This window comes from Arthrobacter sp. BC5, assembly GCF_056680255.1.
In genome coordinates this window covers 173,014-228,811 of sequence record NZ_CM155273.1, presented here as the reverse complement: position 1 = coordinate 228,811, position 55,798 = coordinate 173,014, and the positions used below count along the sequence as shown (strand labels likewise).

The 55,798-nt window shown below is 70.5% G+C and carries 52 protein-coding genes (1 of these 52 cut by a window edge); 26 read left to right on the top strand and 26 right to left on the bottom strand.

What is annotated here, in order from left to right:
* The 3 genes from AC1MFI_RS00870 to AC1MFI_RS00860 all read right to left on the bottom strand — a co-directional run.
* Positions 1–518: the 5' portion of an ABC transporter ATP-binding protein gene (locus tag AC1MFI_RS00870; RefSeq protein WP_479820963.1), read on the bottom strand. It extends 466 nt beyond the left edge of the window; 518 of the gene's 984 nt are visible here — the first part of the coding sequence; it begins with the start codon at positions 516–518; its stop codon lies off the left edge, out of view.
* A 161-nt stretch (positions 519–679) separates the two neighbouring features.
* A complete protein-coding gene (locus AC1MFI_RS00865) occupies positions 680–1,660 on the bottom strand; it encodes a branched-chain amino acid ABC transporter permease (RefSeq protein WP_479818863.1) in 981 nt (326 codons plus the stop codon).
* A gap of 9 nt (positions 1,661–1,669) precedes the next feature.
* The gene (locus AC1MFI_RS00860; RefSeq protein ID WP_479818861.1) at positions 1,670–2,986 is read right to left on the bottom strand and encodes a branched-chain amino acid ABC transporter permease; all 1,317 of its coding nucleotides are present in this window, start codon (positions 2,984–2,986) and stop codon (positions 1,670–1,672) included.
* Positions 2,987–3,279: 293 nt separating this feature from the next.
* Here AC1MFI_RS00860 and AC1MFI_RS00855 point away from each other — a divergent pair, with 293 nt between their 5' ends.
* Positions 3,280–4,134 carry a Bax inhibitor-1/YccA family protein gene (locus AC1MFI_RS00855; RefSeq protein ID WP_479818859.1) on the top strand — a complete coding sequence of 285 codons (855 nt, stop codon included), beginning with the start codon at positions 3,280–3,282 and terminating at the stop codon, positions 4,132–4,134.
* 111 nt (positions 4,135–4,245) lie between these two features.
* Here AC1MFI_RS00855 and galK read toward each other — a convergent pair whose 3' ends face one another.
* The 3 genes from galK to AC1MFI_RS00840 are packed head-to-tail and all read right to left on the bottom strand — an operon-like array spanning position 4,246 to position 7,327.
* Positions 4,246–5,403: a galactokinase gene (gene galK, locus AC1MFI_RS00850; protein WP_479818857.1), complete on the bottom strand. Its 1,158-nt coding sequence runs from the start codon at positions 5,401–5,403 to the stop codon at positions 4,246–4,248.
* Positions 5,400–6,530, bottom strand: coding sequence for a galactose-1-phosphate uridylyltransferase (galT, locus tag AC1MFI_RS00845; RefSeq protein WP_479818855.1), 1,131 nt, complete (start codon positions 6,528–6,530; stop codon positions 5,400–5,402). The genes galK and galT overlap by 4 nt, the downstream gene beginning before the upstream one ends.
* Positions 6,527–7,327 (bottom strand): DeoR/GlpR family DNA-binding transcription regulator, encoded by an 801-nt coding sequence (locus AC1MFI_RS00840; protein WP_479818853.1) that lies wholly within the window; start codon positions 7,325–7,327, stop codon positions 6,527–6,529. The genes galT and AC1MFI_RS00840 overlap by 4 nt, the downstream gene beginning before the upstream one ends.
* A gap of 129 nt (positions 7,328–7,456) precedes the next feature.
* On the opposite strand from AC1MFI_RS00840, the gene AC1MFI_RS00835 reads away from it, so the two are divergent.
* From AC1MFI_RS00835 to AC1MFI_RS00820, 4 genes are all read left to right on the top strand, one after another.
* The gene (locus tag AC1MFI_RS00835; RefSeq protein ID WP_479818851.1) at positions 7,457–8,374 is read left to right on the top strand and encodes an aldose 1-epimerase family protein; all 918 of its coding nucleotides are present in this window, start codon (positions 7,457–7,459) and stop codon (positions 8,372–8,374) included.
* A 34-nt stretch (positions 8,375–8,408) separates the two neighbouring features.
* Positions 8,409–9,740, top strand: coding sequence for an AI-2E family transporter (locus AC1MFI_RS00830; protein WP_479818849.1), 1,332 nt, complete (start codon positions 8,409–8,411; stop codon positions 9,738–9,740).
* A 62-nt stretch (positions 9,741–9,802) separates the two neighbouring features.
* Positions 9,803–11,065, top strand: coding sequence for a threonine ammonia-lyase (gene ilvA, locus AC1MFI_RS00825; protein WP_479820961.1), 1,263 nt, complete (start codon positions 9,803–9,805; stop codon positions 11,063–11,065).
* A 3-nt stretch (positions 11,066–11,068) separates the two neighbouring features.
* On the top strand, positions 11,069–11,662 hold the full coding sequence (locus AC1MFI_RS00820; protein WP_479818848.1) for a rhomboid family intramembrane serine protease: 594 nt from the start codon (positions 11,069–11,071) through the stop codon (positions 11,660–11,662).
* Positions 11,663–11,686: 24 nt separating this feature from the next.
* Here AC1MFI_RS00820 and greA read toward each other — a convergent pair whose 3' ends face one another.
* Entirely contained in the window at positions 11,687–12,178 is a 492-nt protein-coding gene (gene greA / locus AC1MFI_RS00815) for a transcription elongation factor GreA (protein WP_479818846.1), read from the bottom strand.
* A 208-nt stretch (positions 12,179–12,386) separates the two neighbouring features.
* Complete coding sequence (locus tag AC1MFI_RS00810; protein ID WP_479818844.1) at positions 12,387–12,752, bottom strand: DUF4307 domain-containing protein; 366 nt, start codon at positions 12,750–12,752, stop codon at positions 12,387–12,389.
* A 139-nt stretch (positions 12,753–12,891) separates the two neighbouring features.
* Here AC1MFI_RS00810 and mca point away from each other — a divergent pair, with 139 nt between their 5' ends.
* Together mca and AC1MFI_RS00800 are read left to right on the top strand one after the other, a co-directional pair.
* Positions 12,892–13,815: a mycothiol conjugate amidase Mca gene (gene mca, locus AC1MFI_RS00805; RefSeq protein WP_479818842.1), complete on the top strand. Its 924-nt coding sequence runs from the start codon at positions 12,892–12,894 to the stop codon at positions 13,813–13,815.
* Between the two features lie 83 nt (positions 13,816–13,898).
* Positions 13,899–14,231, top strand: a complete 333-nt coding sequence (locus AC1MFI_RS00800) for a hypothetical protein (protein WP_479818840.1) — start codon at positions 13,899–13,901, stop codon at positions 14,229–14,231.
* 34 nt (positions 14,232–14,265) lie between these two features.
* On the opposite strand, the gene trhA is transcribed toward AC1MFI_RS00800, so the two are convergent.
* Entirely contained in the window at positions 14,266–15,018 is a 753-nt protein-coding gene (trhA, locus tag AC1MFI_RS00795; protein WP_479818838.1) for a PAQR family membrane homeostasis protein TrhA, read from the bottom strand.
* A gap of 190 nt (positions 15,019–15,208) precedes the next feature.
* On the opposite strand from trhA, the gene AC1MFI_RS00790 reads away from it, so the two are divergent.
* Positions 15,209–15,976: an isoprenyl transferase gene (locus AC1MFI_RS00790; RefSeq protein ID WP_400484579.1), complete on the top strand. Its 768-nt coding sequence runs from the start codon at positions 15,209–15,211 to the stop codon at positions 15,974–15,976.
* A 317-nt stretch (positions 15,977–16,293) separates the two neighbouring features.
* Positions 16,294–17,613 (top strand): PhoH family protein, encoded by a 1,320-nt coding sequence (locus AC1MFI_RS00785; protein WP_479820960.1) that lies wholly within the window; start codon positions 16,294–16,296, stop codon positions 17,611–17,613.
* A gap of 65 nt (positions 17,614–17,678) precedes the next feature.
* Here AC1MFI_RS00785 and AC1MFI_RS00780 read toward each other — a convergent pair whose 3' ends face one another.
* Positions 17,679–18,446, bottom strand: a complete 768-nt coding sequence (locus AC1MFI_RS00780; RefSeq protein WP_479818836.1) for a hypothetical protein — start codon at positions 18,444–18,446, stop codon at positions 17,679–17,681.
* Positions 18,447–18,503: 57 nt separating this feature from the next.
* On the opposite strand from AC1MFI_RS00780, the gene AC1MFI_RS00775 reads away from it, so the two are divergent.
* Together AC1MFI_RS00775 and AC1MFI_RS00770 are read left to right on the top strand one after the other, a co-directional pair.
* Positions 18,504–19,010 (top strand): prepilin peptidase, encoded by a 507-nt coding sequence (locus AC1MFI_RS00775; RefSeq protein WP_479818834.1) that lies wholly within the window; start codon positions 18,504–18,506, stop codon positions 19,008–19,010.
* A 5-nt stretch (positions 19,011–19,015) separates the two neighbouring features.
* The gene (locus AC1MFI_RS00770) at positions 19,016–19,486 is read left to right on the top strand and encodes an NUDIX hydrolase (protein ID WP_479818832.1); all 471 of its coding nucleotides are present in this window, start codon (positions 19,016–19,018) and stop codon (positions 19,484–19,486) included.
* 12 nt (positions 19,487–19,498) lie between these two features.
* On the opposite strand, the gene AC1MFI_RS00765 is transcribed toward AC1MFI_RS00770, so the two are convergent.
* The 5 genes from AC1MFI_RS00765 to AC1MFI_RS00745 all read right to left on the bottom strand — a co-directional run bounded on the left by AC1MFI_RS00765 (position 19,499) and on the right by AC1MFI_RS00745 (position 24,842).
* Positions 19,499–21,193, bottom strand: a complete 1,695-nt coding sequence (locus AC1MFI_RS00765; RefSeq protein WP_479818830.1) for an MDR family MFS transporter — start codon at positions 21,191–21,193, stop codon at positions 19,499–19,501.
* The gene (locus tag AC1MFI_RS00760; RefSeq protein ID WP_479818828.1) at positions 21,190–21,861 is read right to left on the bottom strand and encodes a TetR/AcrR family transcriptional regulator; all 672 of its coding nucleotides are present in this window, start codon (positions 21,859–21,861) and stop codon (positions 21,190–21,192) included. The genes AC1MFI_RS00765 and AC1MFI_RS00760 overlap by 4 nt, the downstream gene beginning before the upstream one ends.
* A 116-nt stretch (positions 21,862–21,977) precedes the next feature.
* Positions 21,978–23,453: a class II fumarate hydratase gene (locus AC1MFI_RS00755; RefSeq protein WP_479818827.1), complete on the bottom strand. Its 1,476-nt coding sequence runs from the start codon at positions 23,451–23,453 to the stop codon at positions 21,978–21,980.
* A gap of 22 nt (positions 23,454–23,475) precedes the next feature.
* Positions 23,476–24,090 (bottom strand): carbonic anhydrase, encoded by a 615-nt coding sequence (locus tag AC1MFI_RS00750; protein WP_479818825.1) that lies wholly within the window; start codon positions 24,088–24,090, stop codon positions 23,476–23,478.
* A 26-nt stretch (positions 24,091–24,116) separates the two neighbouring features.
* Complete coding sequence (locus AC1MFI_RS00745; protein WP_479818823.1) at positions 24,117–24,842, bottom strand: DUF4245 domain-containing protein; 726 nt, start codon at positions 24,840–24,842, stop codon at positions 24,117–24,119.
* 154 nt (positions 24,843–24,996) lie between these two features.
* Here AC1MFI_RS00745 and glpX point away from each other — a divergent pair, with 154 nt between their 5' ends.
* Both glpX and AC1MFI_RS00735 read left to right on the top strand, forming a co-directional pair.
* Complete coding sequence (gene glpX, locus AC1MFI_RS00740) at positions 24,997–26,049, top strand: class II fructose-bisphosphatase (protein WP_400484681.1); 1,053 nt, start codon at positions 24,997–24,999, stop codon at positions 26,047–26,049.
* 69 nt (positions 26,050–26,118) lie between these two features.
* The gene (locus AC1MFI_RS00735; RefSeq protein ID WP_479818821.1) at positions 26,119–27,162 is read left to right on the top strand and encodes a lipid II:glycine glycyltransferase FemX; all 1,044 of its coding nucleotides are present in this window, start codon (positions 26,119–26,121) and stop codon (positions 27,160–27,162) included.
* Here the strand turns inward: AC1MFI_RS00735 and manA are convergent.
* The 4 genes from manA to AC1MFI_RS00715 are packed head-to-tail and all read right to left on the bottom strand — an operon-like array spanning position 27,159 to position 31,855.
* Positions 27,159–28,532: a mannose-6-phosphate isomerase, class I gene (gene manA / locus AC1MFI_RS00730; RefSeq protein ID WP_479818819.1), complete on the bottom strand. Its 1,374-nt coding sequence runs from the start codon at positions 28,530–28,532 to the stop codon at positions 27,159–27,161. The two genes, AC1MFI_RS00735 and manA, sit on opposite strands and share 4 nt — an antisense overlap.
* A 31-nt stretch (positions 28,533–28,563) precedes the next feature.
* Complete coding sequence (locus AC1MFI_RS00725; protein ID WP_479820959.1) at positions 28,564–30,132, bottom strand: LCP family protein; 1,569 nt, start codon at positions 30,130–30,132, stop codon at positions 28,564–28,566.
* Positions 30,132–30,635 (bottom strand): 5-(carboxyamino)imidazole ribonucleotide mutase, encoded by a 504-nt coding sequence (purE, locus tag AC1MFI_RS00720; protein WP_479820958.1) that lies wholly within the window; start codon positions 30,633–30,635, stop codon positions 30,132–30,134. The genes AC1MFI_RS00725 and purE overlap by 1 nt, the downstream gene beginning before the upstream one ends.
* 41 nt (positions 30,636–30,676) lie before the next feature.
* Positions 30,677–31,855: a 5-(carboxyamino)imidazole ribonucleotide synthase gene (locus AC1MFI_RS00715; protein WP_479818817.1), complete on the bottom strand. Its 1,179-nt coding sequence runs from the start codon at positions 31,853–31,855 to the stop codon at positions 30,677–30,679.
* A gap of 302 nt (positions 31,856–32,157) precedes the next feature.
* Here AC1MFI_RS00715 and AC1MFI_RS00710 point away from each other — a divergent pair, with 302 nt between their 5' ends.
* Complete coding sequence (locus AC1MFI_RS00710) at positions 32,158–32,712, top strand: GtrA family protein (RefSeq protein ID WP_479818815.1); 555 nt, start codon at positions 32,158–32,160, stop codon at positions 32,710–32,712.
* Here the strand turns inward: AC1MFI_RS00710 and AC1MFI_RS00705 are convergent.
* Complete coding sequence (locus AC1MFI_RS00705) at positions 32,687–33,445, bottom strand: TIGR03089 family protein (RefSeq protein ID WP_479818813.1); 759 nt, start codon at positions 33,443–33,445, stop codon at positions 32,687–32,689. The two genes, AC1MFI_RS00710 and AC1MFI_RS00705, sit on opposite strands and share 26 nt — an antisense overlap.
* Positions 33,446–33,684: 239 nt before the next feature.
* On the opposite strand from AC1MFI_RS00705, the gene AC1MFI_RS00700 reads away from it, so the two are divergent.
* From AC1MFI_RS00700 to AC1MFI_RS00690, 3 genes are read left to right on the top strand one after another with little or no spacing between them, the layout of a single operon-like run.
* Positions 33,685–34,278: a WhiB family transcriptional regulator gene (locus tag AC1MFI_RS00700; RefSeq protein ID WP_479818811.1), complete on the top strand. Its 594-nt coding sequence runs from the start codon at positions 33,685–33,687 to the stop codon at positions 34,276–34,278.
* The gene (locus AC1MFI_RS00695) at positions 34,182–37,730 is read left to right on the top strand and encodes a glycosyltransferase family 2 protein (RefSeq protein ID WP_479818809.1); all 3,549 of its coding nucleotides are present in this window, start codon (positions 34,182–34,184) and stop codon (positions 37,728–37,730) included. The genes AC1MFI_RS00700 and AC1MFI_RS00695 overlap by 97 nt, the downstream gene beginning before the upstream one ends.
* On the top strand, positions 37,730–39,514 hold the full coding sequence (locus tag AC1MFI_RS00690; RefSeq protein WP_479820957.1) for a DUF5719 family protein: 1,785 nt from the start codon (positions 37,730–37,732) through the stop codon (positions 39,512–39,514). The genes AC1MFI_RS00695 and AC1MFI_RS00690 overlap by 1 nt, the downstream gene beginning before the upstream one ends.
* A 28-nt stretch (positions 39,515–39,542) precedes the next feature.
* On the opposite strand, the gene AC1MFI_RS00685 is transcribed toward AC1MFI_RS00690, so the two are convergent.
* On the bottom strand, positions 39,543–40,037 hold the full coding sequence (locus AC1MFI_RS00685; RefSeq protein WP_400484688.1) for a metallopeptidase family protein: 495 nt from the start codon (positions 40,035–40,037) through the stop codon (positions 39,543–39,545).
* Positions 40,038–40,163: 126 nt separating this feature from the next.
* Between AC1MFI_RS00685 and AC1MFI_RS00680 the strand changes: the two genes are divergently transcribed.
* The 4 genes from AC1MFI_RS00680 (at position 40,164) to AC1MFI_RS00665 (ending at position 43,860) form a co-directional block, all read left to right on the top strand.
* Positions 40,164–40,550: a DUF3499 domain-containing protein gene (locus AC1MFI_RS00680; protein WP_479818807.1), complete on the top strand. Its 387-nt coding sequence runs from the start codon at positions 40,164–40,166 to the stop codon at positions 40,548–40,550.
* A gap of 108 nt (positions 40,551–40,658) precedes the next feature.
* Positions 40,659–40,853: a Trm112 family protein gene (locus tag AC1MFI_RS00675; RefSeq protein WP_479818805.1), complete on the top strand. Its 195-nt coding sequence runs from the start codon at positions 40,659–40,661 to the stop codon at positions 40,851–40,853.
* A gap of 52 nt (positions 40,854–40,905) precedes the next feature.
* Positions 40,906–42,405, top strand: coding sequence for an adenosylhomocysteinase (gene ahcY / locus AC1MFI_RS00670; protein ID WP_479818803.1), 1,500 nt, complete (start codon positions 40,906–40,908; stop codon positions 42,403–42,405).
* A 144-nt stretch (positions 42,406–42,549) separates the two neighbouring features.
* Positions 42,550–43,860, top strand: a complete 1,311-nt coding sequence (locus AC1MFI_RS00665) for a L,D-transpeptidase (protein ID WP_479818801.1) — start codon at positions 42,550–42,552, stop codon at positions 43,858–43,860.
* Positions 43,861–43,915: 55 nt separating this feature from the next.
* Here the strand turns inward: AC1MFI_RS00665 and AC1MFI_RS00660 are convergent, their stop codons facing one another.
* Complete coding sequence (locus tag AC1MFI_RS00660; protein ID WP_479818799.1) at positions 43,916–44,770, bottom strand: helix-turn-helix transcriptional regulator; 855 nt, start codon at positions 44,768–44,770, stop codon at positions 43,916–43,918.
* 135 nt (positions 44,771–44,905) lie between these two features.
* Between AC1MFI_RS00660 and AC1MFI_RS00655 the strand changes: the two genes are divergently transcribed.
* Entirely contained in the window at positions 44,906–45,166 is a 261-nt protein-coding gene (locus AC1MFI_RS00655) for an Atu4866 domain-containing protein (protein ID WP_479818797.1), read from the top strand.
* Here the strand turns inward: AC1MFI_RS00655 and AC1MFI_RS00650 are convergent, their stop codons facing one another.
* Complete coding sequence (locus AC1MFI_RS00650) at positions 45,167–45,937, bottom strand: Atu4866 domain-containing protein (protein WP_479818795.1); 771 nt, start codon at positions 45,935–45,937, stop codon at positions 45,167–45,169.
* Between the two features lie 188 nt (positions 45,938–46,125).
* Positions 46,126–46,926, bottom strand: a complete 801-nt coding sequence (locus tag AC1MFI_RS00645; protein WP_479818794.1) for an RDD family protein — start codon at positions 46,924–46,926, stop codon at positions 46,126–46,128.
* A gap of 150 nt (positions 46,927–47,076) precedes the next feature.
* Here AC1MFI_RS00645 and AC1MFI_RS00640 point away from each other — a divergent pair, with 150 nt between their 5' ends.
* Entirely contained in the window at positions 47,077–48,069 is a 993-nt protein-coding gene (locus AC1MFI_RS00640; protein WP_479818792.1) for a stage II sporulation protein M, read from the top strand.
* Between the two features lie 105 nt (positions 48,070–48,174).
* Positions 48,175–49,539 carry a TIGR01906 family membrane protein gene (locus tag AC1MFI_RS00635; RefSeq protein WP_479818790.1) on the top strand — a complete coding sequence of 455 codons (1,365 nt, stop codon included), beginning with the start codon at positions 48,175–48,177 and terminating at the stop codon, positions 49,537–49,539.
* Here the strand turns inward: AC1MFI_RS00635 and AC1MFI_RS00630 are convergent.
* Together AC1MFI_RS00630 and AC1MFI_RS00625 are read right to left on the bottom strand one after the other, a co-directional pair.
* Positions 49,536–51,377: an AMP-dependent synthetase/ligase gene (locus AC1MFI_RS00630; protein ID WP_479820956.1), complete on the bottom strand. Its 1,842-nt coding sequence runs from the start codon at positions 51,375–51,377 to the stop codon at positions 49,536–49,538. The two genes, AC1MFI_RS00635 and AC1MFI_RS00630, sit on opposite strands and share 4 nt — an antisense overlap.
* Before the next feature lie 43 nt (positions 51,378–51,420).
* Positions 51,421–52,893, bottom strand: a complete 1,473-nt coding sequence (locus AC1MFI_RS00625) for a dolichyl-phosphate-mannose--protein mannosyltransferase (protein ID WP_479820954.1) — start codon at positions 52,891–52,893, stop codon at positions 51,421–51,423.
* Between the two features lie 436 nt (positions 52,894–53,329).
* Here AC1MFI_RS00625 and rsmI point away from each other — a divergent pair, with 436 nt between their 5' ends.
* Both rsmI and AC1MFI_RS00615 read left to right on the top strand, forming a co-directional pair.
* Entirely contained in the window at positions 53,330–54,151 is an 822-nt protein-coding gene (gene rsmI, locus AC1MFI_RS00620; protein WP_479820952.1) for a 16S rRNA (cytidine(1402)-2'-O)-methyltransferase, read from the top strand.
* 147 nt (positions 54,152–54,298) lie between these two features.
* Entirely contained in the window at positions 54,299–55,780 is a 1,482-nt protein-coding gene (locus AC1MFI_RS00615) for an NAD-dependent succinate-semialdehyde dehydrogenase (RefSeq protein WP_479818788.1), read from the top strand.
* The last annotated feature ends 18 nt before the right edge of the window (positions 55,781–55,798 follow it).

Below are 55,798 nucleotides of genomic sequence, written 5' to 3'. Positions count from 1 at the left end.
CCTCCGGAGAGCGACGCCGCGTAGTCGTCGCGCTTCGTGTCGAGCTTGAACTTGGCCAGGAGCACCTCGGCCTGCTCGGTGATCTCCCGCTCGCGGCCTCCCCAGATGCCCTTGAACAGGGCGCGGGCAAGGCTTTCACCCGGCTGGTCGGTGGCGCCCAGGCGCATGTTCTCCATGACGGTGAGCTTGCCCATGACCTTGGTCAGCTGGAACGTGCGGACCATGCCCATGCGCGCGACCTTGTGCGAGGCGACCTTGGCGAGGGGCTTGCCGTCGAACTCCCAGTCGCCGCTGTTGGGCGTGTCGAACCCCGTCAGCAGGTTGAACAGCGTCGTCTTGCCGGCACCGTTCGGCCCGATCAGCGCGGTGATCTTGTGCCGGGGGATCTCGAGGTGATCGACGTCGACGGCGTTGATGCCGCCGAAGCTGCGCGTCACGTTCCGCGCGATGACGATCGGGTCCCGCTTGCGGCACCCGGGGCCCGTCGCATCGGTGGTGATCGGCTCCGGGTCCGTCATGTAGTCGCGGTCGGAGGAGACCGCCCCGGAGCGCGCGGCGCCTCCGGCGACGCCGCCGGCGGGGGTAGCCGCTGCGTGGGCTCCGCCCGTGCCCTGCGCATCGCCGGAGGCGCCCGTGGTGCCCGGCCTGACGTCCGGGTTGCTGTCCTTGTGGCTGCCGGTCATGCGAACGCCAACTCCTTCTTGTTACCCAGGACGCCCTGCGGCCTGAAGACCATGAGCAGCATCAGTGCAACACCCACCAGGATGTAGCGCAGCTGACCCGCTTGAGAGTTGGACAGGAACGTGATGGCGCCGACCTCGATCGCGCCGTACAGGAGTCCCTGCGTCAACGAGAGCACCACCCAGAAGATCATGGCCCCGATGACCGGGCCGAGGACGGTGGCCATGCCGCCGAGGAGGAGGCAGGTGTAGAGGAAGAACGTCAGCTCGGTCGCATAGTTCGCAGGCTGCACGGCACCACGGGGCAGCGTGAAGATGATGCCCGCCAGCGAGCCGAGGACACCGCCGATCACGAGGGCCTGCATCTTGTAGGCATACACGTTCTTGCCGAGCGAGCGCACTGCATTCTCGTCCTCGCGGATACCCTTGAGGACCCGCCCCCACGGGCTGCGCATGAGGAGCCAGACGACGATGCAGGCGATGATGACGACGGCCCAGCCCACGATCCGGATCCAGAAGTCGCGCTCGTTCATGCCGAGCGGACCGACGTTGTAGGTGCCGGGCGGGAACGGGTTCAGCGCGTAGAAACCGCCCTCGAACGCCGCGAGTCCGTTGGCCGAACCCGTGACGTCGGTGAGGCCGTTGGTCGTCACGATGTAGCGGATGATCTCCGCCGCCGCGATGGTCACGATCGCGAGGTAGTCCGCCCGGAGGCGGAGCGTGGGGATGCCGAGCACGATCGCGAAGACCACCGACGCCAGCAGCGCCACGAGGACGGCCACGGGCAGCGGGGCGTTGAAGCTGAGGGTCGAGATGGCATACCCGTACGCGCCGACCGCCATGAAGCCGGCCTGCCCGAAGTTCAGGAGGCCTGAGTAGCCGAAGTGTACGGCGAGGCCCAGCGCGGCGAGTGCGTAGGCCGCCGTCGTCGGGCTGATGAGCTCGCCGAAGGCATTGATGAGGATGTTTCCGAAGTCCATGACGAGCCCCTAACCTATGCGCTCTCGGCGGCCGAGGATACCCTGCGGCCGGAACAGGAGCACGAGAATCATGATCAGCAGCGCGCCCACGTATTTGAGGTCTGCCTCGAGCCAGATCGTGGAGATCTCCACGAACAGCCCGACGATGATCGAACCGACGAGTGCGCCGAAGACGGTGCCGAGCCCGCCGAGGGTGACGCCGGCGAAGATGAGCAGCAGGATCTGCTGGCCCATGTTGTAGGACACGCCCGGGCGGTAGTAGGCCCAGAGGATGCCGCCGAGGGCTGCGAGCATTCCGCCGATGACCCAGACGATCCGGATGACGCGGTCCACGTCGATGCCCGACGCGGCCGCGAGGGCGGGGTTGTCGGCCACCGCGCGCGTGGCCTTGCCGATGCGGGTGCGGAGGAGCAGGAAGGCGACCACCAGGATGACCACGAGGCTCACGATCAGCGACGTCAGGTCGTTGCGGGAGATCGCGACGGAACCCATCTCGATGATCTGGCTCTGCGAACCGGGCAGCTGCCGGGTGGCACCTCCGAAGAAGAACTGGATGATGTAGCGCAGCGCGAGGGCGAAGCCGATGCTGACGATCATCATCGGCACGAGGCCCGTGCCGCGGCTCCGCAGGGGCTTCCACAGCCCGGCGTCCTGCACGTACCCGAGGAGTCCGCCGCCGAGGACGGCGAGGACGATCGCGACGGCGATGGGGAGCCCTGCGGTCGCGAAGGCGAAGGCGAGCACGGCGCCGAGCGTGACCATCTCACCGTGGGCGAAGTTGGTCAGGCCGGTGGTCCCGAAGATGAGGGACAGGCCGACGGCGCTCAGGGCGAGGAGGAGTCCGAAGCTGAATCCTGCCAGCGCACGTTCTGCGAGCGTGTCCAGGAAGGAGGCCTGCTGCGTGACGATGCCTTCGCCGAACAGGAAGAGCGTGGTGGCGCTGGAGGTGTTGGCGAAGGTGACCTGGCGGGGATTCTCCTGGCCCTCCGCGAGGGCGATGCCCTCGGGGAGGGTGTCCTCGTCGATGGCCACCTCGTAGGTTCCCTGTTCCGGGACGCCGATGCTCCAGGCGCCGTTGGGTCCGGAGGTGGTCTCTCCTTCGAATCCATTCCCCTCGGCGGTGACCGTGACGTCGGCAATGGGGCCGTCGGCGCCGCGGAGGACGCCGCCGATCTGGTTGTCGAATTCCTGGGCCTGGACGCTCGTGGCGGCGTGCGGCTGATGGGACGCCTGCGCCGCGGGGGCGCCGATCAGCACGATGGCCAGGAAGCCGAGCACCAGGAGCAGCGGCCTCCTGATCCGTGCAGGCGTCGATAGGGTGATCAAAATGGGAACCTCCACGGTGGGGGCAGGCCCGGCGCTGGCCGCCGGGATCAACAGTTGTGACGAGTGTCACGGACGTGGGGATCATGTTACTAGCGGCATGTTTCGTGATTTCGCAAAAGCATCCCGCCGAGGGATCAGTTTGGTAACAAAAGTTTTACCAAGGCTCCTTGGTGTTGTAATTCCCCGGCGGGGGGGTGGAGCGCGGTTGCGGTACGGGAACAAAACCCCGGCACAACCGTTGGAATTGGTAGGGTTGCGTGAACACCCAGCCCCCTATTGGAGGACTAACGAAAATGGCACTTGGCGGTAATCCGGTATTCAACGGGAAGAACTTCCGTTCGGCTACCCGAGGCAACCAAATGGCGGGACTCGGCACCGCGACGTATGCGGGCCAGACCATGGCGGACCAGCAGCAGCTGGAACACATGTACAACCAGCCGTCGGCAGGCCCCGCGCAGACGGGCCGCATGACGTTCGACGATGTCATCGTCAAGACGCTGCTGTGCCTGGGCGTCGTCCTGCTGGGCGCAGCCGTTCCCGCGTTCCTCGTCCCCGGCCTCGCCCTTCCCCTCATGGTGGTCGGCGCGCTCGGCGGTTTCGTGCTCGGACTCGTCAACGCGTTCAAGCGTGAGCCGTCGCCCGCTCTGATCCTGGCCTACGCCGGGCTCGAGGGACTGTTCGTCGGTGGCATCACCATGTTCCTCGAGAGCATGTTCCCGGGTATCGCGATGCAGGCCGTCCTCGGGACGCTCGTCGTGTTCGGCGTGACGCTCGCCCTGTTCAAGAGCGGCAAGGTCCGGGCGACGCCCAGGGCGATGAAGTTCTTCATGATCGCGATGATCAGCTACGCGGCCTTCTCGCTGCTGAACCTCGGACTCATGGTCTTCGGCCTGAACGACGACCCCTGGGGCCTTCGAGGCGCTGACTTCCTCGGCACGGGCATCCCCTTCGGTGTCGTCATCGGCGTCTTGGCCATCGGTCTCGCGGCCTTCTCCCTGATCATCGACTTCACCTCGATCAGCGAGGGCGTCCGCCAGGGTGCCCCGCAGAAGTACTCGTGGACGGCCGCGTTCGGCCTCACCGTCACGCTCGTGTGGCTCTACGTGGAGATCCTCCGACTCCTCGCGATCCTTCGGGGCGACGACTGATACGCAGCCAGCCGGCTGAGCAGTACCAGATAGCAGAAGGACCCGCAGCCTGTCGGTTGCGGGTCCTTCTCGTTGGCGGGGCCCGGGCCGGGCTGCGCGGGCTGCCGGTTGCTAGGCGATCCGCGCGGCGCCCGCACCGGGCAGGACGCTGAAGATCACCGGCGGGCGGAACCCCGCAGCGGAGAATGCTGCTTCCACGGCCGAGCGGATGGCAGGGACGTCGCCGACGCGTGCCAAGGCGATCGCCGAGCCACCGAAACCCCCGCCGGTCATGCGGGCTCCGAGAGCGCCCGCCTCGAGCGCCGTGTCCACCGCGGTGTCGAGTTCCGCGCAGGAGATCTCGAAGTCGTCGCGCATCGAGGCGTGACTGGCCACGAGCAGCGATCCGAGCTCGGCAGGGCCCTTGCGCGTCAGGACCTCCACGGCATCCTCGACGCGCGCGTTCTCCGTGACGATGTGGCGGACGCGGCGGAACGTCTCCTCGTCGAGCACGCCGGCCGCCTCGGCGAGGTCCTTGACGGACAGGTCCCTCAGTGCCGCCACGCCCATCAGCTCCGCGCCGAGCTCGCAGGACCGCCGGCGCGCTGCATAGCCGCCCGTCGCGTGCGAGTGGCTGACGCGGGTGTCGATCACCATCAGCTCGAGCCCGGCGCCCTCCAGGTCGAGGGGTACGAGCCGGGAGGCGCCGGACCGGCAGTCGAGGAAGACGGCGTGCCCGGCCTCGCCGAGGAGGGACGCGGACTGGTCCATGATGCCGGTCGGCGCGCCGACCATGCGGTTCTCGGCCAACTGACCGATCACGGCGAGTTCCCGGCGCGAGATGTCCGCCTGCGCGAGATCGTTGGCTGCAACGGCCACTGAGCATTCGAGCGCCGCGGAGGAGGAGAGGCCCGCGCCGACCGGCACGGAGGAATCGACCAGGAGATCCATGCCGGGGCAGCGGTACCCGGACTGTTCCAGGGCCCAGAGGACGCCGAGGGGATATGCCGCCCAGCCTTTCACGCTGCCCTCCGAGAGCTCGTCGAGGTCGGCCACCACCGCGTCCTCGTCCTGAGCGAAGGTGGAGGCAACCCGCACAAGCCTGTCGGACCGGACCGCGGCCGCGACCGTCGTCGAGTGCCGGATGGCGAACGGCAGCACGAAACCGTCGTTGTAGTCGGTGTGCTCGCCGATGACGTTGACACGTCCGGGGGCGGACCACAGGCCGTCCGGCTCCGTGCCGAACCGGTCCGTGAAGGCGGTCGCGAGATCGTGCGCTGTGTAGTTCATGCCTGGTCCTTCCGGGCGGTGGCGGGAGTGGCGCCGCGGAGTGCTTCCGCGACCTTCTCCGGATTCGTGTCGTTGATGAAGGCCCCCATGGCGGCTTCCGAGCCGGCCAGGAACTTCAGCTTGTCTGCGGCGCGTCGCGGCGAGGTCAGCTGGAGGTGCAGGTAGCTCGCAGGCCGGAGGACGTCGTCGACCGGAGCCTGCTGCCATGCTGCGATGTACGGGGTGGGGGTGGGGTAGAGGGCATCGAGCCTGCCCAGGAGGTCAAGGTAGACCGTGGTCAGCTCATCGCGCTCCTCGCCTGTCAGGCCCGCGAGGTCGGCGACCTGGCGGTGGGGGACCAGGTGCACTTCGAGCGGCCAGCGTGCCGCGAAGGGCACGAAGGCGCTGAAGTGCTTCCCCTCGATGACCATGCGGTCCCCGGACTCGCGCTCGGAGGCCAGCGCGTGCCCCAGGAGGGTCTGCGTTCCGCCGGACGCTTCGAAGAACTCGGAGGCCCGGGCAGCGAGGGCGGCGGCACGCGGCGGGATGAACGGATACGCGTAGATCTGCCCGTGGGGGTGCAGGAGCGTGACGCCGATGTCGGCGCCGCGGTTCTCGAAGCAGAACACCTGCCTGATCCCGGGCATCGCGGACAGCGCCTCGGTGCGGTGCGCCCAGGCATCGATGACCGTCCTGGCACGCTCCGGGCTGAGCGACCCGAAGGAGCCCTCGTGCGCGGAATCGAAGGCGACCACCTCGCACCGTCCGTACGCCGGCGCCGTCGTACCCCACTCCGGGGTGGTGGGCAGGGCGCCGAGATCGGGGCCGAACGAGGAGAAGCGGTTCTCGAACACGACGACCTCGTAGTCGGCCGCGGGGATCTCCGAGAGGTTCGCCGGGGTCGTCGGGCACAGGGGGCACTGGTCCGCGGGCGGGAGGTGTGTGCGGGACTGGCGGTGCGCCGCGACGGCGATCCACTCGCCCGACAGCGCGTCGTAGCGTGCGGTACCGGCGGCTCCGCGCGGCGGGAGCCCGCGTGTGTCATGGGTGGTCGCCGCGTCGCGGTGCCGCGCGGCGCTCTCCTCGTGCGCATCGAAGTAGATCAGCTCGCGCCCGTCGGACAGGCGGGTCGGGGTGATGGAGGTCATGGGCGCTCTTCCAGGTGGGGGTCGGGAACGGGGTCGCAGAGGATCCGGGTGAGGGCGGCGTACTCGTCCTCGGGCTGCCGGTCGGTGACGAGGGCGGCAGTGGTGTCGAGGTCGGCCACGCGTGCGAGGCTCACGACGCCGATCTTGGTGGCGTCGGCCAGGATCACGAGCGTGCCGCAGGTGCGCGCGAACGCCCGGTTCGTGTCGGCTTCGGCGAGGTTGGGAGTGGTGATGCCGGCCGCGGCGTCCACGCCGTGGGCGCCCATGAAGCACAGGTCCGCGCGGAGGGAGGTGATCGTGCCGGTCGCGAGCGGTCCGACGAGGGCCTTCGACGGCGTGAGCTGTCCCCCGGACAGGAGGACCTGGGGTGCGCCGTCGCCGGGGGCGGTGGCGTGCAGCCGGTGGAGCTCCTCGGCCAGCGGGAGCGAGTTGGTGATGATCGTCAGCCCCTGCACGCGGGAGAGGAGCGGGGCGAGCGCGTAGGTGGTGGTGCCACCCGTGATGGACACCGTCATGCCGGGCGCCAGCAGGGAGACGGCGGCAGCCGCGATCTTCCGCTTCGCTTCGCCACCCCTCGAGCGGTTGGCGTCGAAACCGGCCTCGACCGAGCTGAGGCTGCCCGGGCGCACGGCTCCGCCATGCACGCGGACCAGAGCCCCACGGGCCTCGAGGGTGTCGATGTCACGCCGGACGGTCATCTCCGATACCCCCAGGGCCAGCGCGAGTCCGCTCACCCTCACGGCGGGCTGCCGGGCGAGCCGGTCGAGGATTGCAGCGTGACGCTCTGCCGCCAGCATGATCCTCCTACCAGGGATGACGTGCGGAACCGAACTACTCCGCACCGAAACGAACAAAACCTATCATAGGCGGTCCCGCCACGTCGCACAGGGAGACGGCCGGGGAGGGTGCAGCTGTAGCATCGCTGCATGACTTCGGCGATCCCACGACTGGCGAGCGGCACCAACTACACCCTGCGCGCCGGTGCCTCGACCGTCGTCGTCGCGAGCCTGGCCGCGGCGCTGCGGTCCTACGAGTGCGACGGCGTCGCGTTGACGGAGACCTGGGGCGACGGCGACATCCCCGCCGGGGGTGGCGGCATCCTCCTGGCGCCCTGGCCGAACCGCGTGGCCGACGGCCGCTGGTCGCTGCACGGCAAGGAGCAGCGCCTCGATATCACGGAGCCGTCGAAGGGCAACGCCATCCACGGGCTGCTGAGGAACACCGGCTACCGGGCGGTCGACGTCGGGGAATCCCACGCCGTCCTCGAGGCCGAGGTCTTCCCGCAGCACGGTTACCCCTTCCACCTGCTCCACCGGGCCACCTACGAACTCACCGGGGAACAGCTCACGGTCACCCAGCAGCTCTCGAACCTCTCCGGGGACGCGGCGCCCTTCGCGCTCGGCGCCCACCCGTACCTCAAGATCTCCGACGTCCCGACGGAGGAGCTCACACTGACACTGCAGGCGGACGAGATGTTCGAGGCGGACGACCGGTCCATCCCCACGGGCAGGGCCCCCGTGGCCGGGCAGCACGATCTGCGCGAGGGCCGGCGGATCGGGGACATCCAGTTCGACACGGCCTTCACCGGTCTGCGCCTCCAGGACGGACGCCACGAGCACGTCCTCTCGGCGCCCGACGGACGGCGCGTCACCCTCTGGGCCGACGCCTCGTTCAGCTACGCCCACGTCTACGTGAGCACCATCTACCCCGGCGTGGCCAAGGCCGTGGCCATCGAGCCGATGACCGCCCCGGCCGACGCCTTCAACTCGGGCGAGGGACTCCGGTGGCTCGAGGCGGGCGCGTCGTTCTCCGCGAGATGGGGCATCCTGCCAGGTCTCGGATAGCGGGCGCCCGGGCCTTCTATGGAAAGATTGGCCCATGCAGCGTCTCCCCGGAGCGAATCCCCAGCGCGCCATCCAGCGCGCGGTGAGCCGAGGTGCCGCCGCCCTGCCCGATCCGCTGCCCGCACAGCCCGCACAGGCACGGCTCCCCCCACGCACGGACGACCGCACGGATGTGCCGTTCGCCCTGCGCGTCGCGGCCTCCTGGTCCTGGCGGCTGGGACTTGTCATCGTCGTCGGGGGAGCGCTGGTCTACCTGCTCGGCCAGGTCTCCCTCCTGGTCATCCCGCTCATGATCGCGGGGCTGGTCGCAGCGCTCCTCCTGCCGCTCAAGAACGCTCTCCGCCGGCGCCGCGTGCCGAACGGCCTCGCCGTCGCCGTGACGCTCGTCGGGTTCTTCGGCCTCATCACGGCAGCACTGCTCCTCGTCGGCCGCCAGCTGGCACTCGGGCTGGGCAGCCTCTGGGGAGAGGCACGCGCCGGCATCCAGCAGATGCTCGACTGGCTGGCGCAGGGCCCGCTGCAGCTCACCGCGACGCAGATCGACCGGTACCTCCAGGACATCGGCGACGCGGTACAGAACAACAGCGCCTCGATCCTCAGCGGAGCGCTTTCCTTCGGCACGACGGCGGGCCACGTCGGCGCGGGCACCCTCCTCACGGTGTTCGCCCTGATCTTCTTCCTGCTCGACGGCGGCCGGATCTGGCGCTTCGCCGTCGGGTTGGCGCCGGTGCGCGCCCGTGCCGCCGTGGACGGCGCGGGCCGGCGGGGCTGGATGTCGATGGCGAGCTACGTCCGCGTCCAGATGCTCGTCGCGGCCGTCGATGCCATCGGTATCGGTGTCGGTGCGGCCATCATCGGCGTTCCGCTCGCACTGCCGCTCGGCGTCCTCGTGTTCCTCGGATCCTTCATCCCCATCGTCGGCGCGCTGGCCACGGGATCGGTCGCGGTCCTGCTCGCACTCGTCGCCAACGGCTGGGTCAACGCCCTCGTGATGCTCGCGATCGTCCTCCTCGTCCAGCAGCTGGAGGGGCATGTCCTCCAGCCGCTCATCATGGGACCTGCCGTCGCGCTCCACCCGCTCGCCGTCGTCCTCGCCGTGGCCGGTGGCACGCTCCTCGCCGGGATCCCCGGCGCACTCTTCTCCGTCCCGCTCCTCGCGGTCCTCAACACCTCCGTGCGCTACATCGCCCAGCGGGCCTGGGAGTACGATCCGGTGGTGCAGCAGGCAGGCCGGCCCCACGGGGGAGGCCCCGGCATTAGCGGGCCGGCGACGGCGGAGCGCAACTCTCCGACGCCACCGGCCAGCACCCCGGAACCTTCCCCCGCCACGCCGGCGCCAGCCCTCCAGGAAGAGACATCCCCGTGACCGAGCAGACCGTAGCACCCCACCTGAACACCCCCACAGCGCCCACCGGCGCATCCACCACCGTGCTCGATGTCGCAGCGGACGCCGTCCTGCCGGTGACGCTCGCCGACGTCGAAGCCGCGTACCGCACGCTCGAGGGAGTCATCGCACGGACGCCCATCGAGCAGTCCCGGGCCCTGGGACGCCTCACGGGTTCCGCCGTGTCCTTCAAGTGCGAGAACCTGCAGCGCGCCGGTTCCTTCAAGGTCCGTGGTGCGTACAACCGCATGGCGAAGCTGAGCGAGGCCGAGCGCGCTCGCGGCGTCGTCGCGGCATCGGCCGGCAACCATGCCCAGGGTGTTGCCGTGGCCGCTGCCCGGCTCGGTATCGCCGCCCGCATCTACATGCCCCTCGGCGTCGCGCTGCCCAAGCTCGCCGCGACGCGCGGTCACGGTGCGGAGGTGGTGCTGCACGGGCACAACGTGGACGAGGCGCTCGCGGAAGCCAAGAAGTACGCCGACGAGACCGGCGCCGTCTTCGTCCACCCTTTCGACAACGTCGATGTCGTGGCAGGACAGGGGACCCTCGGGCTCGAGATCCTCGAGCAGGTGCCGGACGTCGACACCATCCTCATGGGGGTGGGCGGTGGCGGGCTCCTCGCCGGGGTCGCCGTCGCCGTGAAGGCGCGGGCGAAGGAGCTCGGCCGTGAGATCCGCATCATCGGCGTGCAGGCCGAGAACGCCGCGGCCTACCCGCCCTCGCTGGCGGCCGACGCGCTCGTGCCCCTGACGAAGGTCTCGACCATCGCGGACGGCATCGCCGTGGGCCGGCCCGGCCAGCTGCCCTTCTCGATCATCCGGGAACTCGTGGACGACGTCGTGACCGTCAGCGAGGACTCGCTCGCCCGTGCGCTCATCTTCCTCCTGGAGCGTTCCAAGATGGTGGTCGAACCGGCCGGCGCCGTGGGGGTCGCGGCGCTGCTCGACGGGAAGCTCACCGAGGACGGCGCGAACCCGGGCAACACCGTGGTGGTGCTCTCGGGCGGCAACATCGACCCGATGCTCATGCTGAAGGTGATCCAGCGCGGACTCGCCGCCGCGGGGCGCTTCCTCGTGGTGCGCATGCTGCTCGACGACCGGCCGGGCTCGCTCGCCACCATCTCGCGGATCATCGCCGAATCCGATGCCAACGTGACCGGTGTCGACCACACGCGCGTCGGCGGGTCCATCAGCATGGGCGACGTGGCGATCACCATCAACATGGAGACCAAGGGCGACGAGCACTGCGAGCAGGTCCTCAGCAACCTGCGCGCCGAGGGCTTCCAGCCGGTGGTCCTGCGGGGCTGAGGAATGGGACCACTCGCGCGCCGGGCGCAGGCAGGGCTCGTCACCGTCGTCGGCCTCGTGGCCGTGATGTGGGCCGTGTTCGTGCTGGACGCGGTGCTCGGCAACCTGCTCGTGAGGACCCTCGCCATCGCCCCGCGGCGGGTCGACGGCCTCGACGGCGTGCTCTTCTCGCCGTTCCTCCACGGGGGCGTCCAGCACCTGGTGGGCAACAGCCTGCCCCTGCTGGTCCTGGGCTTCCTCGCCTTCCTCGAGGGCGCGCGGCGCTTCGCCGTCGCCGTCGGTACCAGCTGGCTGGCCTCCGGCATCGGTGCATGGTTGTTCGGCGGCGGACTGACCATCGGTGCCTCGGGCGTGGTGTTCGGCCTCTTCACCTACCTCATCACCCGCGGCTTCTACAACCGCGACTGGAAGCAGATCCTGCTCGCCGTCGTCCTGTTCGCCGCGTACGGCTCCCTCCTGTGGGGGATCCTGCCGCGGTTCGGATCGAACATCTCCTGGCAGGCACACCTCTTCGGGGCGCTCGGTGGAATCCTCGCCGCGTTCCTGCTCAAACGGAAGCGGTCCGCCCCCGGAGGGACGGACCGCTTCTCCGCGTGACCGGCGCAGGCCGGCGGCGCGTCGTCAGCCGGCGTAGGGAGTGGCCGAGATGATCTCGACGGTGATCTGCTTGCCGTTGGGAGCGGTGTAGGTGACGGTGTCGCCGGCCTTCTTGCCCTGGATGGCGGCACCGAGCGGGGATTTCTCGCTGTAGACGTCGACATCGGTGTCACCGGCCACCTCGCGGCTGCCCAGCAGGAAGTTCTCGACGTCGCCCGCGATCTTCGCGGACACCATCATGCCCGGCTCGACGACGCCGTTGTCCGCCGGAGCCTCGCCGACATGCGCGTTGTTGAGCAGGTGGGTGAGCTGGCGGATCCGCGCCTCTGCCTTGCCCTGCTCCTCCTTGGCCGCGTGGTAGCCGCCGTTCTCCTTGAGGTCGCCCTCGGAGCGGGCCTGCTCGATCCTGGCGACGATCTCGGTCCGGCCGGGACCGGACAGGTGCTCCAGTTCGCTCTTGAGCCGGTTGTAGGACTCCTGCGTGAGCCAGGCGACGGAGGCGCTGTTAGTGGACACGGGATAACTCCTTAGGTACGGCCCCCATCTGGTCCGGTGGAGGCACTTGGTCACTCGCCGGTGGTGATGGCAGAGCCATCACCACCGGCAAGCAAACACCCCGCCTCGTGGGACCGGTAGGCCGGTACGCCGGTGAAGCGGGGCGATACGTATCCCTCCATTCTAGAGGGGGGAGGGCCGGATCCCAAGAGGGGCCCGGGGGGTGCGCTCAGTCCTCCAGGATCCAGCAGGCGTTGACGCCACCGGAGACGGCGGGAGAATCGGTGCGGACATCGGTGCGGTGCGCCGTCGTGCTGCCGTCGTTGGCGCCGTCCTCCGCGCTGTTCGGCCCGATGGTCACGACCTTCCAGCCGACCACCGCGTAGTTCTCGCTGAGCACCTGCACGGCACACTGCGCGGTGGCGGAGCGGTCCTTCGTCACCTCGAAGTCCACGCTCGCCCGCCCGTCGGAGGCGAGGGAGAACCCGACGTCCTTGGAGGACACGGCGGGGCCGCCCGTGCCCAGCGCGACGGCGGCGACGGCGGCGACGGCGGCCAGGAGCACCGCGATGACCAGCATCCGCACGCGGGCCATCGGTTTCCCCGGCTTTGGGGTGCCGTAGCGATTGGCTACTCTTGGTGTTGGCGTATAGGCGGAGCTCACGCTCCCATTTTACCGTCCGCCCCGGGCGGCCCATGTTCGGCCGCTCCCCCCGAAGAGCCAGGAGCACGTGTTGCCAAGCCAGGATCATCCCCGCGTGTCGCGTGAGGGCTTCCGCCTCCTCGCGGTCCATGCCCACCCGGACGACGAATCGAGCAAGGGCGCCGCCACGATGGCGTCCTATGTCGCGGCGGGAGCCGAGGTCATGGTCGCGACGTGCACCGGAGGTGAACGCGGGGACATCCTGAATGCGGCGATGGACGACGACCCCCACGGCAAGCGGGACCTCCCCGGGCTGCGCCGGATCGAGATGGACCGTGCCGTCGCCGAGCTCGGCGTGCAGCAGCGGTGGCTCGGCTTCACGGACTCCGGCCTGCCCGAGGGCGATCCGCTCCCGGATCTGCCCTTCGGCTGCTTCGCGCTCCAGCCCCTCGAGCACGCGGCTGCGCCCCTCGTGAAGCTCGTGCGCGAGTTCCGTCCGCACGTCATCATCAGCTACGACGAGAACGGCGGCTACCCGCACCCCGACCACATCATGGCGCATCGCGTCGCCGTGGAGGCGTTCGAGGCTGCAGGAGATCCGGAACGCTACCCGGGAACGGGCGAGGCCTGGAGCGTGTCCAAGCTCTACTACGACCGGGCCTTCAACCCCGAGCGTTTCCGCGCGCTGCACTTCGCCCTCGAGGAGGCGGGCCTCCAGTCTCCGTACGCCGAGCGACTCGCACAGTGGCTCGAGGCGGACGCGGAGGGCCACCAGCCTCCCGTTCCCGTCCACCCGACCACCACGCAGATCGATTGCGGCGACTTCTTCGGGAACCGCGAGCGGGCCCTGCTCGCGCACCGGACCCAGGTGGACCCCGAGGGGTTCTTCTTCGCGGTCTCCGTGGAGATGCAGCAGAGGGTCTGGCCGTGGGAGGACTACTCGCTCATCACGTCGCGGGTCGGCACGCAGCTCCCGGAGGACGACTTCTTCGCCGGCGTGACACCCGACGCCTAGGTCCGCGCGGGATTTCTATCCTGCGTAGAATTACAGGCGGCGGGCAACCCTGATCCGCTGTGAGCTTCGAAAGTGGTGCATGCGTGTTCCTTGACCTCAGCCTGGCTGCAGCGACGACGCCGTCGGGGGATCCGACGCTGAAACCGGGCCTCGATCCCTCGTCGGTCACCCCCGGGACGCTGGGCTTCCTCGCGACGCTGTTCGTCGTCGTACTGGTGATCTTCCTGATCCGGGACATGGTCAAGCGCATCCGGCGCGTCCGCTACACCGCCGAGGTGGAGCAGGCCCGCGGCCGGCGGGAGGGGGCTGCGACGGGCTCGGACCCGGCCGTGACGGACCCGCAGCGCCCCGCCCCGGGCCCGGACGATGCGGGCCGTGGCATGCCCGGCGGGAAGCACGGACCGGACAACCGCTGACGGCGCGGCGGCCGCGGCAGCCACGGCGGGCGGATCAGCCCCCGACCGGGTCCAGGACGGCCAGCGTGATCGCGACGAAGTGCGCCGCGAACGCAGCCACCGTGAAGGCGTGGAAGAGCTCGTGGAAGCCGAACACGCGCAGCGAGAAGTTGGGCCGCTTGATGCCGTAGAACACCGCTCCGGCGATGTAGAGGACGCCGCCCACGCAGATCAGTACCGCGGCGGCTACGTTGGCGGCGAAGAAATCGGGCATGTAGAACACGGAGCCGAGCCCCAGCGCCACGTAGACCGGAACGTAGAGCCAGCGCGGCGCGTCGACCCACAGGTTCCGGAACAGGACGCCCGCGAGGGCGCCGCCCCAGATGATCCAGAGCAGGGTGTGTGCCTGGCCGCGCTCGAGCAGCGCCCAGGCGAGCGGTGTGTAGGACCCGGCGATCACGAGCATGATGTTGGTGTGGTCGAGCCGTTTGAGGACGACCTTCACGCCCGGGCTCCAGTTCCCCCGGTGATACACCGCACTCACGCCGAACAGCAGGACACCCGTCAGCGCATAGATGGCGGATGCGACCCGGAGACCCGTCGTCGGCGCGAGGACCACGAGGACCACGCCCGCCACGACCGCCAGGGGAGTGGCGACGGCGTGGATCCAGCCGCGCCAGAGGGGCTTGGTGGCCAATGAGTCGGCGAGCGGGCCTGCCAGCGATGTGACAGTGTCCCGGAGTGCCGTGTCGCGGTGACCGGCGGGATCCGAGGGGCCTGGAACGGGGTCCGGATGGCGCGGGGTCATGCGGGAATTCTAGCTCAAGGCCCTCGTAGCCACCGGCCGGTACCACGTGGGCGGGACCAGCGGCCCGGGTCGATGCAGGCCGTTGTGATGCAACTGCCGGTACGGTAGGAAAGGTATCCGGGGCGCAGGCGTCCCGAGTCGAGAATTCCTCCGGCCGAGCCGGAGCATGGATCAGGGGAGGGCACCCGGCGTGACGTGGAAGTTCCCCGAAGTCGGCTACAGCTTCTACGAGCGCAGGCTGCAGCGGAACCTGGCCCCCGAGCGCATCCCCCACCACATCGGCGTCATGGTGGACGGCAACCGGCGGTGGGCGAAGCTCGCGGGAGCCCCCACGAGCCACGGGCACCAGGCCGGCGCGGACAAGATCCACGAGTTCCTCGGCTGGTGCGAGGAACTCGGGGTCGACGTCGTCACGCTCTACATGCTGTCCACCGACAACATGGGGCGGCCCCAGGAGGAGATCGACCAGCTTCTCGACATCATCGCCAACACCCTGGACCGGCTGGGCGAGAGCAACCGTGTGCGGGTCCAGCCCGTCGGAGCCCTGGACCTCCTGCCGGACGACCTGAGCGCCAAGCTGGTCAGCCTGGCGGCGTCCACGGAGAAGATCGACGGCATCCACGTCAACGTCGCCGTGGGCTACGGCGGTCGGCGCGAGATCGTCGACGCCGTCAAGGAGCTCATGCGCGATGCGGCCGCGAAGGGGATGTCCCTCGAGACGCTCGCCGAGGAGATGACGGACCAGCACATCTCCTCGTTCCTGTACACCCGTGGGCAGCAGGACCCCGACCTCGTCATCCGGACCTCCGGGGAGCAGCGGCTGTCCGGCTTCCTCATGTGGCAGAGCGCCTACAGCGAGTTCTACTTCTGCGAGGCGCTCTGGCCCGATTTCCGGCGCGTCGACTTCCTCCGCGCCCTGCGGGACTTCGGCCGGCGGCAGCGGCGCTTCGGTTCCTGAGAGTTCATCAGCCCTTAACAATCAACGCGGGGAAGAGTCCTGTGCCGGACCCCCGGGACGGCGTAGTGTCGAGCCATCGACGGGAGTCCAGAAAACCGTCGACGGAAGGCCGCTGATGACGCCGACGGTGCTGACAGGCATCTCGTACGAGTCGGGGAGGCCGTGCCCGGCCTCCAGGCCGGAGCGAGCAACCCCAACCCTACGAATTCGGGGTGTGCTCACCCCGGAGCGGAGTCCACGTGGCTACAACGAACACCTCCCAGCAGGACGCCGGCAGCACCGGGACCGGTGCTGCGATCAGGGATGCGGCGCCGACCGTGGCTGACACCGGCGGAGTCCGCGCCGAGGACCGCCGCAGCTACGTCATCGACACGTCGGTGCTGTTGTCCGACCCCCGCGCCGTCCTGCGATTCGCGGAACACGAAGTGATCCTGCCCGTCGTCGTCATCACCGAACTCGAGGGCAAGCGCCACGATCCGGAGCTCGGCTACTTCGCGCGGAAGGCCCTTCGGCTGCTGGACGACCTGCGGGTGGAGAACGGAGGTCTCGACTCGGACGTCGCCCTCGGGGAAGCGGGCGGAACGCTGCGCGTCGAGCTGAACCACGTGTCGCCGGAGGTGCTGCCCGTCGGGTTCAGGAGCGGCGACAACGACTCGCGCATCCTCGCGGTCGCCAAGAACCTCGCCGCGGAGGGGCGGAACGTCACGGTGGTCTCCAAGGACCTGCCGATGCGCGTCAAGGCTTCCGCCATGGGACTGCAGGCCGACGAGTACCGCAACGAATTCGTCAAGGATTCGGGCTGGACCGGGGTGGCGGAACTCGACGCGAGCGTGGAGGAGGTCAACGCGCTGTACGACCACGAGGCGGTCTTCACGCCGGCCGCCGCCGAGCAGCCCGTCAACACGGGTGTCATCATGCTCTCGCCGCGGGGCTCGGCGCTCGGTCGGGTCGGGGCGGACAAGCAGGTCCGGCTGGTGCGCGGCGATCGCGACGTCTTCGGACTGCACGGCCGCTCCGCGGAGCAGCGCCTCGCCATCGATCTCCTCCTGGACCCCGAGGTCGGGATCGTCTCCCTCGGCGGACGCGCCGGCACGGGCAAGTCCGCCCTCGCGCTGTGTGCAGGCCTCGAGGCGGTCCTCGAACGCCGCGAGCACCGCAAGGTGGTGGTCTTCCGCCCCCTCTACGCCGTGGGCGGCCAGGAACTCGGCTACCTGCCCGGCAGCGAGAACGAGAAGATGAATCCCTGGGCGCAGGCCGTCTTCGACACCCTCGGCGCACTCGTCTCCCAGGAGGTCGTGGAGGAGGTCATGGACCGCGGGATGCTGGAGGTGCTGCCGCTCACCCACATCCGCGGCCGGAGCCTGCACGACTCCTTCGTGATCGTGGACGAGGCGCAGTCCCTCGAGAAGAACGTGCTCCTCACCGTGATGAGCCGCATCGGGCAGAACTCGAAGATCGTCCTGACCCACGACGTCGCGCAGCGCGACAACCTGCGCGTGGGACGCCACGACGGCATCGCGGCCGTCGTCGAGACCCTCAAGGGACATCCGCTCTTCGGGCACGTCACGCTGACGCGCTCGGAGCGCTCGCCGATCGCGGCCCTTGTGACCGAGCTGCTCGAGGGAGCGGAGATCTAGCCCGCTGCTGCTGGAGGCCTGGCCGCCGGGTCTGCCGGCCGGCAGACGATCCCGGGACGGTGCTGCTAGCCGACCACCCAGGGAACGTGCCTGCTGACGTCGGTGAGCTCCGGCGGTGCCGCGCGGAAGTAGTCGTCCGTCAGGTACTCGTCCACGCCGAGGATCTGCAGGTCATGGCCGGCTCCGCGGAGCGGCCCGTCGAGGGCCGTCGTCGAGACGCACACGGCGGTTCCGACGTCGATGACCACGCGGGTGGGGACCCCGCCCACCAAAGGACGGCCCGATGCTGCCGGCTGGTAGGAGGCGTTGGGCGTGACGGTCGCCGCGAGGGCGGGCCTGCCCGCGAACGTCTCCTCCGCGAGGTCGTACACCTCCACACGGTTCGCACCGGGGAAGTCCATCGACACGGGCGCGTTACCCGCCAGTTCCACGGGGTCGAGCATCGAGGACCAGCGCGGATCGCCGAAGGCCGCCTCGCCGTAATCGGCCTCCGGACGCCGCCGTACCAGACCGGAGTGGTCGTACACGGGTGTCACGAGGCGCGGCGCGAGGAGCCAGGATTTCCGGGTGGCGCTCACATACAGCGCGTCCCGTGAGCGTTCGTTGCCGGTCGTCGAATGGAGCAGCGTCCCGTCGGCGGCCTCCACGCGCAGCGCCGCGGGCCGGCGCAGCCAGGCCTTCAGGGGCGGAGGGGTATCGAGGCCCTGGTCCGAGGGCGCGCGCCAGGTGATGGTGAAGCGCAGGGTCTCCCAGCGCCAGGGGGAGGAACGGCAGAGCGAGCGGAAGGTCTCCGCGGACGGGGATGCGGAGCTGGAACTGCTCAGGGCCGACATCTGCACAGTGTAGCCGTCCTGCAGTGCGTGCTCCGGGCCCTCGCGTAGCGTGGGACCGTGACCGCCGTGCTCGCTGGATACCTGGGGGAGGAGCCCGCCGCCTTCTGCCTCCTCGCCGGGGCGCTCGCCGCCTTCTCGGTGGTCGGTGCGTGGCTTGCCGTGATCGACTGGCGCACCCATCGCCTCCCCGACCGGATCGTCCTGCCGTCGTATCCGGCGGCGGTCCTCCTGCTCGGAGCGGCCGCCGCGACGGCCGGCGACTGGCACCGCATCCTCGGGATGCTCGGCGGCGGGGCCGCCCTGTGGGCAGGCTTCGCGCTGCTGCATCTGCTGCACAGGCGGGGACTCGGCTTCGGCGACGTCAAGCTGGCCGGGCTGCTGGGGCTCTACCTGGGCTTCGCGGGTGGTGCCGAACTGGTGTGGGGGCCCTTCCTCGCCGTCGTCCTCGGCGGGCTCTGGAGCCTGGCGCTCCTCACAGCGCGGAGGGCGACGCTCCGCTCCTCGGTGGCGTTCGGGCCGTTCCTCATCGCGGGAACAGCACTCGCGCTCGCTGTACTACCCTGAAAAGCGTGCCTACTCCCGAATTCGTCGTCGCCCTGCGCCGGAAGATCGGTCATGACCCGCTGTGGCTGCCGGGCGTGGGCGGCGTGGTGTTCGACGACGACGGACACGTGCTCCTCGGGAAGCGTGCCGACAACGGCAGGTGGACCATCATCACCGGCATGGTCGACCCCGGGGAGGAACCGGCCGTCGCGCTCCGGCGGGAGGTCGAGGAGGAGACCGGTGTGGTCGTGGAGGTCGAAGCCCTGCTCGACACCGGGGTCGTCGGTCCCATCACCTTCCCGAACGGGGACGTCTGCACCTTCCTGACCCTCGATTTCCGGTGCAGGTGGGTCAGCGGGACCGCCCGGGTGAACGACGACGAGTCACTCGACGTCCGCTGGTTCCCCCTGGACGGGCTGCCGGAGCTCAATCCACGCCACCTCGCACTCGTGCAGGCGGCCCGCTCGTTCGACGGCGTCACGCGCTTCGTCTCCTGACCCGCCGGAGCGTCAGGAGTCGGGGTGCTCGGTCCCCGTGGCCGACGCGCCTGCGCGTTGCCCCAGCGGGGACGCAGGGGACGCGCCGGACGCGCCGGCGCCGTTGATTCCGGCAGCACGCTCGCGCTCCAGGCGGAGGGCCTCCTCGCCGCCGACGGCCTCGCCGCGCGCCACCATGCCCGAGGTCTCGGACAGGGGGATCTCCCGCAGCAGGAGCGCGAGGACCAGGGCGATGACCAGGAACGGCACGAGGTACAGGAACACGGGCGCCAGCGATTCGGCGTAATCGCCCACGACGGCGTCCCGCACCTGGCCCGGCAGGGCGTTCAGGGCTGCCGGGTCCAGGGTCGAGGTCGCCTGTCCTGCATCCTCGGGGCTCGCGCCGAAGGATGCGAACGTCCCGTTCAGCCGCTCGGTGAGGCGGCTTGTGAAGATCGCCCCGAAGACGGCCACGCCGAGTGCTGCCCCGACCTCGCGGAAGTAGTTGTTGGTGCTCGTGGCGACGCCGATCATGGTCGGGGCCACGGAGTTCTGCACCACCAGGACGATGACCTGCATGATGAGTCCGAGGCCCGCGCCGAAGAAGAACAGCATGGTGCAGATGACCCAGATGGGCGTGGCCGCCGTGAGGGTGGACATCCAGAGGAGTGTCGCGAGTGTCAGCGATACACCGATGATCGGGTACTTGCGGTACCGGCCGGAGCGCGAGATCGCGATGCCCGAGTAGATGGAGGTGCCCATGAGGCCCACGATCATCGGGACGAGGAGAAGACCGGAGACGGCCGCCGAGGTGCCGGAGGCCATCTGCAGGAAGGTGGGCATGAAGGCCAGCGCGGCGAACATCCCGAGGCCCAGCGTCAGGCCGATGCCGGTGCTGGTGACGAACGTACGGTTGCGGAAGAGTTCCAGCGGGATGATCGGGTCCTCGGCGCGGCGCTCCACCAGGATGAAGGCGATCACCGAGAGGACCATGCCGGCGCCGAAGGACCACGTGAGCGGCGAGGTCCAGCCCTCCGCGGCGTCGCCGCCGAAGTCCGTGAAGAAGATGAGGCAGGTCGTGGCGATGGACAGCAGGACGACGCCCGGGATGTCGATGCGCCGTGTCGCCTTCTTCGATGGCAGGCGCAGCGTGAACCAGGCGATCGCGAAGGCCGCGACACCGACCGGGATGTTGATGTAGAACGCCCAGTTCCAGGTCAGGTGGTCGACGAAGTAGCCGCCGAGGAGCGGGCCGGCGACGGCGCTGAGGCCGAAGATGCCGCCGAGGGGGCCCATGTACTTGCCGCGTTCGTTGGCGGGCACGATGTCCGCGATGATCGCCTGGGACAGGATCATCAGCCCGCCACCACCCAGTCCCTGGATGGCCCGGAAGATCACGAAGGCCCAGAAATCGGTGGCGAAGGCGCAGCCGATGGACGCGATGGTGAAGAGTGCGATGGCGAAGAGGAACAGGTTGCGGCGTCCGAGGACGTCGCCGAACTTGCCGTAGATGGGCATCACGATCGTGGTGGCGAGGAGGTACGCCGTCGTGATCCAGGTCTGGTGCTCCACGCCGCCGAGCTGGCCCACGATGGTGGGCATGGCGGTGGAGACGATGGTCTGGTCGAGGCTGGAGAGCAGCATTCCGGCGATGAGGGCCGAGAAGATGATCCAGATGCGCTTCTGCGTCAGGAGGAGCGGGCCGTCCGGCGCCGTCGTCGTACTCATGCTGGTTCCTGGTTCTGGGAGGGCCGATCGGAGGATACCCGCGGAGCAGGGGAGGTGAAGAGGTAGTGCAGGGCGTCGACCGTGCGGCGGAAGACCTGCGCGTAGGTCAGGTCGTTGCCCTCGGCGAAGAACTCGTCCAGGGACCTGCGGGCGATCTCGCCGAACACGAAGGTGGCCACCCGGGCGGTCGGGTGGTCCGCGGCCAGGCCCTCCCGCCTCGCGATGAGACCGGTCAGGAGCTGCGACTTCGACTCCGACCGGGCGAACATCCGGGCCAGGAGCTGCGGCTCCTGGTGGAAGATGGCGGACATGGTCTCGTACTCCTCGCGGGAGATGCCCATCCTGCTGCCGAACTCGACGAACAGCGTGGTGAGGGCGTCGAGGAGCGGAAGCGGCGGCGTGCGCCTGCCGGAGTCGAGGAAGTCCGTCAGCAGGTCCTCGGAGAGCCCCTCCTCGGAGTAGCCGAGGATCGCGTCCTCCTTGGAGGGGAAGTAGTTGAAGAACGTCCGGCGGGAGATGCCGACCTCCTCGCACAGTTGCTCCACCGTGAAACCGGTGAGCCCGTGCTCCAGCGTCATCCGCCGGGCCACCGAGACGAGGGAGGTCCTTCTCTGGCGGCGCTTGCGCTCCCGCAGCCCGACGTCCTCATTTATTGCACTATCGCTCACGGAGTACATAATTGCACTCAGCATGCCATGGTGCAAATACGGGGGCGGGCGGATGGACGAGAAAGGGGCGCACCCCGACGGTGCGCCCCTTTTTGGACGATGATGCCTCCGGCCTGCTAGGCCTGGGGAGGCCGCGTCATCGACAGCACGTCGAGGGCCGAGTCGAGCTGCTCCTCGGTGAGTTCTCCGCGTTCCACGAAGCCGAGGGCGAGGACCGCCTCGCGCACGGTGAGACCCTCGGCCACGGCCTTCTTGGCGATCTTCGCCGCGTTCTCGTAGCCGATGTACTTGTTCAGCGGCGTCACGATGGAGGGCGATGCCTCGGCCAGGAAGCGTGCGCGCTCGACGTTCGCCGTGATGCCGTCGATCATGCGGTCGGCCGAGACCCTGGTCGAAGTGCTCAGGAGGCGGATGGACTCCAGGACGTTGCGGGCGATCACGGGGATGCCCACATTCAGCTCGAACGCACCGTTGGTACCGGACCACGCAACCGTGGCGTCGTTGCCCACCACCTGCGCGCACACCATGATCACGGCTTCGGCGATCACCGGGTTCACCTTGCCGGGCATGATGGACGAACCGGGCTGCAGGTCGGGGAGAGCGATCTCGCCGAGGCCCGTGTTCGGACCCGAGCCCAGCCAGCGCAGGTCGTTGTGGATCTTCGTCAGCGAGACGGCGATCGTGCGCAGCATGCCCGAGACCTCGACGAGGGAATCCCGGTTGGCCTGAGCCTCGAAGTGGTCGCGCGCCTCGGTGAGGGGGAGCCCGGTGTCCTCGGCGAGGAGTTCGATGACGCGCGCCGAGAAGCCTGCCGGGGTGTTGATGCCCGTGCCCACCGCGGTGCCGCCCAGCGGCACCTCGGCGACGCGGGGGAGCGACGCCTCGATGCGCTCGATCCCGTAGCGGACCTGCGCAGCGTAGCCGCCGAACTCCTGGCCCAGCGTGACCGGCGTCGCATCCATGAGGTGCGTCCGACCGGACTTCACGACGGTGCTGAACTCGGCCGCCTTGCGCTCCAGCGCCTCGGCGAGGTGCGCCAGGGCCGGGATGAGGTCCTTGACGAGGGCGGACGTCGCGGCGACGTGGACGGAGGTCGGGAACACGTCGTTGGAGGACTGCGATGCGTTGACGTGGTCGTTCGGGTGGACCTGCGTGCTGCTGCCGGCCGCCTCGAGCGCGCGGCTGGCGAGCGTCGCGATGACCTCGTTGGCATTCATGTTCGACGAGGTGCCCGAGCCGGTCTGGTAGATGTCGACCGGGAAGTCGCCGTCGTACCTGCCCGCGGCCACGTCCTCGGCGGCCGCCTCGATGGCCCGCGCGCGCTCCGCGTCGAGGACGCCGAGTTCGGCGTTGGCGGTCGCCGCCGCCTTCTTGATCCGGGCCAGCGCCTCGATGTGCGCACGCTCCAGCGTCGTGCCGGAGATCGGGAAGTTCTCGACGGCACGCTGCGTCTGCGCGCGGTACAGGGCGTTGACCGGGACGCGCACCTCGCCCATCGTGTCGTGCTCGATGCGGTACTCCGCACCCTCCGTGCCGGGCGCGGCGCCGGTCGTCGAGCTGGATTCAGGGCTGGCTGCAGGCGTTGGAGTCATGCCGCAATTCTCGCCTTCAGCGCTACAGTGCACCAAATCCTGACACGAGGACGGCCTTGCCCTCGTCCAGGCGGTAGGAGACGCCGATGACGGCGACGGAACCGTTCTCCACGGCCTCCGCGATCACCCGCGAACTGTCGACGAGCCGCCCGGAGGTCTGCTTCGTGTGCTCGATGACCGTCGTGTTGATGTCGGTGATGCCCTGCCTGCGTGCGGTCAGGACCGACGGCGTGATGCGCTCCACGAGATCCCGGATGAACCCAACGGGCATGTCCCCGGTCTCCACGGCGTTCATGGTCGCCGTGACCGCGCCGCAGCTGTCGTGTCCGAGGATCACGATCAGCGGCACGCCGAGGACGCTGACGCTGTACTCGAGCGAGCCGAGCACGGCGTCGTCGATCACCTGCCCCGCCGTGCGCACCACGAAGACGTCGCCGAGACCGAGGTCGAAGATGATCTCCGCGGCCAGGCGCGAGTCCGAGCAGCCGAAGATCACGGCGAACGGGTTCTGGTCGTTCACGAGGGCGGTGCGGCGGGACGCATCCTGGTTCGGGTGCGAGACGTCCGAGGCGACGAACCGGGCGTTGCCCTCCTGCAGGCGGCGCCAGGCCGCGGCGGGGGTCAGTTGCTGAGTCACGCCGCCCACTGTACTGTTCCCGGCCGTCACGAGCCGTCCGTGTCGGAAGATGACAGGCGCTCGGCCTCCTCGACCGCGTTCCGGCGGACCTCCTCGATCACGGCCGCTCCGAGGGTGTCGAACTCCGTCAGGGCCGCCTCGCCGTTCAGGATGACCGTCGCGCCGTCGACCTCCGACGTCAGCACCGTGTCGCCGTCGGGTGCGTCGAGCAGCTCCCACTCGAGCCCGCCGATGGTCCGCGTGCCCGAGACCTGCGCGTCCCCGACGCGCTGCGCGGTCCACGTCGGATTCGCGTCGTCGGTCTGGGTGAGCTGGATGAAGCCGGTGTCCGCCGTCAGGAACCCGACCTCCCAGAAGTCGACGCCGTCGCTGCGGCCGCTCACCCAGCGGGCGTAGTTCGAGGACCAGTCGTCCGGCAGGGCCGGAGCGGCCGGCAGGTAGCCGGCGTCGCCCGCGGCCTGCCGTGCGACGGTCTCGACGTCGATGTCGCGACGGTAGGTCTCGGCCGTGTAGGTGGGATTCAGGAAATAGACGGGAAGCACGACGGCGATGGTCGCGCCCGTGGCGATCAGCATCCCCCGCGCCGTGGAACTGGCTCGCTTGGCCTGGTTCGGCGTGAGCGTGATGGGCGGTGCGTCGTCGTTCAGTTCCGCTTCGAGCCGTGCGTCACCGGCCTGCTGCACCGGACGTGCAGCCACCTCCCGGCCCTCACCGGTTCCTGGGGTCGCCCGCTCATCGCCTTGATCGCTCACCCCTCCATTTTCGCTGATGCGGGCCCCGCCACCTAACCGGGAGGGGTTGCGCACGCACGGACGTATGCAGCATCACAGGGTGCGGCCCGGCCCGGCCCGCCTATGATGTCAGCACGGAACAGGTACGCCCGCGTACTGCCGAACACCTTCGACGATGAGGATAGACGTGTCCCAGAACGCCACCAATGCCCAGTACTCGACACTGTCACCGGCCCTGGCCGTCGGGGACGACGAACCGGACCGGAACCTCGCCCTCGAACTCGTGCGCGTCACGGAGGCCGCGGCCATCGCGGGCGGCCACTGGGTGGGCTTCGGCGACAAGAACCTCGCCGACGGCGCAGCCGTGGACGCGATGCGCTCGCTCCTGCAGACCGTGCACTTCAACGGGATCGTGGTCATCGGCGAGGGCGAGAAGGACGAGGCGCCCATGCTGTTCAACGGTGAGCGTGTGGGCGACGGCAGCGGACCCGAGTGCGATGTCGCCGTCGACCCGATCGACGGGACCCGCCTGACCGCCCTGGGCATCAACAACGCCCTCGCGGTCCTCGCGGTCGCCGAGCGCGGCTCCATGTTCGACCCGTCCGCGGTGTTCTACATGGAGAAGCTCGTCACCGGCCCGGAGGCCGCAGACATGGTGGACCTGCGCCTGCCCGTGAAGCAGAACCTGCACCTCATCGCGAAGGCGAACAACAAGAAGGTCAGCCAGCTCAACGTGATGATCCTGGACCGCGACCGCCACAAGCCGCTCGTGGAGGAGATCCGGGCGGCCGGCGCGCGGACCAAGTTCATCATGGACGGCGACGTCGCCGGGGCCATCGCCGCGGCCCGCGAGGGCACGGACGTCGACGCCCTCATGGGCATCGGCGGCACCCCGGAGGGCATCGTGGCGGCCTGCGCCATCAAGTCCCTCGGCGGCGTCATCCAGGGCAGGCTCTGGCCCACGAGCGACGAGGAGAAGCAGAAGGCCCTCGACGCCGGCCACGACCTCGACCGCGTGCTCTCGACCAACGACCTCGTCACGAGCGACAACTGCTACTTCGCCGCCACCGGCATCACCGACGGCGACCTGCTGCGCGGCGTGCGCTACAGCAAGGACAAGGTCCTCACGCAGTCGATCGTCATGCGCTCCAAGTCCGGGACCATCCGCGTGGTCGACGGCGAGCACCAGGCCCACAAGTGGGAGACCTACGCGCGCATCAAGGACTAGAGCGGGCAGGGGAGTGCTGCCCGCGGCTCCGGGGAACGGGCGGGCGGCCCACCCCTATAGGCTGGTCGGATGAGCCTTTCCGTTTCGCCCTGCTTCGACCGCGCCCTGTGGGACACCACCGTCAACCAGCTGGGCGGCCATCCCCAGCAGCTGTGGGGATGGGGCGAGACGAAGGCGGCGCACGGCTGGACCGCGGACCGGGTGCTCGTGAGCGAGGACGGTGTGGTCATCGGCGCGGCCCAGTTCGTGCTGAAGGCGCTCCCGCTGCCGCTGCGGAACCTGGCCTACATCCCCCGCGGTCCGCAGACGGCGGAAGGGCGCGGGATCGAGGTCCTCGAAGCCGTCGCGGGGTACGTGCGCGCAGCCCACCGCTCGGTGGCGCTCTCCATCGAGCCAGACTGGGATGCCGCGAGCGACGTCGTCCGGGCGCTGCCCGGCGCCGGCTGGAAGACGAGCGCGAACACCATCCTCATCGGGCGGACGCTCATCCTCGACCTGCGCCGTTCGGAGGACGAGCTGCTCGCGGACATGACGAAGAAGCACCGCCAGTACATCCGCAAGTCCGGCCGGGAAGGCCTGGAGATCCGCCGCGTGGTCCGCGGCGAACTCGCCGCCTGCCTGGCGGTGTACCGGCTGACGGCCGAGCGCGCCGGGTTCGGCATCCACGAGGACGCGTACTACCTCGACATCTTCGACAACCTCGGTGACGCCTCGCCCGTGTACGCGGCCTTCCAGGGCGACGACGTCGTCGCGTTCCTCTGGCTCTCGACCACCGAGACCACGTCCTTCGAGCTGTACGGCGGCATGACGGACGAGGGCGAGCGCCTGCGCGCCAACTACGCGCTGAAGTGGTTCGCGATCTCGGAGATGAAGGCCCGCGGGGTGGCCCGCTACGACTTCAACGGGCTCCTGAACGACGGCGTCTCCCGCTTCAAGATGGGCTGGGCCCAGCACGAGGACCAGCTGGCCGGCACCTGGGACCTGCCGCTCTCGCCGTTCTACCCCGTGTTCAGCCGCGCGCTGCCGCTCGCCAAGCGCGGCATGCGGGTGGCGCGCACGCAGGCAGCACGCGCTGCCGGCAGGCTGCGGAAGGTACGCGGCAGCCGCTCCTAGAGCGAGGGTGCATCGCCGCCGACCGTGACCGCGAAGGCCAGGACGGGACCGTCCGTGGCGCCGTGACCGTCGGCGGCCGGGCGGACGACGAGCGGCGCCTCCGACGCCGCCACGAAGGCACTGCCGCCACGCGGCACCGCCAATGTCGAGTTGGGTGTGTCGAGCAGGATCGGACCGCTCACGGCCAGGACCACCACGGGCCCGTTCTGCAGTACGGGCACATGTGCCCGCGTGAGGCTCTCGCCGGCCGGCAGCGCGCTGTCCCCGCGACCGTCGTCGGCTTCGTCCGCCGGTTCTCCGGCAGGGCCCGCGGCGGGGTCCTCGAGCAGGATCCGCTGGAGCTGGAACTCCTCGAACGGCGGGCGGTACAGCTCCTGGTCGAGGAACGTGTACTGCGGCGCGAGCGCGGGCGGCGCGATGGGTTCGAAGACCACGGTGGAGAGCAGCTCGGCGGTGTCGACGTGCTTGGGCGTGAGGCCCCCGCGCAGGACGTTGTCCGAGGACGCCATGACCTCGATCCCGAGGCCCTGCAGGTAGGCGTGGATGTTCCCCGCCGGCAGGTACAGGGCGTCCCCGGGCCGGAGCGACACGCGGTTCAGCAGCAGCGCGACGAGCACGCCGGGATCGCCCGGGTACTGCCCGGACAGCTCGGAGACCGTCGCGAGATCGGCGGCCACGGCGTCGGCATCCTCGGCGCCGGGGCCGCGTGCCGGCCCTGGCGCCGTCCTGTCGGCGGCGGCGTCCACGACTGCGTCCACGGCCGCCGGTGACGCTCCGAGCAGCAGCGTGAAGGCGGATCGCAGCGCCTCGTCCGCGCCGGAGGCCAGCTGGGCGGCGACGGAGTCGAGGAGTTCACGGGCCGACGACCCGGGCTCGACGGCGGAGGCGAGGACCGTGAAGATGCGCACCGCCTCGGGCAGCGGCCGGAAGCCGCACAGCGCCTCGAACGCCGTGAGCGCGTAGATCATCTCGGGCTTGTGGTTCCGGTCCCGGTAGTTGCGGTGCGGCGCATCCTGCGGCACGCCGCCGGCCTCTTCGGCGTCGTATCCCGCGGCGGCCTGCTCGAGGCTCGGGTGCACCTGGAGGGACAGGGCGGACCCGGCGGCGAGCACCTTGAGGAGGAAGGGGAGCCGGTTCTCGAAGCGCCCGGCCACCGCCTCGCCGAGGAGCCCCTCGGGATCCCGGCTGATCAGCTCGTGCAGGCTGTGCCGGCTGCCGTCCGGATGCACCACGCGCGACGGGGAGTCGGGGTGCGCGCCGACCCAGAGCTCGGCTTCGGGCCCGCCGGACGGCGTCCTGCCGAGGAGGTCCGCGATGGCGTGCTCGGATCCCCAGGCGTAGGGGCGGAGCGGGTTGTCGAGCAGGTACATCGTCGGATCCTTCGGCTCGTGGCGGGGTGAATCAGGCGGGGGAGCACTGGCCGTTGTTCGCCAGCAGGTCGCCGAGCGTGGCGTCGTCGCCGATGGTGGCGAGTTCCTGCAGGTACTCCTCGGTGATGCCGTCATCGGTGGTCTGCGCCGGCACGGCCGAGACCACTCCCGCGCGGTCGAGCTGCAGCGCTCCCGTGGCGGAGGAATCGGCAGCACCCTGGGCGAACATGTCCTGCACCCGGCTGTGGATGATGTCGAAGTCGGGGTAGGTCACGAAGTTCTCGGCGGGCGTGCCGAAGTCGGGTGGGCCGATGGTCAGCCGGCGGGTCTCCTGGTCCTGCGCCTTCAGCCCGAGGTCGACGAAACTCGCCAGCTGGTCCTGCGGGATGTCCGTCTCGACGATCTGCGTGCCCGCTGCCGCGATGGACTGGAAGCGGGTCAGGACGGTGGCGGGATCGAGCTGCGCGATCATCGCCTGTTGGACGCACTGCTGCCGCGCGATGCGGTCGTAGTCCGTGACGAACTCCCGTGACCTCGCGTACCAGAGCGCCTGGTACCCGTTCAGCGTCTGCACGCCGGGCTTGATCCAGCCGTCCGGTGGGTAGTGGCGGATCGGATCGGTGCCCGGGATCTCGGCGGCGGTGATGGGGACCCAGCCGCCCGCGTCGATCCTGATGCCACCCATGGCGTCCACGAGCTGCTCGAAGCCGCCCATGTCGATGAGCAGGTAGGCCTGCACCTCGATCCCGAGGACACCGCTCGCGGCATCCATCATGGCCTCGGCGCCGGGGTCGGTGGTGCCGGGGTAGAGATCGGGGTAGTTCTGGGCGACGTCGGTGTACAGGCTGTTGATGATGCAGGGGTCACCGCAGTTGTACCCGTCGGGGTAGACCTCCCAGAGCGGGGAGTCCTCGGAGAACTGGGCGTTCTGGAAGTTGCGCGGGATGCTGAAGGTCACGGTCGCGCCGGTACTGGCATCGACGCTGATCACCGAGATGCTGTCGGGCCGGCGGCCGGTGCGGTCCTCTCCGGCGTCACCGCCCATGAGCAGGAAGTTGTAGCGGCCGTCCACGGGATCGAAGGCCGGACCGGACTGGAAGATGGAGCCGACCGTCGAGCGGCCGACGTTGAGCGCGTACGCGCCGTACGCGAGGGACCCGCTGGTGAGCACCATGAGCAGCGCCAGCGTGCCGGCCACGAGCGGGCGCACGCCGCGGTCCAGCAGGGGCATCCTGATGAGGCGCAGGGTGTTGAGGAAGAGCATCGCCCAGGCCAGGGCGATCCCCAGGAGCGCCGCGATCAGCAGGAGCGACCACCAGCGGTGCGTCACGATGCCGACGACGGCGGTGCGGTCGGTCAGCGCGAGGACCAGCCCGAGGAGGATCAGCGCCCAGCAGGTGAACGTGGTCCTCAGCGCCCTGCGCCCGAGCCGCCGGTCGCCGGCGACGACCTGCGCCGACCCGGGCAGCACGAGCGTCAGGGCCAGCAGGACGAACGCGCGCTTGGTGCGGACCGCCGGCGGAGCCGTCTGCGGGTGCCGGACGGGATCGCTCCCGCCGAGCACTCCGCCGTCGGTCGACCGGACGCGGGTACCGGTCATCATGCGCCGTCCGCCGTCGACTCCGCGACGCGGGACCGCAGCGCGGCACCCTTGGCCTCGGCGGTCTCGCGGAGGGCGTCGGCGAACTCGACGAGCTGCCGGCGCAGCGTCCGGGCCTGGTCGTCGGTGCCCGCGGCGAGCATCCGGACGGCGAGGAGCCCGGCGTTGCGGGCACCGCCGATGGAGACCGTCGCCACGGGGACGCCTGCGGGCATCTGGACGATCGACAGCAGCGAGTCCATCCCGTCGAGGTAGCGCAGGGGGACCGGCACGCCGATCACGGGGAGCGGCGTCACCGAGGCGAGCATGCCGGGCAGGTGCGCGGCGCCGCCGGCTCCGGCGATGATGACGCGCAGGCCACGCTCATGGGCGCTCCGCCCGTACTCGATCATGGCGGCCGGCATGCGGTGGGCGGACACGACGTCGGCCTCGTAGGGGATGGAGAACTCCGCCAGGGCCGCGGCTGCGGCTTCCATGACGGGCCAGTCCGAGTCGGAGCCCATCACAAGGCCTACCTGGGCGTTCGTCACTGCGTTCCCTTCGGTCAATCCTGGTCTGAGGAGGGCGGTTCGGTGCCGTCGCGGAGGATCGCGGCAACCCTCGTGGCTCGCGCGCGGACGGCGGCGAGCGGTTCGTCCTGGGCGGCCAGCGCGTTCACGTGGCCGATCTTGCGGCCGGGACGCACGTCCTTGCCGTAGACGTGCACTTTAGCGGACGGTCCTGAGGACAGGGCTGATCGGTAGGCCCCGTAGAGGTCGTTGTTCGCGCCGCCGAGGACATTCTTCATGACCGTGTGCGGTGCCAGCGCCGCCGTCGCCCCGAGCGGAAGGTCCAGGACAGCGCGCAGGTGCTGCTCGAACTGGCCCGTGGCGGCACCGTCCATGGTCCAGTGCCCGGAGTTGTGCGGTCGCATGGCCAGTTCGTTGACGAGATAGCCGGCGCCGGAGCCCGGCGTCTCGAACAGCTCGACCGCCATGACGCCCGTGACGCCGAGCTGCTCGGCGAGCCGCAGCGCCGCCGCGGTGACGGCATCGGCGACCTCCGGTGGCAGTTCCGGCGCCGGCGCGAGCACCTCGTCGCAGACGCTGTCCACCTGGATCGACTCGACCACCGGCCAGGCCACGGCATCGCCGGACGGGCGCCGCGCCACGAGTACGGAGAGTTCCCGGCTGAAGGGCACGAACTGCTCGACCAGGAGGTCACCACCGGTGAACCAGCCCTCCGCCTCCTCGAGCCCGGCGGCGTCGCGCAGGACGAGTACCCCCTTGCCGTCGTACCCGCCGCGCGGCGTCTTGAGGACCACCGGCCAGCCCGCGCGGGCCGCGAAGGCCGCGACGTCGTCCGTGGTGGACACTGCGGCCCATGCCGGATTGGGCAGGCCCAGGTCCTCGACCGCGCGACGCATCACCAGCTTGTCCTGCGCATGGCGCAGGGCGGACGGCGCGGGGTGGACGGCGACGCCCTCGCGGACCAGCTCCTCGAGGAGCTCACCCGGTACGTGCTCGTGGTCGAACGTCACGACGTCGACGCTCGCGGCGAAGGCCCGGAGCGTCTCGCGGTCGCGGTAGTCGCCGACCCGGGAGTGGGCCACGGCCGCCACTGCGGAGACATCGGGTCCTTCCGCGAGGACGTGGAGTTCGAGGCCGAGTTCGACGGCGGGCCCGGCCATCATGCGGGCGAGCTGGCCGCCGCCGACCACGCCTATCACGGGAAAAGTCACCATCACAGGGTACCCACGGCACGGGCCCCGCCCCCCATCGGCCGCACCGACAGGCCCGCCCGTACCTCCGGAAAGGAGGATCCCCGCACCGGATCCACGGGGAGCTGACAGGCTGTCACCAGCTATTTCCCGAACCGGTGGCGGCGCGGAGACCGTAAAATGAAGGAAAACACGCCATGCAAAGGTCGGCCTGGGTGGCTCGCTCGGCCGGCCCCCGTCGCGGTTCGTCCTGCATCCGCCCGGGTTGACGCCCGCGGTGCATGGCGTTCGGACCCAGACCGCGGAGGTACGCAGTGGCAGGACTCATGGATCGGATCAGGGGCCTCGCATCCCTCTTTTGGCGCGAGGTCGCGAAGTTCGGGGCCGTCGGCGGAGTGGCGTTCGTCATAGACAACGGTCTGTACTGGTACCTGATCCACGGGCCCATGAGTGGCAGCGAGGTCAAGGCGCGCTTCGTCTCGGCCGGCGTCGCGACCATCTTCGCGTGGGTCGCGAACCGCTACTGGACGTTCCGGCACCGGCGACAGCCCAACGCGGCGCGCGAGCTCGTCATGTTCGTCTTCATCAACGTCATCGGGATGGGCATCGCGGCGGGCTGCGTCTGGGTCGCCAAGTACGTCTTCGACATCGTGGAGCCGAGCCCCCTGTTCATCGTGGGGATCTTCGGCACGGCACTCGCCACCCTCGTGCGCTTCGTGGCCTACCGCTTCTGGGTGTTCAACGCCGAGCTCGACGAAGAGCCCGAATTCAGCCGGGACCAGGAGCTGATCCATCCGCACGCCACGCAGGCGGGCACGGCCGGCGGAACGGCGCAGGCACCCGCGGGCGAGCCGGTCAGGAAGTCCCCAGCCGCGCCGTGACCCGCTCTCCGGCCAGCATCCGCTCCGTCACGGGTACGCCGTCCTCGACGAGGACCAGCGCACCGTCCTCCTGCCACACCGCGAGAGCGGCAGCGAGCGCGCGTCGCAGGTCCGAGCCCGGTTCGAGCAGCACGGTGCGGGTGCGTCCGGCGTCCTGCCCGGCGGCCTCCGGACCGGCGGGGAGGGTCACGCCGTTCGCGAGGTCCGCCGCGGTCCAGGTCCGCCCGCCGGCCCTCACGAGCTGCGCATCGGCGTCGTCGCCGTCCCGGCCCGGGTAGACGTCACCGTGGGACCGCACCTCCGCCGCGAAGTCCACGGCGCCGCGTGGCAGGGGGCCTTCCCAGCCGAGCGCGAGCGACCCCAGGGCCACGCACACGAGGAAGCGGGGCGGCTCCACCCCCTCGACGGCGCGCGACGACAGGATGATGTCGGCGTCCGCGGAAGCGGTGGGGCGGTCGTCGCCGGAGTCCTGCAGGGCGACGACGGCGCCCACCTGCCAGCTCGCGAAGGCCAGGGCGAGGGATTTCCAGTGGACCGGCAGGTCCAGTGCGACCACGCTCGCGTCGGTGGCATCGAGCTCGTCCACGAGCAGATTGGAACTCTTGGCCACCCAGTTGTCGAAGACGCGGCCCGACAGTTCGATCCGGCCCTCCCGGCCGTGCCACACGAGCCGCGGCGAGGAGGGATCGATCGACCGCATCCGGGCCAGGATGCCCGCAGGTGTGTATGGCATGATGAGGCCTCTTTCGCTCCGTGATCGGTACTCGGACTACTTGCGACTCGCCCACGAAGACAGGTAGTCGACTCGGCGTGGCGCCCGTGATTCTTTGCCTCCGACTCTATAAGATTCCGGCCGCCGCTTGACGAAAATCGACTTACACCCGTGTAATTAGACATCGGATTTGTTCCAGCAGCGGGGCGCGAGGGTCGACCCATGCTGATGTTGGAACGGCAACACCGGGAAGGTTGACCATGGGGCAGGCAGAACGCCAACAGACACCGCCAGATATCGCAGCGCAGGCTTCGGCCCGCTACGGCTCCAGGGGTGTCCCTGCCGACTGGTTCCTCGACCCCGCTGATCCGCTGGCCGGCGAGCGCTACCGCGAAGGGTCCCGGTCCTCGCTCGAGGATCAGGCCACGGCCTTCCTCACCGCCCACGAGGCGCTTGCGGGGCTTCCCGACGTCGAGGACCGCCCCAGCAGCCTCCTGGTTCTCCCGACCGTCGATCCCGCGTCCTACGGCATCCTGCCGGACGTCCAGGAGGACGCACGGCCGCACTCCGCTCCGGCCGACCGGCCCGCCTGGATCGGGATGCCCCTGGCTCCCGGCAGCGCGGACGACGACGGCGAGCTGTCCTGGCAGGCCGACGCCCTGTGCGCGCAGACGGATCCGGAGGCCTTCTTCCCCGAGAAGGGCGGATCCACCCGTGACGCCAAGAAGGTCTGCGGCTCCTGCATGGTGAAGTCCGAGTGCCTCGAGTACGCGCTGGAGAACGACGAACGCTTCGGCATCTGGGGCGGGCTCTCCGAGCGCGAACGTCGCAGGTTGCGGAAGCGAGCGGTCTGATTCAGCTCCACCTCCGCGTCACCGCCGTTGTCGTAGCCCACAACGGTGCCGAGTACCTCCCCGCAACGCTCGGGGCCCTCGCCCGCCAGAGCCGCCCGGCCGATTTCTGCGTCGGCGTCGACACCGGTTCCTCGGACGGGTCCGCCTCGATCCTGCAACTCGGCCTGCCCACCGGCAGCCCCGTGGTCGGCGCCCCTGCCCGTGCCGGATTCGGCACCGCCGTCCGGACCGCGGTCGCCGAGATCCCGGTCCGTCGTACGTCGGAGGAGGCCGCGCATGACTGGCTGTGGCTCCTCCATGACGATTCCGCCCCTGAGCCGGGCGCGCTCGCCGAGCTCCTCCTCGCCGTCGAGCGCGCGCCGTCCGTCACGGTCGCCGGCGCGAAGCAGGTCGCGTGGGATGACCGCCGCGAGCTCGTGGACGTGGGGCTGTCCATCAGCCGGTGGGCCGAGCGCCTGACGCTCATCGATGTCGACGAGCACGACCAGGGGCAGTACGACGCCCGCAGCGACGTCTTCGCCGTGAACTCCGCCGGCATGCTCGTCCGCCGGGACGTATGGGACGCGCTCGGCGGCTTCGACCCGGCCTTCCACGGTGTCGGGGACGACGTCGACCTGTGCTGGCGGAACCGCCTCGCCGGGAACCGCGTGGTGGTGGTGCCGGCAGCCGTTCTGCACCACGCCACCTCCAGGCCCCACCCCGTGGCCACTCCTCGTGCAGCCCGCGCTGCCGAGGTGTACCTCCGGCTCAAGCACGCAGCACCGTGGAATGTTCCCTTCCTCGCCGTGGGGGCCGTCCTCGGCGGCGCGGCCCGGCTCCTGCTCGGGCTCCTCGCGAAGGATCCCGCGCACGGGACGGGCCAGCTGCTCGGGAGCCTCGCCGGTGTCGCCCGGCCGGTCCAGCTCTGGCGCTCGCGCCGTTCGGCGGCCCGGAGCCGGCAGCGTCCGCGCTCCATCGTCCGGCCACTGGTCACCTCCCGCCGCGACGTCTGGTCCCACCGCAGGTCCGTCGTCGACGCCTTCACCTCGAGGGGCGCCGGGGGGCAGGAAGGGCAGGGCACGGAGGAGTACATCCCGTCGGGGAACAGCAATGACGATTTCGCCGCGCTGGCCACGCCGACGCGCCTGTGGATCGGCGCCGGGGCGGTCCTCGCCGTCGTCGTGCTCCTGGCCGCGGCCCTCGTGGGCCTCCATCGGCTCGTCGGGGCCTCCGCCCTCGCCGGCGGCGCGCTGCTTCCGGCGGCCGGTACCCCCGGTGCCATCTGGGCGAATGCCACGTCCTGGTGGACCGGGCTCGGTGCCGGCTCCGCCGCCCACGGAGCGCCGTTCTCCTCCGTGCTCTGGCTCCTCTCCCTGGTGGGGCTCGGCTCGGCGAACACCGCCATCGTCGTCACGGTCGTGTGCGCCCTGCCGCTGGCGGGACTCGGCGCGTGGTTCGCCGCGGGAGCCCTGACGCGCTCGCGGGGCCTGCGTCTGTGGGCTGCACTCTTCTGGGGAGCGGCACCCGCCCTCCAGGTGGCGCTCGGCGGCGGACGCCTCGGTGCACTGATCGCCCATCTCCTCCTGCCCCTGGCGCTCCTCGGGCTCGTCCGCGCGGTCGGGGCGGGGCTGACCTCGCGCACGCTCCCCGAAGGGATCATCAAGCCGGGCATCAACGGGACGCGCAGCTGGACCGCCGGGGCCGCGGCCGGGCTCGTCCTCGCCGCCGTCACGGCCTGCGCGCCGTCCCTCCTTCCCGTGGTCGTGGTGGGTCTGGTCGTCGCGCTGATCGTCGGACGCCGCCGCGCCCGCGTCCTGTGGTGGGCGCTGCTGCCCGTCCTGGCCCTCCACCTGCCGTACGCCCTGTCCGCGGTGGGGCGTCCCCGGGGCATCCTCGGGGACCCGGGCGTGCCCTCGGCCTTCGATCCGGGTGCTCCGTGGCAGCACCTCCTCGGCTTCCCGGTGTCCTTCGACCCGATGCTCCCACCTGCAGCGGCAGCATTCCTCGGGGAAGGCCCATGGTCGCTCGCCGCGGCCGTCGTCATCGGCGCGCCGGTGATCGTGCTCGCGGCCGTCGCCCTGTTCCTCCCGCGCGGACGCAGGACGCTCGTGCGGTCGTTCTGGCTCCTCACGGTCCTGGCCCTCGCACTGGCCGCCGTGGCACCGGTCCTCCCCGTCGCGGCGGGCGCCGCGGTCCTGATCCCGGTCTTCCCCGGTCCGCTCGTGTCGGTGGTCTCCCTGGGCCTGCTGGCCGCCGCGCTCTCGGGACTGCCCGGGCAGCGGGACGCCCACGCACCGGCCGCCCGTCCGCGGCGCCTGCTCCCCGTCGCCGCCGGTGCCGCACTCGCCGTCGGTCCGCTCCTCAGCCTCGGCCTGTGGCTGGCGCCGGAACTCGCCGGTCCGCCCGCGGTCGCCGCCGAGCCGGTGGTCATCGCGGGCAGTCCGGCCGAGGAGGCCCCCGATGCCGCCGCCGGCACCACGGACTTCGGCACCGCCGTCGGGCTCGAACCCGTCGCCGGACGTCCGCTGCCTGCCACGGCCGCCGACCGGGGCAACGGGCCCGACCAGACCCGGACGCTCGTCATCACGGTCGACGACGACGACGACGTCGCCGCCTCGCTCATGCGCGGCTCCGGGACCACGCTCGACGCACTCAACCCGCTCCACGCCGCCCGCACGCTGCAGGGCGGCATGGACGTGGTGCCCGCGCAGGACAGCGAGGCGGTGGAGGCGCTCCGGACCACGGTCGCCGTGATCGTCGGCGCGACCGGTGCCGACCCGCGCGGTGACCTGCGCGACCTCGGAGTCGGCTTCGTGGTCCTCCGGCAGTCCGAGACCGCCGGGGACTTCCTGAGCGGGCGCATCGATTCCGTGCCGGGCCTCACCGCGGTGGGCGACACGGATGCGGGGCGCCTGTGGCGCGTGGTCCCGGCCACGCTCGACGGCGGCACCGAGGACGAGGGCGGCCGCACGGCCCGCGTGCGGGTGGTCGGCACGGATGGGCGCACCGAGGCGACGGTTCCGTCCTCGGCGATCGCCGCGGACGGGGTGATCCCGGCCGGAGCCGAGGGCAGGAGACTCGTCCTCGCGGAGGAAGCCGACGCCGGCTGGCAGGCGAGCCTCGACGGAAGGAGGCTCGACCCGACGTCCGACGGCTGGCGCCAGGCCTTCGCACTTCCGGCCGCCGGGGGAACGGTGACGGTCTCGTACGTCAGCCCGTACCAGCCATGGGCCGGCGGCGTCCAGGCAGTCGTCCTGGGGCTGACGGTGCTCCTGGCGGTCCCCATCCCGTCGCGGCCCCGCGTCGCCCTGCCGAAGGGTGGGCGGCGTCCCCAGCCGATCGGCCGTGAACGGCCGCCCGCCGGTTCCGGACGCGCAGCCGGGGAATCCGGCGTGGACGGTGGCACCGGGAACGGCGCCGAAACCCACGAGGACCATCCGCAACCCGTGACCAGTGGAAGCAGTTCGACGTGATGGGACGCAAGCGGAAGCCCGAGCCGACCGGGACCGGGACGAGGGTCCCCCAGCAGGGGAGCCCTGCGCAGCCCGAGGCCGGTGCGGCCGCGCCCGGCGCGGCAACAACGCCGGACTCCGCGGACGCCGCCGTCGCAGCGCGCGCAGTGGCCCGCGACAAGGCAGCCGGGGGCGGCTCCCGCGGTCGCTCGCGGGCGGGTGCCGTTGCCGGAGCGGCGACGGGCGTCCTCCTTCTCGCAGCGACCGCCGCCGTCGCCTCCGGGGCGGTCACCGACGCTTTCGTCGGGCCGGCAGCGTCCGAGCTCCCGGTCCCCGCCGCGGCCGTGCCGGCCGGTGACTACTCGGCCGTCTGCCCGGCGCCGCCCCGCCTCCTCCAGGGCGCCGCCGAGGGAGCGGACCCCGAGTTCAGCCCGGCCTCCGCCACCGCGAAGACCACGGTCTCGGCGATGGTGCTCAGTGACCTGAGCGCCACGCTGACGGGGAGCGGGCTACTGCCCGTCGGCGGCACCGCACCGCTCGCGCTGATCCAGGAGTTCACGCCCGAAGCCTCCCTCCCCACGGACGCGCCCGCCAGCAGCGGCGCTGACGGGCTGACCAACCGGATCGCAGGCGTCTCGCGTGGCGTGAGCGTCGATGCCCCCTCCCTGTTCCGGGCGCAGCCGCAGGGCGGACTGACCCCGGTGGCCGCCGCGACCAGCACCTACACCGCCGCGGACGGCGACCTCCGGGGGCTCGCCGCGACGGGGTGCCAGGTGCCCTCCAGCGATTTCTGGCTCCTGGGCGCCTCCACCACAGTGGGGCAGTCATCGATCCTGACGCTGACGAACCCGACGGGAACCCCCGCCACCGTGACGCTCGAGCTGTACGGGCAGGACGGACCCATCGAGGCGGCAGGCACGAGGGGCCAGCTGGTCGCGCCCGGCGCGAGCCGGCAGATCGTCCTCGCGGGGCTGGCCGGCAACCAGGACCGGGTGGCCGTCCGCGTCCGCAGCGATGGCGGGCGGATCACCGGCGTCCTCCAGCAGAGCGTGCTGCGCGGGCTCACCCCGGGCGGCGTCGAACTGCTGTCCCCGAGCCTCGCAGCCGGGGTGACCCAGGTGGTACCGGGCGTCGTGGTGCAGGACGCCGCGACGGCGCAGCGTATCCGCGAACAGGAGGGCTACGGTTCCGCGTCCCCCGAGCTGCACGTGCTCGTGCCGGGATCCAACGATGCCGTGCTCGACATCAGGGTCTTCGGTGCAGGCGGGGAAGTCGAGCTGCCCGGCGGAGGCGTCGTGACGGCTGCCGCCGGGGGCGTGACCGCCGTTCCCCTCGCCTCCCTCCCCGAAGGGAACTACACCATCGCCGTCAGCTCCGACGTCTCGATCGTCGCGTCCGCGCGCGTCACGCGCGGCATCAGCACAGGCGAACCCGTGGACCTCGCCGGAGCGCCGGCCGCCGTGCGGCTGGGCAGCGACCACGCCGTGGCACTCGCCGAGGGTACGGACACCTCCCTCGTGCTCGGCGCGCCGGGCGGCAGGGGCGAGGTCACCCTGACCCCGGTCGGATCCGACGGTGCGCTCGGGGCACCCGTGGTGATCGGCATCGCCGGCGGCACCTCGGTGACGGTGCCGACGTCGTCGATCGGCAGCACGCCTGCCGCCGTGATCATCAACGCCACCGGGGACCCGGTCTACGGGGCGCAGGTCATGACGCTGCCCGGGGGAAGCGCAGGGATCTCGGTCTCGGGCGTCCCGGCCGGCGCAACGGGTCCGCAGAGCATTCCCGTGGAGCTGCGCTACTAGCGGTTCCGGGCCGGAAGGCCGGCCGCGGTCAGGCCTGCGAGCGGCCGTAGGCGGGATCGACGGCTTCCGGCGCAAGGCCCATCAGTTCGGCGGTCTGCTCGACGACGACGTCGTGCACGAGCTCGTTGACCGGCAGGAGGGCGCGCGCCGCCATGAGCACGGGGTGGCGGTAGATGGTGATGACCGCGGGCCGACCGGGCGCCGCGGGGGAGCAGGAGCCCAGCAGGCCCCGCAGCGTCTCGGGCGTCATGTCCTCGAGGCCGTCGGGGATCTCCTGCACCACGATCTGCAGGTCCTGGATGCGTTCGCCCCACAGGCGCTCGAGGCGTTGCGCCGACTCCATGACCCAGTCGTCGAACTGCTCGGACCGCGTGCGGGAACCCGGCAGGTGCTGGGGGAGCAGCTCCCCGCGCATGCCGCGTCCACGCCGGTTCCGCCGGCGCTCGTAGAACGACCGCGCCGGACGTCTTCCCGAGGACGTCGGATCGGTCAGGTTGACCGAGAAAGTGGAAGCATCCTGCATGTAAAGACTGTAAGCCTTGGGCCTTCCTCCCGCACTCCCGAAACAGCCCGCCGTGCCGATGCCCACCGGTGCCGCGGTGCGCGTCGGAACCACCGGGGCGTCCGAACCCCGGTAGGCTTTCCGATCGTGGGATCACTCCGTCAATGCTCCAGATCAGCCTGCCAGCGGGCGGCTGTAGCCACGCTCACCTATGTCTACGGTGATTCGACGGCGGTCCTCGGCCCCCTCGCGACCTATGCCGAACCCCACACCTACGACCTGTGCGCCGTCCATGCCGGGCGCCTGACGGTGCCCCGCGGCTGGGAGGTGGTGCGGCTGACGCTTCCTGACGCGGCTCCCGAGCACAACTCGGACGATCTCCTGGCCCTCGCTGACGCGGTGCGCGAAGCGGCGGCGGAGCCGTCCTCCGACCAGCAGCCGGTGGGCAAGCGCGGCAGCAAGGCCCCGATGGAGCCACCGGCCGGCGTTCCGGGCCCGCGGCGCGGCCACCTCAGGATCCTGCGCGATCCCTGACGGACCGCCCGAGGAAGAGATTGCCAGGGGCATCCCGATGACCGCCGCCGGAGGCTCCCGCGCTAGACTTGGAGGCAGAATCCCGTCCCTTCCGAGCGAAAGCTTCCCATGGCGAACCTCCCAGCACGGCTGCTCGATGTCCTCCGCTGCCCGGTCACCGGGTCGCAGCTCGTCCAGGACGGCGCCGTCCTCACGTCGTCCGCCCCAGGGCCCGACGGCGAACCCCTCACCTACGGCCTCGTCGAGGGCATCCCGGTCCTCCTCCGCACCGAACCGCACGGCGGCACGGTCTCGGCCTCATAGCGCCCCCGCGCACCCCTCCGAACTCCCCGAACTCCAGCTAGGAACAGCCACCATGACGTTCGACTTCAAAGTTGCCGACCTCTCACTCGCGGAGGCGGGCCGCCACCAGATCCGCCTCGCCGAGCACGAGATGCCCGGGCTCATGGCCCTGCGGCGCGAGTACGCCGAGGCCCAGCCCCTCGCGGGCGCCCGGATCGCCGGTTCGCTCCACATGACGGTGCAGACCGCCGTCCTCATCGAGACCCTGACGGCCCTCGGCGCGGATGTCCGCTGGGCCTCCTGCAACATCTTCTCGACCCAGGACGAGGCCGCGGCGGCCGTCGTGGTCGGCACGGGCACGGTCGACGAGCCCGCGGGCGTCCCCGTCTTCGCCTGGAAGAACGAGACGCTCGAGGACTACTGGTGGACCGCCACGCAGATCCTCACCTGGCCGGGCCAGGCGGAGGGACTCGGCCCCAACATGATCCTGGACGACGGCGGCGACGCCACGATGCTCGTCCACAAGGGTGCCGAGTTCGAGGCGCTCGGAGCGGTACCGGCGAACCCCCAGGAGGGCGACGCCGACTACTCGCACGAATACACGGTGTTCCTCGACACCCTCCGGTCCACCATCGGGTCCGAGCCGCAGAAGTGGACGGCCATCGCAGCCGGCATCAAGGGCGTGACCGAGGAGACGACCACGGGCGTGCACCGCCTGTACCAGCTCGCAGCGCAGGGCAAGCTCCTCTTCCCGGCCATCAACGTCAACGACTCCGTCACGAAGTCGAAGTTCGACAACAAGTACGGCATCCGCCACTCGCTGCCCGACGGCCTCAACCGTGCAACGGACGTGCTGATCGGCGGCAAGGTCGCCGTCGTCTGCGGGTACGGCGACGTCGGCAAGGGCGCGGCCGAAGCGATGCGCGGCCAGGGCGCGCGCGTGATCGTCACGGAGATCGATCCGATCTGCGCCCTGCAGGCCGCCATGGACGGGTACCAGGTGGCCAAGCTCGAGACCGTCCTCGCGCAGGGTGACATCTTCATCACGACCACCGGCAACAAGGACGTCATCATGGCCCGCCACATGGCGGGCATGAAGCACCAGGCGATCGTCGGCAACATCGGCCACTTCGACAACGAGATCGACATCGCCGGTCTCGCCCGCATCCCCGGCGTCGAGAAGATCGAGATCAAGCCCCAGGTCCACGAGTGGGTCATCCCCGCGGACGAGGCCGAGGGCGTGGAGCGGCACTCCATCATCATGCTGTCCGAGGGGCGCCTGCTGAACCTCGGCAATGCGACCGGCCACCCCTCGTTCGTCATGAGCAACTCCTTCGCGAACCAGACGATCGCCCAGATCGAGCTGTACACGAAGTTCGAGCAGGACGACGCCGAGGGCAACCGCGAGTACGAGAACGAGGTCTACGTCCTGCCGAAGATCCTCGACGAGAAGGTGGCCCGCCTGCACCTGGACGCCCTCGGCGTGGAGCTCACCGAGCTGACGAAGGGCCAGGCGGAGTACCTCGACATCGATGTCGCCGGGCCGTACAAGCCCGAGCAGTACCGCTACTAGGTCGGGATCCTTCGGCCGCCGCCGGTGCCTCCCGGGTACCGGCAGCGGCCGAATCGTTGTGGAAACCGCCCTCCGCCTGCACGGTGCGCCCCGCGCTCGTCGCGTACTATCGCTTCCGGGGCAGCTACATCGGAGGGCAAGCGCATGCGCATGAAGCAGGAGTCGAGCACGGCAGCGGCACGCCGGCGGGGCTGGAAGTTCGCGGCGATCGGTGCGGCGGCGGTCGTCGTCGTCGGAGGCGGTGTGGGTATCGCCACGGCATCGCCGTGGAACGACGACGTGACGCCGTCGTCCTCGTCGTCGCCGTCCTCGCCTGCGTCGACGTCCCCGACCGCCACGCCGCAGCCCGGGACACCCGGGAGCGCAGCTCCGGATGCCCCCGCCGCGCAGGCGGACGGCGGGTACACGGTGGGCCTGACGCCCACGGACGAGACACTGGCGGTCAACCCGGCGACCGTCGCAGCCGTCACGGTCGAGGGCGCCACGCTCGACGCCGTCGAACTGGTGCCCCGTGCCGGCGGCACGCCGATCGCCGGCACCATCTCGGCGGACGGCGCCAGCTGGGCCGCGACGCAGCGGCTCGCCTTCGACACCGACTACCTCTTCTCCTACACGGTGATCGATGCCGAGGGCCGGCCCCAGCGGGAGACGACATCCTTCACCACGGTCCAGCCCGCCAACGAGGCCGATGCGTCCATGTTCCCGCTCGACCGCAGCACCGTGGGCACGGGCCAACCGCTCGAGTTCTCCTTCAGCGAGCCGGTCACGAACCGGGATGCGGTGGAAAAAGCCATCACCGTGACGAGTACGAGTGGCCAGCCCGGCGCCTTCTACTGGCTGTCGGACACGAAGGTCCGGTACCGGCCCGAGACGTTCTGGGCGCCCAACAGCACGATCACCGTCGAGCTGAACCTCTTCGGCGTCGACTTCGGCAACGGCATGATCGGCAACGCCGACAGGACGCTCACGGTGAAGACGCACAACACGCGCCTCGCCGTCGTCGACAACGACACCAAGACCATGAACGTCTACCTCGACGGCAAGCTGGACCGCACGTTCCCCATCACGCTCGGCACCGAGGAATGGCCCTCCACCGAGGGCTACATGGTGGTCATGGAGCACTACGAGACCACGAGGTTCACGGCCGAGTCGATCGGGCTGAAGCCGGGCGATCCCGCCTACTACCCGCCCACCGTCGTCAACCATGCGAGCCGCCTGAGCAACGGCGGGGCCTTCGTCCATGAGGCATTGCCCGCGGCGCAGGTGGCCCTCGGCAACTTCAACGTGTCCCATGGGTGTATCGGCATGTCGCCCGAGGGAGCCGAGTACTTCTACAACACCTTCGGCCCCGGGGACGTGGTGCAGATCCTCAACACGGACTACGGGCCCATGTACGTCTGGGACGGCTTCGGGGACTGGAACGTGCCCTGGAACGAATGGGTCAACCAGCCGTAGCGTCCCCGGGGGGAGGCTCCGCCGGCCCGCGCAGCGATGCCCGGACCCCAGATCCCTACACCTCGTGCTCCCTCTGCGGCTGCGGGCCTCGGGCCCGGCGCGTCGCAGTGAGCGAACCCAGGAGTTCCAGGGCGTCCGAACTCGGGCTGCCCGGCTCGGCGTGGTAGACGAGCAGCTGCTGGCCGGGCGTGCCCCCGACGTCCAGGGTCTCGTAGTCCAACGTGACCTCCCCGACGTCCGGATGCATGAAGTGCTTCGCTCCCTGCGTCTTCGCGCGCACCTGGTGCTTCTGCCACATCGCCCTGAACTCGTCGCTCTCACGCACGAGCTTGCGGACGATCTGCGCCACGCGTCCCCGGGAGGACGATAATCCCTCGGCGAGTCGGAGCGCCGCGACGCTGTGCTCGGCCACCTGCTCCCAGTCCCGGTAGAACGTCCTCGCCTCGGGGGTGAGGAACACTCCGGCAACGAGGTTCTCGGCGTGGGCGATCCCGGAGAAGAAGCTTCCGGCGATGCGGTTCTCGGCCAGCACGTCGAAGGTCCGGTTGACGATGAGTGCGGGTTGGGACGCCCAGGTCCCGATCAGTCGTGCGAGGTGCGCAGTGACAGCCTGACCGGTGGGCCGCGCGAGAGGCGCTTCCAGGCCCGCCAGACGGTACATGTGTGCTTTCTCGTCCTCGGTCAGCATGAAGATCCGGGCCAGGGACTCCAGTACCTGGGCGGAGGGGTGCTTCTCCCTGCCCTGCTCGAGGCGTGCGTAGTAGTCGGCGCTGATACCGGCGGTCGACGCGACCTCCTCCCGCCGCAGGCCGCTCACCCGGCGCGGTCCGTAACTCCGCAGACCCAGTTCCCCGGGCTGGGTGGCTGCACGCCGCACCCTGAGGTAGGAGCCAAGGGCTGATTCGGTCATGGACTGAAGCCTAGGCCCACCGAGGGGCGTCAGCGTGGGTGCAGCACACCCACGCTGACGCCACGGACTCCTCCTACTGTTGGAACGATGCGGCGAACGACCACCGAAGGCCGCGGCAGAGACAGGAGAAGGATCATGGAAACCTCAGGACTCGCCGGTTCCGACGTCGTGGGCATGTGGGTGACGGCCGACGGACACATCCGCCAGGAACTGCTTCCCAACGGCCGTTACGACGAAGCCCGAGGCACCAGGCGCAGCGCCTACACCGGGACCTACAAGGTCACCGGATCCCATCTCGACTATCGGGACGACACCGGTTTCACCGCGACCGGCGACATCAGGGACGGAGTGCTCTACCACGAGCACCTGGTGCTGTTCCGCGAGACCCGAGGCTGACTACCCGCGGTCCAGCCGGTACATCACGTGGTGCAGGCGGTTCCCCAGGAAGTCGCCGAAGGCCCAGAAACCGAGGTCATCCAGGTAGTCGATGCGCGTGCCATCGATCCAGAAACGTCCCTGGTAGGCATGCGGACGGCCTCCCCGGGTCTCGTCGTAGCGGCCGTCCGCGGTGAGCTCCTGGTGAAGGAAGTCGTTCTCGTCGATCCACAGACCCAGGTAGGGACTGTCGCTGAGGTCCTGCGGTGCGGTGCTCGTGCCGGAACCGTCCGACGGTGTGCGGAGGTCCGTGAAGTCCCACCGCACGATCTCTCCCCTGGAGAAGAGCGCCAGAACCTTCTCGGGGGCGTTGATGAGCGTGTCGGCGGCCTGCGTGATGGTACCGGCGAACTCCGTGGGGATGACCGCGAGGTCCATGGAGTTGCCGGACGTGATGGTTCCGGTCCGGTCCGTGCGGGCACTGCGCATGCCGAGCAGCGCCAGAGCGTCGACGACGGCCGGCACGATCGTCATCCCCGCGCAGTCGATGAGGATCATGCCGTCGTCCCCGGCGGCGGTGAGGAGGCCCGGCCCGACCCCGTAGATGGTCTGCCCGCCGTAGAGGACGTCTCCCAGCGGGAAGTCGCCGGTTCGCGGGTCGAGGGTGAGGACCGTCCCGCCGGTGAGCAGGGCGAAGTGCTGCCCGCCGCCGTGGCCCGTGAGGGTGTGGAACGCTTCGGCGTTCCAGGCCGGAGCGAAGGATGTCCGGTCCGCTGTGTTCTGGGTGCTCATGAGATATTCCGTCTTCCTGATGGCGAGGTACGGCCCGCAGTGGGCCTTCTACGGTGTGCCCGTCTCGCTCCAGGAGTGGACCGAGCGGACATTCATCAGTGTCGGCAGTACGGGGGCGAGCAGGAAGGCAGTGTTCCACCCGGGGTGTGGAACACCCCGGGCCGTCCACTGCCACGACGGCCTCGCCCCTAGCTGAAAGGCAGGGTGTGGAGCCTTCGCGCCGTCGCTTCGGTCCGCTCGCGCTGGCGCATCATCGCGCCGTACTCGCGATCCCGGCGGGCGGCGATGACGGCGTGCAGGAAATCCTCAGGGTGCGTGTCCCCGGGCGGCGGGGGTGAGACGTGGTGGCTCGCCTCGGCCGCGAGGTCCAGGGACAGCGCCTGCCGCGCCTGCGGGGTGAGGCGCGGAGCCTGCGCGAGGAACTGCGACATCCTGCGGGCCAGGGAGTCGGGGAGGCGTCCTATGTCGGCTGTCTCCGACCAGCCCTGGAGCCGCGGCGGCATGGCAGCGAGCGCGCGCGGCCTGGCCACGACGCGCTCCCGCAGGGCGTACGTCCCGGCCAGCAGGTCCCCGAGGCGCTTGGAGCGTTCGTTGAACAGGGACACGAGGAACGCGAGCGATCCTCCCAGCATGTAGATCTCGAGGATGGCCAGCATGCCGCGGATGAAGGCGTGGCGGAAGCGGATCGCTCCGCCGTCGTCGCGCACGATCCTCAGGCCCATCACGAGGCGCCCCAGCGACTTGCCGCGCGTGAGGGTCTCGACGGTCACCGGGACGACGACGAGGAGCAGCACGACGGTGGCCAGCAGGAGCGCCGTGGTGAGCGCGGGATCGAGGACACCGCCGAAGACGTTCCCGATCAGCAGGAGCATCAGTACCGCGAGGATGACCTGCGCGATGATGTCGATGATGATGCTCAGCCCGCGGGCGGCGAACCCTGCCGGCCTGAGTTCGAGGACGACGGCCTCGCCGGTGACGACCGAACTCATGTTTCCCCCTGGTCAATGCTGGTGACGCGATGCCGGTGCAGCCCAGCCTAGCGCCGGCGGAGCCACTGGTGGTGCCGGGCCAGGACGGCGGCGCGGGTGCGGAAACGTCGTTCCGGGCCGGAGCGGCGGCCGGACTATAGGGTGGGGCGCATGGACGTGGACGCATTCATCGCCGTGCACCGGAGCGACTGGCAGCGCCTGGATGAGCTCGTGGGGCGTCGCCAGCTCGACGGCGCGGAATCGGACGAACTGCTCGTGCTGTACCAGCGCGTGTCGACGCACCTGTCGATCATCCGCTCGGTCGATGCCGAGAGCGCCCTGTCCGGTGCCCTGTCCATGCGCCTGTCCCGTGCGCGGACCCGGTTCACGGGTGCGAGGTCCAACGGGATGGAGGACATCGCCCAGTTCTTCGTGTTCTCCCTGCCGGCGGCCTTCTACCGGATCCGATGGCTCACGGTCGTGATCGGCGTGCTCTTCGTCGCCGTGGCATCGCTCTACGCACTGTGGGTGGTCGACACTCCCGGCGTCATCCGCGCCCTCGGCACGGACGAGGACCTCCGCCGCTACGTGGAGGAGGACTTCGTCAACTACTACTCCGAGAATCCCGCCGCTTCCTTCGCGGGGCTGGTGTGGACGAACAATGCATGGATCGCGCTGCAGGCGGTCGCCTTCGGGATCACCGGGATCTGGCCGGCCTTCATCCTGTACCAGAATGCCCAGGGCATCGGGATGGCCGCCGGGATGATGGCGTCCTACGACCGGCTGGACGTCTTCTTCCTCTACATCCTGCCGCACGGTTTCATGGAGCTCACGGCGATCTTCATCGCCACGGCCGCCGGCCTGCGCATCTTCTGGGCCTGGGTGTCCCCGGGGCGCAGGCTCCGGTCGGTCGCCCTCGCCCAGGAGGGGCGTGCCCTGATCACGGTGGCGCTCGGCCTGGTGCTGGTGCTGCTCGTCTCGGGCCTCGTGGAGGGCTTCGTGACGCCGAGCACGCTCCCGCCGTGGCTCCGCCTGACCATCGGGTTCCTGGTCTTCGCGGCCTACTGGGCATACACCCTGATCCTCGGACGGCGCGCCGTGGCGGCAGGGCACCAGGGCGATCTCGGCGTCGTCGACCGGGGTGACGCCGTCGCCACCGCCTGATGCGGGGTCCGGGCGCGGGGAGCCTCCCGGCCGGGCCCGCCCACGCCCGGTAGTGTCGAAGGCGCCGGGCCAGCGCCGGTGGGCACCAGACGAGGAGACAGCGCAGTGGCAGAGACCGACAGCACCCGTTCAACCGCTTCCGGCGCCCGGCGCCCGAACGACGACCCGGCGATACGCCCGGCAGAGGCCCCGGGGGTTTCCCCGGAGCAGGAGGGCAGCTCGGTCCCGGGGGTCGCGCAGCGCCACAACCTGCCGATGCGGAAAGCGGGCACCCTGCCCGACCTGTCGCGGGTGCGGGACGGCGGCGGGGACCACGAGCGGCAGGTCGGGGACGACGGCGTGGGCCGCACCGACTCCGGCGAACACGCCGGCCGTGCTGACGGCGGGGACCACGAGCGGCAGGTCGGGGACGACGGCGTGGGCCGCACCGACTCCGGCGAACACGCCGGCCGTGCTGACGGCGGGGACCACGAGCGGCAGGTCGGGGACGACGTGCGTCCGACGACCGGGGGAGACGGGACCGGTGACGGCACCGATGGCGGGCCCGGGGGCAGGCCCGAGACCGAGCAGGGGGACCACGGGCAGCCCGATCCTCAGGAGGACGAGGGGCGGCCCGACCGCCCGGGAGGCGCGACGGCCGTGGGCGCGGAGGAGCCCTCCACGGACACGGCGGCGCTCTCGGTCCGCCCTCCGGACGAGGAGGCAGCCCGCCGGGCAGCGGTCCGGGATCAGGCCGTGGCCGCGAAGCCCGCCCTGGCACGGTTCCTGCAGGTCGTCGTCGCGCTCTTCTTCCCCGTCATCGTGGTGGCCGCGGCCGTCCGTGCCGTCGCGTCGTCGTCGTTCCTGTGGCTCGAGTACCACCGCCCCGGGTTTCCCGCCGACCAATACGGCTTCTCGCTGGATGACCGCATGACCTACGGGTCCTACGCCCTCGACTACGTCCTGAACTTCGCGCCGCCGCGCTACCTGGGCGGCCTCGTGACGCCGGAGGGCGAGCCGCTCTTCCTCGAGTCCGAGGTGGGGCACATGGCCGACGTGAAGGGCGTGCTGGGCCTGTCCTTCGCCATCGCCCTGGTGCTCTTCGTGCTGGCCGTCCTGGCGTGCGCCTACCTCGCCCGGCGGTACAAGGGCGGTGTCCGCCGGGCACTGTTCTCCGGTGCGGTCCTGACGCTGGTGGGCATCGTCGCGCTGGCCGTGCTCGCGATCCTCGCCTGGCAGACCTTCTTCACGCAGGTGCACGCCCTGTTCTTCGCCGAGGGCACCTGGACGTTCCGGGTGGACGACACGCTGATCCGGCTGTTCCCCGAGCAGTTCTGGACGGATTCCGCCATCACCGTCGCCGTGCTCGTCCTGGCGGCGGTCCTCCTCACGCTCATCCTCACCTGGCCCACGAAGGCCCGGCGGGACCGGTCGATGCTGGCGCAGGACGCCCTGCGATCGCGCTACCGCGGAGACCTCGACGCGGCCTAGCGCTTGGCGGAACCGTACAGGTCCTCGAGGGCGTCCGCGCAGTCGGCGACGACGGCCGCGCGCTTGAGCTTCAGCGTGGGGGTCAGGTGCCCCGATTCCACCGTGAACTCGACGTCGAGCACCGTGAAGCGCCGGATCTGCTCGGCCCGGGAGACGGTCGCGTTCGCGGCGTCGACGGCGGCCTGCAGGTCGGCGAGCACCTCGGTGTCCGTCGCGGCCTGCTCGGCCGTGAGGCCCGGCTTCCCGTGCGCCGAGGCCCAGGGCCCGAGGGCCTCGCGGTCCAGGCTGACGAGGGCGCCGATGAACGGCTTGCCCTCGCCCACCACGACCGCCTGGGACACGAGCGGGTTCTCGCGGAGCTTCTCCTCGAGCGGACCGGGCGCCACGTTCTTCCCGGCGGCGGTCACGAGCAGGTCCTTCTTGCGGCCCGTGATGGTCAGGAAGCCGTCCTCGTCGAGGACGCCGAGGTCCCCGGTGCGGAAGTAGCCGTCATCGGTGAACGCCTCCGCCGTGGCGGCGTCGTTGCGGTGGTACCCGGCGAAGATGCCGGTGCCCTTCACCTGGACCTCGCCGTCGTCGTCGAGGCGGACGCTCGTGCCGGGCATGGGGATGCCCACCGAGCCGACGCGGGTCAGGGGCACCGTGTTCACGGTGCACGGCGCGGTGCTCTCCGTCAGGCCGTAGCCTTCCTGGACCATGATGCCGGCGCCCCGGAAGAAGTGGGCGAGGTGCTCGCTGAGCGGACTGGCGCCGGAGACCGTGTAGGTGACCTCACCGCCGAAGACGGCGCGCAGCCGGGGGTAGAGGATGCGGTCGAAGACGGCGTGCGAGGCGCGCAGGGCGGGGGAGGGCCCGCGCCCTCCGCGGCCCCGTGCATCGACGGCCCGTGAGTAGGCGACGGCGGTGCGCTCGGCTGCCGCGAAGAGCCTCCCCTTGCCGGATTCGGCGGCACGACGGCCGGCGGTCGCGTGGATCTTCTCGAAGATGCGGGGAACGGCCAGGAGGAATGTGGGCCGGAAGGTCGTCAGGTCCTCGAGGAGCTGGGCTGCGGAACCGGAGTGCGCCAGCTTGATGCCGCCGGTGAAGCACACCACCTGCACCGCCCGCGCGAGGACGTGGGCGAGGGGCAGGAACATGAGGGTCCGGGCGTTCTCCTGCTTCAGGAACTCGGGCAGGAACTCCAGCGTGTTGACGGCGAACAGTGCGAAGTTGCCGTGGGTGATCACGCAGCCCTTGGAGCGCCCGGTGGTGCCCGAGGTGTAGACGATCGACGCGGGGTCCGCGAGGCCGCGGGAGGATCTCGCCGCTTCCAGTGCGTGGTCGGTCACCGCGGCACCGCCCTCGGTGAGCGAGGCGAGGGTCTCGTCCCCGCCGGACCCGTCGCCGGTCAGGCGCACCACGGTGGTGGCGTCCGCACGGCCCGCGCGTCCGGCGGCGTCGAGCACGGTGTCCGCCTTCTGCTGGTCCTCCACGAAGACCACCGAAGGCTGCGCGTCCTCGAGGATCCAGGCCACCTGGTGTGCCGAGGACGTCTCGTAGATCGGGACGGTGACGGCCCCGGCGAACCAGATGGCGACGTCGGCCAGGGTCCACTCGTAGCGGGTCTTCGACATCACCGCGACGGCGTCCCCGGGCCGCACCCCGCGTGCCACCAGGCCCTTGGCCAGGCCGGACACCTGCTGCAGGAACTCCGCGGCCGTCACGTCCTGCCACCGGCCGTCCGACCGCACCGCGTACAGCGCGTGCTGCGGGTCGGCGGTGGAGGTGCGCAGGAGGAGGTCGGTGGTGTTGCTGGTCGGTGGAAGCCCGACCAGGAGTTCCGTGATGGCTTCGCGCACCATTGCTCGCTTTCGTTGGGGAAGGGTCGGGTGGGCCCGGGCCCTAGATCCAGCTCGGCAGCCACATGCGCGTGCGCCACTGGTCGTAGGTGATGATCTCGGCCGTCCAGATGGGCAGGAAGTAGGCCGACAGCGCGACGGCGACTGCCAGGAAGACCCCCACCAGCACGATACCCCGCTGCCGCCGGGCCCGGCCGGCGTCCGGCCCGCCGAGCACCAGGCCGAGGCAGTAGACCAGGGACAGGACGAGATACGGCTCGAAGGCCACGGCGTAGAAGTAGAAGGTGGTGCGTTCCGGGTAGAGGAACCATGGGAGGTAGCCGGCGGCGACGCCGGTCAGGATCGCCGCGGCGCGCCAGTCGCGGCGACCCAGCCAGAAGAACAGCAGCACGATCAGCGACAGCGCCGCACTCCACCAGATGAGCGGGTTGCCGAGGACGGTCACGGCCTGCGAGCAGGCATCGGCCCCGCAGCCGGCGGGCTTCTCGTAGAAGAACGACGTCGGGCGCCCCATGACCAGCCAGGACCACGCGCTCGCCTCGTAGGGGTGGTCCGAGCCGAGGCCCTGGTGGAACGTGTAGGCGCTGCGGTGGTACTCCGCGAGCGAGCGCAGGCCGTCCGGCACCCAGCCCCACTGCTCCGACGGGTTCCGCCCCGCCCAGGTCCGGTCATAGGCGCCCTCCGAGAGGAACCAGCCCGTCCAGGTTCCCAAATAGGTCAGCAGCGCCACGGGCACGAGGCAGGCGAAGGCGAGCGGGCCGTCCTTGGCCGCACCTGCGAGGAACCAGTGGTGCACGCCGGCGATACGCCGGGCGCTCATGTCCCAGGCCACGGTCAGGAGCCCGAAGGCCGCGATGAACGGCAGGGCGGACCACTTGGTGCCGAGCGCCAGTCCCAGGCACACCCCCGCGACGAGGCGCCAGGGCCGGAACCCGAGGAAGGGCCCGTAGGACAGCCCGCGCGCGGAGGGCAGCCCGTCGTCCCGCCGTCCCGCCAGCGCGGCGAGGCGGCGGGCCAGGCGGCGCCTGCCGTCGTCGCGATCCAGCAGGAGCGCCGCGAAGGCGGAGAGCAGCCAGAAGCTCAGGAAGATGTCGAGCAAAGAGGTGCGTGATTCGACGATGTGGTGGCCGTCGACGGCGAGGAGGAGCCCGGCCGCGGCGCCCAGGAGTGCCGAGCCGAACATCCGCTGGGCGACGAACGCGAGCAGCAGCACCGAGAGCGTGCCGATCACCGCCGCCGAGAAGCGCCAGCCGAACGCATTGTCGGAACCGAACAGCAGCATCCCGAAGGCGATCATCCACTTGCCGACGGGCGGGTGCACCACGTAGTTCGCGGTGTCGAGCAGGACGTCGGGGTTGCCGGCGTTGAACGATTCGTTGGCCTTCTCGGGCCACTCGCGCTCGTAGCCCGACTGCAGCATCGAGTAGGCGTCCTTGACGTAGTACGTCTCGTCGAACACGAGCGAGCCGGGCTCGCCGAGCCGTACGAAGCGCAGCACCCCGCCGATCAGCGCCATGGCGAGCGGGAGGATCCAGCGCAGGGCCCCGCCCGGGGCGGCGGCGCCGAGGAGCCGGGCCGCCAGGGCATCGCGCGTGTAGGCGTGCGCCGGAGCGACGACCCAGGATCCGCCCTCGTTCGGGCTGTCCCGGCGGGGACGGACGGCGGTGTGGCTCACGCTGTCATGCTACCGGCGGACCCTGCGCGGTCCCGGCAGGTGGGCCGGCCGCCACTCCGGGTTCCTCGCCGGCGGTGGCGGCTAGGCTGGTGCGGTGAACCAGCCATACGACGCCGCCAGCCCCGACCTGCCCGACGAGGACCCTTTCGAGCGCGAGGATCAGGGTCCGGACGCCGACCAGGACCTGGCCGATTCCGTGGGCACCGCCGAAGAAGGGACCCGGGCTCCCGTCACGGCGTACCGCGGCACCGCCGGCGACGGCAGCGGGCGGGGGCGCATCGTCCTCGCGGCGACGCCGATCGGGAACATGGGAGACGCGACCGAGCGTCTGATCGGCCTGCTGCACACCGCCGACGTCGTCGCGGCCGAGGACACCCGGCGCCTCCACCGCCTGGTGCAGGCCCTCGGCGTGACCGTGACGGGTCGGGTGATCAGCTACCACGAACACAACGAGACCGAGCGGACGCCCGAACTGCTCGACCTGGTGCGCGACGGCGCCACCCTGCTGATGGTGACCGACGCCGGCATGCCCTCGGTCTCCGATCCGGGCTACCGGCTCGTGGAGGCGGCAGTGGCCGAGGGCCTCGACCTGACGGCGGTGCCGGGCGCATCCGCCGTCCTCGCGGCACTCGCGCTGTCCGGCCTGCCCACCGACAGGTTCTGCTTCGAAGGGTTCCTGCCGCGGAAGCCCGGGGTCCGCGCCGGGCGCCTCGCCGACCTCGCCGCCGAACGCCGCACCATGGTGTTCTTCGAAGCGCCCCACCGCATCGAGCCGATGCTCCGCTCGCTGCAGCAGGTGTTCGGCTCGGAGCGCCAGGCGGCGGTGGCCCGCGAGCTCACCAAGGTGCACGAGCAGGTGGTCCGGGGCTCCCTCCTCGAGCTGCTGCAGTGGGCCCAGGCGAGCGAGGTGCGCGGCGAGATCGCCGTCGTCGTCGCCGGAGCGCCGGAGGCGCCGCCCTCACGCCCGGAGGACCACGTGGCCGACGTCAACGCGCTGATCGACGGCGGGATGAGGCTCAAGGATGCGGTGGCGGCCGTGTCGGCGGAGACGCGCGTCAGCAAGCGCGAACTCTATGCAGCGGTGATCGCCGCGCGCTGATCGACACCTCGCGGCACTGTGCAGGTGTCCAAAGGAAGCGCGGACGGGCCGTGCATCCTTCACTGGACACTGCTTCTCGGCCGGGACTAGCGTGATCGGGAATGTCCCCCTCGGGACGCGCCCCGACACTTCGCGAAGGAGCCCACTATGGCTGTCACGGCCGAGCAGGAGAAGGCAGTACTCGACAAGGTGCCCACCGGGCTGCTCATCGACGGACAGTGGCGGGCGTCGTCCTCCGGTGCCACGTTCGACGTCGAGGACCCGGCGACCGGCCGCACCCTCCTGACCCTCGCCGACGCCACGCCCGAGGACGGCATGGCGGCACTGGACGCAGCGGTCGCCGCCCAGGCGGACTGGGCCCGTACGGCGCCCCGCGAGCGGGGCGAGATCCTGCGGAGGGCCTTCGACCTGGTCACCGCGCGGGCAGACGAGTTCGCCCTGCTGATGACGCTCGAGATGGGCAAGCCGCTCGCCGAGGCGCGCGGCGAGGTCACGTACGGAGCCGAGTTCCTGCGCTGGTTCTCGGAGGAGTCCGTCCGCATGTCGGGCCGCTACTCCACGTCCCCCGACGGCAGGTCGCGGCTGCTCGTGAGCAAGAAGCCCGTGGGCCCCTGCCTGCTCATCACGCCGTGGAACTTCCCGCTCGCCATGGCCACGCGGAAGGTCGCCCCGGCGATCGCCGCCGGCTGCACGATGGTGCTCAAGCCCGCGAACCTCACGCCGCTGACCTCTTCCCTGTTCGCGACCGTCCTGCAGGAGGCCGGCCTTCCCGCCGGCGTGCTCAACATCGTCAACACCACCACCGCGGGTGACGTCACGGGACCGCTGATCGAGGACCGGCGCCTGCGCAAGCTCTCCTTCACCGGTTCCACCCCGGTCGGCCGCAGTCTGCTCGCCGCGGCGTCGAAGAACGTGCTGCGGACCTCCATGGAACTCGGCGGCAACGCACCGTTCCTCGTCTTCGAGGACGCCGACCTCGACGCGGCGGTCGACGGCGCCATGCTGGCGAAGCTCCGCAACATGGGCGAGGCCTGCACGGCGGCGAACCGCTTCATCGTCCACGAATCGGTGGCCGACCGCTTCGCCGCCGCCCTGGCCGAGCGCATGGATGCCATGACCCCGGCGCGCGGTACGGAGGACGGGTCCAAGCTCGGCCCGCTGATCGACCAGAAGAGCCGCGACAAGGTGCACGAGCTCGTGACGGCCGCCGTCGGTGACGGCGCGCAGGCCGTGACCGGTGGCGCCCCCGTCACGGGTGACGGCTACTTCTACCAGGCCACGGTCCTCAAGGGCGTGCCGCGGACCTCCCGGATCATGCAGGAGGAGATCTTCGGTCCCGTGGCGCCGATCATCACGTTCAGCACCGAGGACGAGGCGGTGGACCTGGCCAACGACACCGAGTACGGGCTCGTGGCCTACGTCTTCACCCGCGACCTCAACCGGGGCCTCCGCCTCGGCGAGCGGCTGGACACGGGCATGATGGGCCTCAACGCGGGCGTCGTGTCCAATGCCGCCGCGCCCTTCGGCGGGGTCAAGCAGTCGGGCCTCGGCCGCGAGGGCGGCGCGGAGGGCATCGAGGAGTACCTCTACACGCAGTACGTGGGCATCGCCGACCCCTACGCGTCGTAGCGCGGGGTCAGCGCGGGG

Coding starts and splice junctions, on each gene's coding strand:
- AC1MFI_RS00865 (WP_479818863.1), bottom strand. CDS start 1,660: ATGGACTTCGGAAACATCCTCATCAATGCCTTCGGCGAGCTCATCAGC.
- AC1MFI_RS00855 (WP_479818859.1), top strand. CDS start 3,280: ATGGCACTTGGCGGTAATCCGGTATTCAACGGGAAGAACTTCCGTTCG.
- galK (WP_479818857.1), bottom strand. CDS start 5,403: ATGAACTACACAGCGCACGATCTCGCGACCGCCTTCACGGACCGGTTC.
- galT (WP_479818855.1), bottom strand. CDS start 6,530: ATGACCTCCATCACCCCGACCCGCCTGTCCGACGGGCGCGAGCTGATC.
- AC1MFI_RS00840 (WP_479818853.1), bottom strand. CDS start 7,327: ATGCTGGCGGCAGAGCGTCACGCTGCAATCCTCGACCGGCTCGCCCGG.
- AC1MFI_RS00835 (WP_479818851.1), top strand. CDS start 7,457: ATGACTTCGGCGATCCCACGACTGGCGAGCGGCACCAACTACACCCTG.
- AC1MFI_RS00830 (WP_479818849.1), top strand. CDS start 8,409: ATGCAGCGTCTCCCCGGAGCGAATCCCCAGCGCGCCATCCAGCGCGCG.
- AC1MFI_RS00820 (WP_479818848.1), top strand. CDS start 11,069: ATGGGACCACTCGCGCGCCGGGCGCAGGCAGGGCTCGTCACCGTCGTC.
- AC1MFI_RS00810 (WP_479818844.1), bottom strand. CDS start 12,752: ATGGCCCGCGTGCGGATGCTGGTCATCGCGGTGCTCCTGGCCGCCGTC.
- trhA (WP_479818838.1), bottom strand. CDS start 15,018: ATGACCCCGCGCCATCCGGACCCCGTTCCAGGCCCCTCGGATCCCGCC.
- AC1MFI_RS00780 (WP_479818836.1), bottom strand. CDS start 18,446: ATGTCGGCCCTGAGCAGTTCCAGCTCCGCATCCCCGTCCGCGGAGACC.
- AC1MFI_RS00765 (WP_479818830.1), bottom strand. CDS start 21,193: ATGAGTACGACGACGGCGCCGGACGGCCCGCTCCTCCTGACGCAGAAG.
- AC1MFI_RS00755 (WP_479818827.1), bottom strand. CDS start 23,453: ATGACTCCAACGCCTGCAGCCAGCCCTGAATCCAGCTCGACGACCGGC.
- glpX (WP_400484681.1), top strand. CDS start 24,997: ATGAGGATAGACGTGTCCCAGAACGCCACCAATGCCCAGTACTCGACA.
- AC1MFI_RS00735 (WP_479818821.1), top strand. CDS start 26,119: ATGAGCCTTTCCGTTTCGCCCTGCTTCGACCGCGCCCTGTGGGACACC.
- manA (WP_479818819.1), bottom strand. CDS start 28,532: ATGTACCTGCTCGACAACCCGCTCCGCCCCTACGCCTGGGGATCCGAG.
- AC1MFI_RS00725 (WP_479820959.1), bottom strand. CDS start 30,132: ATGACCGGTACCCGCGTCCGGTCGACCGACGGCGGAGTGCTCGGCGGG.
- purE (WP_479820958.1), bottom strand. CDS start 30,635: ATGGGCTCCGACTCGGACTGGCCCGTCATGGAAGCCGCAGCCGCGGCC.
- AC1MFI_RS00715 (WP_479818817.1), bottom strand. CDS start 31,855: ATGGTGACTTTTCCCGTGATAGGCGTGGTCGGCGGCGGCCAGCTCGCC.
- AC1MFI_RS00710 (WP_479818815.1), top strand. CDS start 32,158: ATGGATCGGATCAGGGGCCTCGCATCCCTCTTTTGGCGCGAGGTCGCG.
- AC1MFI_RS00705 (WP_479818813.1), bottom strand. CDS start 33,445: ATGCCATACACACCTGCGGGCATCCTGGCCCGGATGCGGTCGATCGAT.
- AC1MFI_RS00700 (WP_479818811.1), top strand. CDS start 33,685: ATGGGGCAGGCAGAACGCCAACAGACACCGCCAGATATCGCAGCGCAG.
- AC1MFI_RS00690 (WP_479820957.1), top strand. CDS start 37,730: ATGGGACGCAAGCGGAAGCCCGAGCCGACCGGGACCGGGACGAGGGTC.
- AC1MFI_RS00685 (WP_400484688.1), bottom strand. CDS start 40,037: ATGCAGGATGCTTCCACTTTCTCGGTCAACCTGACCGATCCGACGTCC.
- AC1MFI_RS00675 (WP_479818805.1), top strand. CDS start 40,659: ATGGCGAACCTCCCAGCACGGCTGCTCGATGTCCTCCGCTGCCCGGTC.
- ahcY (WP_479818803.1), top strand. CDS start 40,906: ATGACGTTCGACTTCAAAGTTGCCGACCTCTCACTCGCGGAGGCGGGC.
- AC1MFI_RS00665 (WP_479818801.1), top strand. CDS start 42,550: ATGCGCATGAAGCAGGAGTCGAGCACGGCAGCGGCACGCCGGCGGGGC.
- AC1MFI_RS00660 (WP_479818799.1), bottom strand. CDS start 44,770: ATGACCGAATCAGCCCTTGGCTCCTACCTCAGGGTGCGGCGTGCAGCC.
- AC1MFI_RS00655 (WP_479818797.1), top strand. CDS start 44,906: ATGGAAACCTCAGGACTCGCCGGTTCCGACGTCGTGGGCATGTGGGTG.
- AC1MFI_RS00650 (WP_479818795.1), bottom strand. CDS start 45,937: ATGAGCACCCAGAACACAGCGGACCGGACATCCTTCGCTCCGGCCTGG.
- AC1MFI_RS00645 (WP_479818794.1), bottom strand. CDS start 46,926: ATGAGTTCGGTCGTCACCGGCGAGGCCGTCGTCCTCGAACTCAGGCCG.
- AC1MFI_RS00640 (WP_479818792.1), top strand. CDS start 47,077: ATGGACGTGGACGCATTCATCGCCGTGCACCGGAGCGACTGGCAGCGC.
- AC1MFI_RS00625 (WP_479820954.1), bottom strand. CDS start 52,893: ATGGCGCTGATCGGCGGGGTGCTGCGCTTCGTACGGCTCGGCGAGCCC.
- AC1MFI_RS00615 (WP_479818788.1), top strand. CDS start 54,299: ATGGCTGTCACGGCCGAGCAGGAGAAGGCAGTACTCGACAAGGTGCCC.